The following is a 55,128-nucleotide window of genomic DNA, read 5'->3' on the forward strand; positions in this document are numbered from 1 at the left end:
GCGGGGGAGAACCAGAAGGCGGACATGCTCAGCGCCATGACGCTGACGCCTGGGATGGGGATCGATTTCGGGGCGCTGGCCAGTGTGCTGACGTGGGCGCTGGTGCTGTATGTGCTGGGGTCGGCGTTCATGTGGGGGACGGCGTATGTGCTGAACGGCGTTGTGCAGCGGACCGTGTTCGGGCTGCGCGAGAAGATCGAGGCGAAGATTAACCGGCTGCCGCTGCGGTATTTCGACTCGATCCAGCGCGGTGAACTGCTCAGCCGCGTGACCAACGACGTGGACAACATTTCGCAGAGCCTGCAGCAGTCCATCAGCCAGGCGGTGACCTCGGTGCTGACGGTACTGGGCGTGCTGGTGATGATGTTCATCCTCTCGCCCACGCTGGCGCTGATCGCGCTGGTGACCATTCCGCTGACGCTGGGCATCACGGCGTTGATCGCCAAGCGCTCGCAGAAGCTGTTCGTGCAGCAGTGGAAGAACACGGGCGAGCTGAACGGGCAGATCGAGGAGACCTACACGGGGCATGCGCTGGTGAAGGTGTTCGGCCGGCAGCGTCAGGTGGGGGAACGGTTCCGGCAGAAGAACGTGGAGCTGTATGAGGCGAGCTTCGGGGCACAGTTCATTTCCGGGCTGATTATGCCGGCCATGACGTTCATCGGGAACCTAGTGTACGTGGGCATTGCCGTGGTGGGTGGCCTGCAGGTGGCGTCCGGGGCGATGCAGCTGGGGGATGTGCAGGCGTTCATTCAGTACTCGCGGCAGTTCACCCAGCCCCTGGCGCAGCTGGGGTCCATGGCCAACCTGCTGCAGTCCGGTGTTGCTTCGGCCGAGCGGGTGTTTGAGCTGCTGGATACGGAGGAGCAGTCGGCGGATCCTGCCGGGGCTTCGTTGCAGAGCCCCGACGGTGCGGCGCGGGGGCGGCTGGTGTTTGAGGATGTGTCCTTCTCGTACTCGCCCGACAAGCCGCTGATCAGTGGGTTGTCTTTGGTGGCGGAGCCGGGGCAGACGGTGGCCATTGTCGGTCCGACCGGTGCCGGCAAGACCACGCTCGTGAACCTGATGATGCGGTTCTACGAGCTGGATGCCGGGCGGATCACTTTGGACGGCATGGACATCACCACCATGACCCGGAACGACCTGCGCTCGCGGATGGGGATGGTGCTGCAGGATACGTGGCTGTTCGGCGGGACCATCCGGGACAACATTGCCTACGGGCGGCCGACTGCTTCTTCGGACGAGATTCTGGAGGCAGCAACGGCAACGTACGTGGACCGGTTCGTGAAGTCCCTGCCCGAGGGGTACGACACCGTGCTGGATGACGAAGGCGCCAACGTTTCCGCGGGCGAGAAGCAGCTGCTGACGATTGCCCGGGCGTTCCTGGCGCAGCCGTCAGTGCTGATCCTGGACGAGGCGACGTCTTCGGTGGATACCCGCACGGAGGTGCTGGTGCAGAAGGCGATGCGCGCGCTGCGGAGCGACCGGACGTCCTTCGTGATCGCGCACCGCCTGTCCACGATCCGCGACGCCGACCTCATCCTGGTGATGGAGAACGGCCAGATCGTGGAGCAGGGCACGCATGCTTCTTTGTTGGCTGCCGGTGGGGCCTACGCGCGGCTCTACGAGGCTCAGTTCGCGGCGCCTGTGGCGGAGGTCTAAAAGGCCCTGCAGATTTTCTGAGTGCTCATGCACATGCAATTTCTCCTATTGACCGGTGCAAGGCCATTAGCTGCCCTGCATGTAACATTCGAATACGTACATTTCAAAGGGGGAACGTGGATACTTCAGCGCACCTAGCTAGCGCCTGGACTGCGGTGGAAAGTTCGGGGGTGCCCGAACATCTACACGAAGTGGCATTTAAGGCTGCTTTGGCCATGCAAGGAATCATATTGACGCCGGCCGCTTCGGCCCCTCTGACTGTGCAGCAACAAAGTTCTCAAGACGACATCGAGCCGCAGGAGGTCGTGGATAAGGACCAAACGCTTACGTCGACTGACTTCTTCCGCGACTTCGCGCATGGGACGGGCATCGATCAAAACGCGCTCGAAGATGTGTTTTACTTTCACGACGGGGCACCAGGGCTTAACGTTCCCGCGAGAAAGCTTGGAAGCTCCCGGGCAATCCAAACTCGATCGGTGACGCTAGCTTTGACTGCTGCCTACCACTTCGGCGTGAATGACAAGGCAGACAGGGTCTCAGCCATCAGGCGCGAATGCGAACGTTTGAGATGTATCGACGCGTCAAACTTCACGAGACACCTTGGCTCCACGAAGGGTGTTAATTTCACCGGACCGCGGACAGCTAAAGAACTCAAGACGAAGCCGGACACGCTAACCGAATTGAAGGAACTGATCGCTTCCATTCGCGGCTCCGAAGAGTAACAGCCCTTGAAGCTGGATTATGCCGAAGTTCATAGCGGTTTTGCGGCGGCAGGCGTACCTGATGAACTTGTAAGAGAGTTACTCGAGTCCTTCGCGGAGGCGAAGCGCAGGTTTCATCTCGCGGACTACATGCCCAATGCCGTCGCCGGGGGCCGATTTTCTGAGGCTGTCCTACGAATCTTGGAATGGACCACATCCGGGTCGTACGTTTCATTATCAGATCCGAAGTTCAAGGCCGAGACAATTATCAATCGTCTCTCCGCTTTGCCTTCAGGATCATTCTCTGAGAGTGTTCGTCTGCACATACCTCGCGCGGTCCGGGTCATTTACGATATAAGGAATAAGCGCAACACTGCACATTTGTCGGATGGGATTAGCCCGAACACTCAGGATGCAAGCTTAGTTGTTTCCACCATGGGGTGGATTTTGGCGGAGTTGGTTCGTATCCATCATTCCGCCACCGCAAAAGACGCGCAGGCTACGATCGAAGCAATCGTTACACGTGAAGTTCCAATGATTCAGGTATTCAACGGACACCCTAGGCTGCTAAAGACTCTCGGCGCTAGCGACCATGTTCTGGTTTTGCTTTATTGGGCTGCACCTGATGAGCTTTCCAAAGCAACTCTTGCTGACTGGTTGCCTGTTTCGATGCGCCAAAATCTTACACGCACTCTCAAGGGTCTACATCTAAAGCACTTAGTGCATTGCAGTGCTACCGGAAGTCAGATCACTATTCTGGGCCAGAGAGAAGTGGAGCGAAAAGACTTGATAGCACCGCTTTAGCTCCTTCTTGGCAAGATATTTTGATACTGGCATCCGCGCTTGCTGTGCTTCAAGCAGTAAATAGATTCCGGTGGAACTCTTTTAGAATTCTGAGGTGTACCCTCCTGCCGCATTGCATTGGTGTTCCCTTTGAAAGGCGGTGGATCACGCACGGCCGGAACGGAGTGGAAATGTTCCAGCATTTGGAAGTAAAGCGTTCGGCGAGAAAGCTCGTCGAACGCTTTACTTCTAAGAACAGCCCACAACGAACCCAGTGCCACAACCCCAGCGCGAACTCGGCGATCACGGTGGACAGCAGGAACGACGCCTTGATAGCCACCAGCCCCACTGGGATGATCTTCGAGCCGATGTTCTTCAGCAGCGGGATGTCATTGCCCAGGGGCAGGCCGGCCAGGGTTAGCATCACGGTGGCGATGCACAGGAAGTCCACTGTCTTGACGGCATCGTTCAGCGCCTCCGCGCCGAAGAACCACAGGCTGGAGATGTTCGCGCCGATGGTCGTGATGAACACGATGGCAGAGATCTTCTGGGTGACCTTCGCCAGCGCGATGCCTACCAGGACCAGCGCCAGCAGGACCACATACCCCAGCACGACGGACAGGCTGAGCGCCTTCGCCGCCACCGGACGCCGTGCCACTACACAGCATCGTCAGGATGGACAACGAGTGGCAGCTGAAATCAAAATGTCGGACCCTCCTGGCACACTTTGGGTATGGAAACCGGAGCGGTTTTGGACGCAAGAGACAGTGCCGGGTTGGCCGCTGCCGTTACGTCCATAAGGGGGCTGGTGGACGAGATGGCTGAAGTCCTTGGCCGGTCTTCAGGGGATTCGGATGGCACTAACCGGGATGATCATGATCCGCTGGGGGACCTTGCTGATTCGTGCCTGGACGGCTTGGGTGTTGTAGCCCGGATCGAAGCCGCCGCCGCAGCGGCAAAGGTCCACTTCCTCGCTACATATGCACAGGCAACAGATGCCGTGGAACCGCCGGCTGAAAGCCCGTATGAGTCCTCGGCGCGGGAAATGAGCCAGGTGGCGGAAGTTGCCTGCCTTCTCACCATCGGAGAACGTGCCGCAGCCGCGCTGCTGGGGGACGCGCACGCGCTGACAACAACGTTGCCGGCCGCATTGGATGCGTTGCAGGCGGGGAAGATTTCATGGCAGCACGCCAGGATCCTCGTCGATGAAACCACGGGCTTGGACAAAGCCGCAGCCTCAGCAGTGGAGGCACACTTTTTGGACCCGGACGCACCGAACGGTGCCAGGGGTGCCGCGGCGGGGGAGTTAGCGCCAGCCCGCTTTCGGCGGAAGGTACGTGCTTGGCGGGAACGCCACCATCCGGAATCCCTCGAAATCAGGCACGCGAAGTCCGTGGAAGACCGACGGATGGAATACTCCCCGGACCGCAACGGGATGGCCTGGGTCTCTCTGTATATGCCTGCAGACAAAGCCTGTGCCATTTGGAACAAAGCCACTGCCCTGGCGCGCGGCCTGCAGGGACCGGACGAACCGCGGACCCTCACCCAAATCAAGGTGGACGAGGCCGCCAGATTGTTGCTGGGCACCGCCGGGAAGAACGCCGGGGCAGGACCATCCCTCAAAGCGGACGTCCTGGTCACGGTGCCGGCCCTCTCCCTCTTCGGCGCCACGGACGAACCCGCCGACCTTGACAATTACGGACCCATCCCAGCATCAATGGCACGCAAACTCGTTTCGGAAGGCGCCGGATCGTTTTACCGGGTGCTGGTGGACCCGCGGGACGGGGCACCGCTGGAAATCGGCCGGACCAGCTACCGGCTTCCGGAATCACTGAAGCGGTGGCTGCGGATGCGCGATGGAAAATGCACCTTCCCTGGATGCAGCAATTCCAGCCCAGACAATGAAGCAGACCATCTCATCGCATGGGAGCACGGCGGAGCCACCGGGATCAGCAACCTGGGTCAGTTGTGCCCCAAGCACCATCGGCTGAAACATCGGACCGGCTGGAAGCCGGGACCGGCAGCAACGAATTCGCCACCTGGCTGGGTCTCGCCCACCGGGCGTCGATACAACGCCGAACAACTGGACGGGGAACCAACACTCTGGCCCCCGGGCCTCCTGCAGGAAGAAAGTAGTCCGTTGGAGGCACTCATCGTTGACTATCTCGTTGCCTAGCAGTCGTCCGACTTTGCCCGGGTGCAACAAGTCGCCGCTTCCCCCGGCAGCGCGAGTGGACAGGTCTCGCGTTTTCCTCTGCCGCTCGCGACCTGTTGGCGCGGCCGCCGATAGGCCCGGCACTTTGTCCCTTGCCGTTCACCCGCCGTCAATCAGCATGCCCCGAACCGTTCCACCAGATCCACCAGTCTTTTCAGGCACCCTCCCGCCCGGCGCACCCCCAGCCGGGCGGACATCCCCGAGGTACCAGGAGTACTCCGTGTTCGTGAAAAGCACCCTTGCCGCCGTCGCCGTCCTCACTTCCCTGGCCGGGACAGCCGTAACCCCCGCCCAGGCCGGGGCTGAGGCACCCAAGCCGGCTCCCGTCGTCGTCGGCCAGCCCCTTGCCGGGACGCACGCCCACAACGACTACGAACATGACCGGCCCCTCTTTGACGCTTTGGAGCACGGTTTCACCAGCGTCGAGGCGGACGTGTGGCTGGTGGACGGCGAGCTGCGGGTGGCGCACGACCTGGCCGACGCCAAGCAGGGTGTCACGCTCGAAAGCCTCTACCTCGACCCGCTCCAGGACCTGGTCCGCAGCCAGCCCGGCCACAGCGTCTACCCCAAGTGGGACGGCAGCCTGCAGCTCCTGATCGACATCAAGAGCGAGGGCGAGTCAGCCTACGCAGCCATCGAGCAGGAACTGGCCGAACACCGCGACATCATGAGCCGCTACACCAACGGCAACACCAAAACCGGTCCGGTCACCGCGGTCATCAGCGGCAACCGACCGCTGGCCACCATGCAGGCACAGACCCAGCGCTTCAGCTTCTACGACGGCCGCTCCACAGATCTCGCCTCCGGCCTGCCCGCCGCCCTCATGCCGCTGGTCAGTGACAACTGGACCAAGCTCTTCATCTGGCAGGGCATCGGCCCCATGCCCGAGGCCGAGCGCACCAAGCTGCGCGCCTTCGTCGCGACGGCGCACGCCGACGGTTACCGCGTCCGCTTCTGGGCCACTCCGGACCAGCCCGGCACCGCCCGGGACGCCGTCTGGACCGAGCTCGCCGACGCCGGCGTGGATCACATCAACACCGACGACCTCGCCGGCCTGCAGCAATTCCTCACCGCCCGCGGCGCCTGAGCCCCCACGAGAGACAGGACCATCCCTATGCCTTCGAAGACCGTGAAAATTACGACGGCGGCACTCGCCCTGGCGCTTGGCCTCCTTGCGGCCCAGCCCGCCCAGGCAGCGGACAGCACGAACGAGGGTAACCAGGCCTTCACTTTCGCCGCCATCGGTGACATCCCGTACGGTGCCGCCGAGATCGCGAAGTTCCCGTCCCGCATCCAGGACCTCAACGCGGACAAAGACCTGAAGTTTGTAGCACACGTGGGCGATATCAAGAACGGCTCCTCCGTCTGCTCCGACGAGTACTTCTCCTACATCCGCGCACAGTTCGACACCTTCACCCACCCGCTGGTCTACACGCCCGGCGACAACGAGTGGGTGGACTGCCACCGGACCAACAACGGCGCCTATAACCCGCTGGAACGCCTGGACACGCTGCGGGAAATCTTCTTCAACCAGCCCGGCAAGACGCTCGGCGCCACCATGCCGGTCAAGAGCCAGGAAAGCCTGGGCCTCCCCGAGGACGTCCGCTTCACCCAGAACCGCGTGGCCTTCTCCGTCCTGAATATCCAGGGCAGCAACAACTCCCTCCTGCCATGGACCGGGCTGGGCAAGACAACCGCCACGCCGGAGCAGCTCGCCGAGGTGCAGCACAGGACGGACGCCGTCATCGCCCAGATCCACCAGACCTTCGCCGACGCGAAGCGCAGCAATGACCGTGCCGTGGTCCTCATGCAGCAGGCTGACATGTTCGATCCGTCGCTGCTTGCCGCCGCATCCGCTGACCCGGCCACCGTTTCAGGCTTCCGCGAGATCGTGCAGGTGATGGTGGACGAAACCAACCGCTTCGACGCTCCCGTTTACCTGGTCAACGGCGACAGCCACGTCTTCGCGCAGAACCAGCCCCTCGCCGCGGGCTCGCCCTGGCTGGACATCTACGGCTCGCCCGCCGCGGACAACCTGCAGCGCATCACCGTGGACGGCGCCAACAACGCCGCCGATTACGTCCGCTTCACGGTGGCCGGCAACGGCGAAGCCGGTGCGGACGTCCTGAGCTGGGAAAAGGTCCCCTTCAGCGGGTAGCCACCTATCGGAAACGGTCGACGGCGGGTGCCCACCCGCCGTCGACCGCTTCTCTGTGGAGGTCTGGACCCCGGCAGCGGCCGGATTTATCGTGAAAGGGTGGCGGCTGCCTGACTGGCAGGATGGCAAGCTCTGCCGGTCCGCTGTTGCAGCCGTCCGTCTTGAGGAGGCAGAAGATGGAACACGTAGAAGAGACCGTTGACGTCGCCGTACCGGTGCACACCGCGTACAACCAGTGGATCCAGTTCGAATCCTTTCCGCAGTTCATGCCCGGGGTGGAATCCGTAACCCAGCTCACCGACACCACCAACCACTGGGTCACCAAGGTGGGTGGCGTCCGGCGCGAATTCGACACTGAAATAGTTGACCAGGAGCCGGACGACCGCATCGCCTGGCGCAGCACCGACGGCAAGTCCCACGCCGGAATCATCAGGTTCACGCCGCTGGATGCCAACCACACCAAGGTCAAAGTCCATTTCGAGTGGGCGCCCGAAACCGTCACCGAAAAAGCCGGCGCAGCCCTGAAAGTCGACGAGATGCAGGTGAAAGCGGACATGCGGAAGTTCAAGGACTTCGTCGAATCGCGCGGTACCGAAACCGGCGGCTGGCGCGGCGAAGTCAAGGACACCGGTCCCACCGGGCAGTTCTAGAAGTGGGAGAGCCAGCAGCTGAGAAAACGACGCCCAACAAACAGGAAGCGGACGACGGCGGGTGCCCACCCGCCGTCGTCCGCTTTCCATGTGTGCCCGGTACGGTGCAAAATCAGCGCTACCGCCGGGACAGGGTTGCCGTGAAGCTGTCACCCTGGTCGCGCACGGCGGCGAGGTCCTCGAACCTGCCGATCGGGACGATGCCGTTGTAGCGCCCCACGTATTCGTAGTAGAGCACCAGTGCCTGATCGGGGGCGTAGTAGCCGATGGTGAGCGGCGGGGCGTCACTGGCGGCCGGCATGCCCTCGATGGAGAGTGGTGCCGGGAGGTCCGCGATCTTCTCCTGGCCGCCAAAGTCCTTGAACGTCAGAGTGAGGGGCAGCTGGTCGAGCAAGGCCCGGGCGGTGGTGTTGCTGTCAAGGACGCCTCGGACCGGCTGGCCGTTGATGTCGATGCTGATCGTCGCGCCATTAGTTGCCGGGGAGCTGGTCATCGTGGCAGTACCTTCGGTGGTTGGTGTCGCTGGTGCCGTTCGTGTCGCCGTCGTCAGCGGTTGGTCCGCCGGACGGGCCCCGTCCCGGCCGCTGCAGGAGGTGATGGCGGCGGCGAACACGAGGGCCAGGAGGGGTACCTTGAGCCGCGGCAGCCTGATTGCGGGTTGCTTCATGGGGTGAGCTGCTCCCTGTCTTTCCGGCGTCCTTCCATCCAACGGTCCGTGCCCGTCGGTAACAAGGGCCCTGCCAAGACGGGTTACACCAGGACCTCCCTGCACGCCCCAAGCCGTTCGTGGCCGAAGCTAAAGCCGAAGCTCCATGAACAAGCTGTTGGGGTCCAGGACGTAGTCGGCAAAGGGCGGGCACTTCGTGAAACCGTGCCGGGCGTAAAGGCGGCGGGCGGGAGCGAAGTAGTCCTCGGTTCCCGTCTCCAGATAGACGTGCTCAAGGTTCCGTGCACGGGCGTCGTCCAGGATATGCCTGAGCATGAGGGTGGCCACACCCCGTCCCCGCGCAGTGGCCCTGGTGCGCATGGACTTGATCTCGCCGTGCCTTGCCCGGCCGGTGGGGGAGTCCAGGAGCTTGAGCGCGCCACACCCCAGCAGCTTGCCGTCTTCCCTGGCCGTCCAGAACGTAATCGAGGGGGCGGACAGCGCCGAGTGGTCCAGGGCGTGGACGCTCTCGGCAGGCGATGTAGCAAACATGTCTGCCAGGTGCTCGCTGAGGAGGAGGTGGACGTCGTCACACGTGGGGCTGTCCCGGTCTATGCGAATCATCGCCCTCAAATGTACCTGTTGCGCCCGCTTCACGGCTGTGCCATGATTCCCGTGATCGTGACCCGACCGCAGGAGGTGAGACCCATGAATGCTGTATCCGCAATGGGTGCTCCCCGCAGCCCACGATCGCGCGGCTGACCCAGCCGCCGCCGGGAGTGCCGAAACAGGCTATTCGCGAAAGGCGACTCCCATGAACCCAACACCCTCTTCAACTCCTCACCCCACCCCGACGGCGGCTTCCGGGCGCGCACTGGTCCTTGGCGGCGGCGGATCAACCGGCAATGCGTGGCTGATCGGCGTTCTCGCCGGGCTGGCCGATGCCGGCCTGGACGTGGCGGACGCGGACCTGGTCGTCGGCACCTCGGCCGGGTCCACCGCAGCGGCGCAGATTGCCGGCGCCGGGCTCACCGACCTCTATGCCGCGGTCCTTGACACGCCCCTGCCCCGGACTGCTCCGCCTGCACCCGGCAATGGACCCGCTCCCGCCAGGCCGGTCTCTGATCACCTGGAACGGACGGGCAGGATCATCGCCTCCTCCGACGATGCGGCGGACATGCGCCGCAGGATGGGTGCGCTGGCCCTGGACCTGGCCTCAGCCTATGACGCCACCGCACGCTGGCGCGAGACCGTGGCCGCGCGGCTGCCAGGCTTGGATTGGCCGCACCACAGGCTGCTCACCACGGCCGTTGATGCCCGAACCGGCGAACCGGCGGTGTTCGACCGCAGCACCGGGGTGGACCTGGTGGACGCCGTCGCCGCCAGCTGTGCGAGCGGGTTCGCCTACGGGATCGGGGACAGGCGCTATATCGACGGCGGGTACCGGCGCAACGAAAATGCCGACCTTGCGGCGGGACACGGACGCGTCCTGGTGCTCTCGCCCTTCAGCGGCAGGACCCGGATGCCGCTGGAGTGGGGCATGCAGCTCGCGGCGCAGGTGGAGGAGCTGCGGGCGGGCGGGAGCAGGGTGGAAACGGTCTTCCCGGACGGCGACGCCGAGCACATGTTCGGCGCCAATGCGATGGACATTTCACTGCGACCGGCAGCCGCACGCGCGGGGTACCTCCAAGGCGAAGTGCTTGCCCAGCAGCTCACCGGGTTTTGGTGCTAAGGCCGAATATTTTACTGCGGGATTTGCGGAGCCAAGCAGTGGTGACATTGCGTCGGAAAACCTGTTCATTAATGTTTTTGTTGATATTCCTGGAAATGACAAGGAAAGCCTGGAGATCCCTACTGGCCGTCAATTGAGGAATTTTTCGTAACCGGATCCGTCATGCTATGAGTGCCGTGCCAGCAGGCAAACGCCCCGAATAGCGGGACTCCCGTAGGGCTGGCTAAAAAAATAAAAGGGCGTAGGGTTGCGGGTACGCGAGCAAGGAAAGGCGTGATTCCGATGTCCGGAAAATCCCCCAGAAGCAGCGCCGCAAAGAAAGTCGGCAAGTCGATCCTCGAAAAACGGGCTGACAAAAAAGCAAAGCATGAGAGTGGCGAACTCAATGTTGTGAAGCCCCGCAAGAATCGGCGCTGACCGGGCCAGCGGGCGGCTGGAACTCCTAGCCTGGCCGCCCGCCCTTAAGCCAGTAACAGCAATGACGCAGGAAGGACGACGGCGGGTGCCCACCCGCCGTCGTCCTTCTACGTGCGCCTGCTAGTCCTCGATGGTGACGCCGCGCCAGAATGCGATCCGGTCCTCGATGTGTTTGGCCTTGTCCTTGGGGTCGGGATAGTACCAGGCGGCGGCGTCGTTCCGCTGGCCGTCCACTTCCAGCGTGTGGTAGCTGGCCTGCCCCTTCCATGGGCAGAAGGTGTTCTTGTCGCTGTCCCGCAGGTAACCGGGGTTGACGGCGTCCCGCGGGAAGTAGTGGTTGCCCTCCACCACCACCGTGTCCGCGGACTCGGCGATGACTTTTCCGTTCCAGATAGCCCTGACCATGAGGTTCCTTCCGTCGCTGCCGCCACATGGAATGCGGCAGGTGTCGTACGGTTGCCAACGGCCTGGACGGCGGGCTTGTTCCCGACGGCGGTTCTACCGAGGGCTTTTGTCGATGACGCAGAACCGATTTCCGTCCGGATCCTCGAGGACCACGAAGTCGGGGTCATCGGGGTACATGTCCCAGTCCACGTGCTTGGCTCCGAGGGATACCAGTCGCTCCACCTCCGCATCCTGGTCGTCCGCATAGAGATCCAGATGGATCCGAGGGTAGGCCTGGACCGGGGTTTCGCTGAGCATGAGGGACAGTGACGCGCCCGGGCCCGACGCCGGCACAAGGGTCACCCACGTGTCGTCACCGGGTTCCCGGGGGACATAGCCGATGGCCTCCTGCCAGAACTTGGTGGCGGCGGCAACGTGGTTGACGCCGAGGACGATCGTTCCAATGGTCAACATCCGCCCAGCCTAACCCCGGTTCCGGCGGCCTGTCCTGCTTCTGGACAGGGAAAATGCCCGGCTCCATCCCGGAACCGGGCATCCCCTCAAGAGCTAGGCAACCACCTCCGCCGGCACCACGCTGCAGTCCGCCCTGGTACCGGCGAGCTGCGGCGCCCACCCGTCCATCCCCTGCAGGTACGCCCTGACCGTGTACTTGCCCGCCTCAGCTTCGGGCAACTGCGGACGGTCGGGCGTAACCTGCGCGCCGGGGCCGCGGTTGTTGTACTCGTGGAACCGTGCCTCGCGCCAGGAGAAGCCGCTCATGTCCGTCCATGGCGTTCCGGAGATATGCGCGCCGAGCCAGGAATCCCGCACCAGGACCTGGGCAACGGCTTTCGGGTCGCCGCTGGGGTGCCACGGCCTGCCGAGATGAACGGTGTCCCTTGCCGCGTCCGAGACCAGCCGGCATTGGTCAAAGAGGTAGCCGTACGTGATGGACAGGTCCTGGCTGCCCGCCGTCACGTAACCGTTGTTGGTGGCGGAGCCGCGGTCCAGCGACGTGATCTCGCAGCCACTGAACACGGCGGTTCCGCGGCCGAAGATGAAGTCCACGTCGCCCTCCACGTAGCAGCCCTCGAAGTAGAACCGGGCCTGGACGCCTGCACCCGGTGAATTCACCAGCAGCGTGTCCTGGTTGCCCAGCAGCCTGACGTTGGACAGCACCGACCGGTCCCCGGTGATGTGCAGCGCCACGGCCTGGCGGTCCTTCATCCCCATGTTGGCGGCCTCGTCGAAATCATTGCTGATGGTCAGGTTCCGGGCCACGAAGTCCGGCCCGTCAATCCGCACGGACGCGCTGCCGGAGGTGCCGAAGTTCCCGCTGCCGTCCGGCTTGGGGGTGCCGGAGGCGTTATTGAAGACCAGCAGCACGTCCTCCGGCCGCCCACCCTGGCCAATGAAGGAGATCCGCGGCTTGTCCGCAGGAACCCGCACAGCCTCCCGGTAGGTGCCGGGCTGGATCCGGATGACCGTCCGCTGGAGGCTGCCCGAGGGGACGGAATCGATGGCGGACTGAACCGTTGCGAACGCCCGGCCGGGGCCGACGTCGAGCGTTACCGGGACATCCACGGGCCGCTCGGCCGGCCAATACATTTCCAGCAGGGGGTCCGCGACGGCGTCGATGTTCAGGAAGTAGCCCGGCGGGACGATCTCCTTGGACTGCAGTTCACTGGCCACCAGGCGGGCCACGGCCACGGCGCCGGCGGCCTGGAAGTGTGTGTTGTCCTCAGAGCCCTGCGGATACTGCGGGTGCTCACCGGGAGCCAGGAAAAGGAACTGCGTCTTGGTTCCTTCCGGCCCGAGTTGCTGCCAGAGGTCCTTGGAGGACGCCGTGAGGTCCACCAGGGGAGTGCCGGTCGCGGCGGCGAGCTCCCTGACAGCCTGCGGATACGCTCCGTGGGAGTCCTTCGCATTGCCAAGGGAGTCGAAGCGGCGGCGTTCCACCGGGGTGACAAGAACAGGCTTGCCACCGCGCGCCCTCGCCCCGTCGATGTACCGGCCCAGGTACTCCTTGAAGGTGGTGTCGGGAAGCGTTCCGCGGGCCGGGTCCGCCACTTTTTCGTCGTTGTGGCCGAAGGAGATCAGCAGGTAGTCACCCGCCTGCATCAGGGCCAGCACCCGGTCCAGCAGTCCGGCGTCGGCGAAGCTCTTGGAGGAGGCGCCGGACCACGCGTAGTCAAAGACCGTTGCCTGCGGGCCCAACAGGAGCGGCAGGGCCTGTCCCCAGCCTGCACGGGGGCGTTCGGACTGCTGGTAGGCCGACGACGTCGAGTCCCCGACAACGAAGATGACGGGCTTGGTGCGCGGTTTGGTGGTGTCGGGGCCGGCTTGGGAGAGCGCGTTCGCCATGCCCGTTCCTGGGAAGGCCGCGGCCCCGGCGGTGAGTGCCAGCGCGGTCAGGACGCTGCGGCGGCTAGGCAGGATGGCAGCCATTAAAGGTCGCCTCCCGCCGTGAAGACCGGTCCCGTGGAGTCCTTGAGCAGCGCCGGCACGGCCTGGGCCGGATGGACGTGGGTACGCAGGGTTGGGGTCCAGGACGTGTCCTCGGCCAGCTGGTCGGCGGGGGCTGCGGCCGCGTTGTACTCCGCGCGCAGATCGGTGATCTTGCCGTTGACCGCGTTGGCGATGGTGGTGATTGCCGTTCCCTTGTAGCGGCCGATGATGTCCGCGGCGCTGATCCCGTCCGGGAGCGTGAAGGCGTTGGCCTCGGCGTACAGGTGGGAGCTGAATCCGGCGCCCAGGCTGTACTCATAGGGGATGGCGCTGTCTTCAGTCACCTTGAAGTGGTTGTTGTACACATCCACTTGGCCGAACCGGACGCGCGGCGCGCGCTGGCCCACGTTTTCGAAGACATTGTGGTGGATGGTGACCCGCAGCTTGCCGGGGTCTCCACGCGTGGGTGAATCGGTGGAGCCGATCAGGAGCAGCTTGTCGTGCTCGGAGAACCGGTTGTAGGACATAGTGACCAGGTCCGAGCCGTTGGTGACATCCACGGCACCGTCATGCACCTGGTAGGGGCGGCCGAAGTAGAGCGGCTGCGAACTGTCCAGGTTGGGAGCGTCCGTGAAAGCGGAATGGTCAATCCAGACGTGCGTGGCCTTGTTGATGACCTGCAGCAGGTCGTACTCGCTGTTCCAGTTTCCCTCGGTGCCGTCAGTGGGGTCCCAGGCGGGGAAGCAGTCGGCGGAGTCCCTCAGCGTGAGGTTGCGGAGGATGACGTTGGTGGCACCGTTGATGCGCAGGGCCGCGCCGGTGATGCTGCTGTCCGGCATGGCGCCAACGATGGTGGTGTTGCTGGGAATGTCCCACCGGATGGTCTTTGCCTGCTTGGCGGCGGCCAGGCGCCTGGCATTCTCCTGCGGACCTGCCGGCTCCTGGTCCCGCCCGTAGGTGGCGGGATCAAAATCCTGGAGGTACTGCGCCAGGCTGTAGCCGGTGCCCGCGGCGTAGTCTTCGCAGGTGAGCGGGGAGCCGTCCGGCGCAGTGTTGGCGTCGATGCTGCCGTGGATCCGGATAATCTTGGCCTGGTTTCCGGCGGCGAAGGCGGCCAGCAGTTCTGTCTTGGTGGAAACGTCGTATACGTTGGCGGCCTCGGCTGCTGACCCGCCGGTGGTTCCGGTTCCTTCGGAGGCCCAGCCGTTTCCTGCCGGCAGTACCTGGCGTTCAAGGGGTGTCTGGGTGGTCTGGGCGGTGGAATCGGCCGCCGGGTTTGGGGAAGCCCCTGCCGGTCCGGCAACGAGGAGTGCTCCTGCCACGGCAATGGCTGCAGACATGGATAAGTGCGTACTGCTTTTCCGCATGTTCTCTCTTCCGTCATTGGAATGAACTGCGCCCCGTTCCGGGGCCGCTTTGCCGCCGGGTGCTTGTGAGCGCTGACAAGGACCATATCGAGAAAGCGGTTTCTCAGCAATAGGAGAGGCAGATGTTTCTCACGTGGCGGGAGTACACCGTTGGCGCTTCCCGGCTGGCGGACGCTCGCGGCTAGACTCACCTGCATGGGGGAAAACACCACACCTGAAGAACGCCCACCGTCCGGGCACGCCAAAGTTCCTGCCGCCGTCGTGCCGTTGCTGGGCGTCGCCGCGGTGCTGGTCGGTTGCGTGATTGCCTACTTGAACCGGGATTTCACCGGCTGGGTTGCCTACGCCCCGCTGAGCAACCAGCCGTTCAGCGCCAATGGCGCGGCCTTCGTTACGCGGGGGACCCAGGCCGGCCTGGCAATGATCGCGGCTGGGCTGCTGTTGCTCGCTTTTTGGGTGGGTTACAGGCTGGGAAGGCGGGCTAAACCCGGCCTCCGCTAAAGCCTGGAGAGTCTGTCTCTGCCCGGCAGGGCGCCGGGCGGACGCTAGCTCCCGGGTTTGTTGATGGGCCTGTCCAGCGCCACGCTGATGGTCTGGCCCGGAGCCAGCTCGCCGTTGGGCAGGTCGGTGAATTCGTACCATGCGCCGCCTGTGCCGGTGCTCGGGCGGTTGGCCGAGCGCAGTTGGTCGATGCCGAAGCGGAAGGAAACCTGGCGTTCGGTGTCCCCTGGTGCGGTGGTGTAGGTCAGGGGGATCCCTTGGTCGTCGGCGGTGAAGGTTCCCTGGGCGCCCTCGATTTTCAGCTCGCCGGGTATCAGTCGAAGCTTCGTGCCCGCGGGGATAGGTTCATTTGCTGACAGTGCAGGGTTGTACAGCAGGATCTGGGCGGTGGTTGAGCGGAACTTGTAGCCCAGGCCGTCGAACGAGTCTCCTTGCACGGTTGTGTAAAAGACTGTCTGGCCGAACGAATTGTTGACCGAGGCGCCTGCACCGGACCTGCTGTCCACCGGCTTCTTTTGAAGCTGAACGACTTTCCCCGCCTGAATGAAGTAGATGCTGCCCCTTTCGTAGGTGAATGGAACCTTGTTCGCCTCGGCCAGCTGCTCTTCAGTCAGGTTGAACCGGTAGGTAATGCCGCCCAGGGTGTCATCGGGCTCAACCGTGTAGCTGGTGGGGATTCCGTCTGCATCAACGGTGGCGGGGCCCTTTGCTCCGGGCATCGGCCCGTCAGGGATCAGGCGGAGTCGGGTGCCCGGAGTGAGGCCGGTTCCGGGCCCGAGTGCATTGAATTGCATAATCTTCCGCTCGGACAGCTTGTAGGCGGTGGCGACCCCTGCCAAGGTGTCACCTGCCACCGTGGTGTAAAAGTCCGCGTTGCCAAACGAGTCCCGCACGGTTTCTCCGCCGAGGAGGGATTTGGCGGCGGAGGCCGAAGCTGCCGGAGTGGGCGTATCAGCGGCGGCGGGCTGCGCTGCGGTTGGGGGATCGGCGTACGTGCATCCTCCCAGGCCCGTTGACAGCAAAACGGCTACTGCGGCCGTAGGCCACGCCCGAGCCTTCCGCTTACCCGCCCTTGAAACGCCACTGGATCCGACCACAATTTCCCCCAAGAAAAATCATTCGTAGCCGGGCCGCGGTGGCGGTCGACCAAAAGTGAGCTTAGTTGATGGACTTCTGCCTGCTTACCGCCCGATTCAACGAACGCTTGATACGTCGGATATTTCCGACATATAGTGTCCTGGTGCTTCCCGATGTCTTTGCCGCCGTTGCCAACCCGGCCCGGCGCGTCATCCTGGACGAGCTCCGTCAGGGATCCAGGACGGCCGGTGAACTCACCGGTCTGCTGGACCTTAGCCGCCCGGCAGCGTCCGAACACCTTGCCGTGCTCCGCGAAGCGGGGCTGGTGCGGGAGGAGCGGCAGGGCAGGAACAGGGTTTATCACCTCCAGCCTGCCGGGCTTGCCGAGATCGGCGGCTGGGTGAAGCACTTCGAGCACTACTGGAACCAGCGGCTGGACGCGCTGGGAGACCTTCTGGATGAGGAGAATCCGTCATGACCGAGAACGCCATCCGGCTGGAACGCCGCTTTCCGCACCCCGCCACGGCGGTGTGGGCCGCATTGACCACGCCGGAACTGCTGGCCCGCTGGTGGGCGCCCGGCGACATCGCACCCGTGGTGGGCCACCGCTTCACCATGGACATGGATGTGTGGGGTCATCAGCAGTGCGAGGTCCTCACCGTGGACCCGGGAAAGTCCATCAGCTTCCTCTTCTCGGAGGGCATGCTTGACACCACCATCACCTGGCGGCTTGAGCCGGCCGACGGCGGGACGATCCTCCACCATGAACACGCAGGATTCCGCCTCGACACCCCCATGGGCAGGCAGGCCATCGAAGGCATGGGCAACGGCTGGCCGGGCCTGCTGGCCCGGATTGACGGGATTCTCGCCGACGTCTCCTGACACCCAACGGAAACGGACGACGGCGGGACGCGCCCGCCGTCGGCCGTTTCCATTGGCTCCTACTGCCCGTTTACTGCCGGACAGCGAAGGGTAACGATGGAGTATGACTGATTCCGGAGCTGGCGGCGCCAACGACCCCTTTGACGGCAACGACGAGATCGTGGCCGGCACCGAGCACCATGAGACGCCTGAAAGCATTGCCGAGGATGTTCGCCACGACATCCAGCTGGGCCATGTCCAGGACGATGTGACACACGTCCTTGAGGAGCGCTTTGAGGAAGCGGGCATTGAGGCCCGGCCCGAGGAAGTGGAAGATCTCGCGGATGAAATTGAGCGGGACGCCTCAAGCTGACTCCTGGCTTCGACGCCAGGGAGCAGGTGTTTGGCGAAGCCGGGCGGGCCTGAAACGGCGGGTAACGACCTGGACCAGTGTGCTGGCCGTGTTGGGCACATGGCTCCACTGAGTCATACCGGTGGTCCAGGTGGCCCGTCCCCGGCCGGCGCGATCCCCGTTTAGGGCCAGTCGGCCCGGATAAAGCGGATGGGACTCTTGAGTGTGAGAAGGCAGTCAGACGTCCACTCGGTAACGTTGCCTTGTGAGTCCATGGAATTCGGCGCTGCCACCTGCTGCGTGTCCTGGATTGCGGCGTCCTGAGGACCTTCACCAGTGCTATTCATTTATCCCCCTTGGCAAGTATGTGTGCCACACTAGGCACCCCGCAAAGCCAAAGGAAGAGGATTAATCCAATAGCAGGATAAACTTGGCAAATCTTGAGGATGGTTTCCATACTCCCCGCTTCCCGCATCTCAAGTTCACTCCCCGGCTCGTTCGAAAACAGCGCCGAAGAAGGCCGCCTGCGCGTCCGCCTTGGCCTGCGTTTCGGACTGGGAAGCCGTCCGGCTGCTGGCCTCGATGGACAAGGTCCCCCTGCGCGCTCCGCTCTGGACGTGCCACTCCCCGGTCCCGTCGGAGAGCTGATAAGCCACGGCGTAGCTGGAATCGGCTGCGATGGTGGTGGTAAGGGCGGAAACCGATGACCAGGGCCGGCTGCCGCCGCCGAACGATTGTTCCTCGATAGTGGTGCACCCGCGAAGCCGCTCTGCCCGGGAGTCAAACGGATACGGTGCCGCCATTGCCGAGGGCATGCTGATGGCGGTGAAGTCCGTGTAGTCGATTTTGCTGGCTCCCCGAATCTCACCCTGGCCTGATACCGACCCAATCAGCGACGCTGCGTACGACTCCTCATTGAAAGAGCATGCAGTGTCGGGCGGCCGTGAAAAGCCAGTGGGAGTGGAGCCGGGAGGCGAGGCGAGCACCCTGGCCTGGGGCAGGCTCGCAGGCTCCCCGTTGGGGCCGGTGATGCCCTTGAAGAGGGCCACCATCTGGTCCGGCGACAGGGAGTTTGGCGGCGGCGCTGCCAGTGACGGAGCGCCTTTCCGCGCCTGGTCAATGAGCTCCCTGGCAAGTCCGGACATGGCCTCAAGGGCCGACTTCGCGTCCGACTCCGAGTTGAGATTTGCCACTGCGAGGCTGAGGGTGACGGACAGCGTGCCGTCCAGGACGCGCAGCCCCACGGAGCCGAAGTCGCCGGGGCCCTTCGGCTTGGTGACCTGCATGAAGGCGTGCTGCTTTTCCGCGATCGTGGGAGCTGCCAGCAGGTGGAGGGCATGCGTGGAGCTTTGGCCGGGCGCCGTATAGGTCAGGTCGAACTGGCTGCAGCGGGACACCAGGTCATCCGGGTAGCCGAAGTCAGCCTTGGCGACGGCATCCTTTTCCGCGCTCCGCAGCACAATCATGACAGTGCTCGTCGGAGTGGACTGACCGCCCGCCGGAGGCATGGTGCCCTCGGCAAAAGCAATGTCTTTGTCCGCCCAGCGGGTGAAGGGGTCCTGGGGGAGGAGAACGAGGCAGTCCCCGGGGGTCGTTTCCATTGTGGTTGGGGGAAAGGACCCGCTTACGGCGCCGCTTCGAAGCGAGGCCGAATCAAAGGCTGTGGGAAATTGCAGGTTCCGAATCCGGCCCACGGCGTTGATCATGGCCTCGAGTTCAGCGTCAGAGAAGGGCTTGGACGGCGACGCCGCGGAACCTGAACCCGTGGCTGGTGATGCTTGAACCGGCTCTGTGCTGACCGCGGGGCTGCTGCTCGGAGTGGTGGTTCCGGAGGAACATCCCGCCACGGCGAGCAGGACGGCCGTGATGCAGCCGAGCCAGCGCCGGCTCGTTCTTCCCGGAGCGGAACCGCGCTTCCCGACTGCCCGAGCAACCATCGCCGGCCTCCTTTGCCAGCACCAACGCTAGGCTTCCGCCTGTGGGCCAGCTAGGGCCGTAGGACCCGGCCAGGCACGGTGTGGCCCGGGACGGCAACGCCTTCGGGGGCAATCAGCGGGAGGGTTTCCAGCCGCGTCCCCGGCCCCGCAATCACCAGGACATGCCGGGCCGTTACGCCCTCCAGGGCCGTTGCCACCTGCCGGATGACCTCCTCCACCCCAGGTGGAAGGACTGACGACGGCGGAAGTCCGGCGCCGTCGTCGTCCGCCCTGAGCCAGGTGCTCACCCTGGCGCCGCCGGTGGCATCAGCAATGCCGCGCGCCAAAGCGTCGGGGTCCACCGCGCCCGGAGCGTAGCCGCTGATCAGCGTGACCTGGTCAATCACCCGCTGGTGCACCGGGGCCGCGGCAGCAAGCAGGGCCCGGTCGTGCCGCCACAGTGCAAAGTGGTAACCCGCCACCAGCCCGGCGGCCACCAGGAGTCCCAGTGGCGCCCGGATACGGTCCAGAAGGCTTCCGCCCGACACGTCACCCAGCAGGAATTCGAAGAGCCGGTAGCCAATGACCAGCAGGGTAATGAGCGCCACCACCGCGCTGACGCCGAAGAATGCCACCAGGTAGAGGCGCCGGCCTGGCGGGATGTCGGCGGCCGTCCGCGGCTGGTGCCTCGGCTTCCAGGCCAGCCACCAGACAGGCGCTCCCACCACCAGTGAACTGATGCCGCCCAAGAGCAGGGTGCGCGTCGCCCCGCCGGCCAGCGGCGACACCGCAGCCGCCAGCAACGCGTTAACCACGACCCCCACGCCGGACGCCGCTGCGGCAAGCGCCACGGCGGAGGTCACCAGAAGGCTGGCGCGGCGAGTCCGGTTGGACCGGTGGACGGACACGGTGCGGTGGTACCGCCACACCAAAGCCCCGATGACGGCGGCCGCGATGGCCGGGGCGAGCGGTTCGAGCAGATCGTTCATGGGCTCGCTGCGGTCGAACGCCAGCCTCAGGAGGACAAACAGGATGACGCCCAGCCCGGCCAACGCGGTGATGCCGGCGACAAAGATTCCTACGGCGATGATGGTGACGTCAACCAGTGCTGTGTGGAAGCGCCGCCCGCCTTCCCTGAACCAGTGCCACCACCACACCACCGCGCCGCCGGTTGCCCAAATGAGTGACCGGAGGATGGGAAACCACCAGGGTTCGAGCGTGGCAGTGGACATGAAGCCGCGGATGGCGACGTCCAGCAGTGCGCCGAGGGCGGCAATCGCCGCGCCTGCGCCCAGCAGCAAGCCAAAGACCCACCCGATGAGCACCCGGATATCGTCGAGATGCCGCGGGGATTTGAGCGGGTGCTTCCACATCCACCGGTGCCACCACCAGATGGCTCCCCACACAAGGCCGTTGGCCAACGAAGACGACCAGTCGTTTCGTTCCATGCCAATCAAGGCAGCGGCCATATTCAACAGTGATGTGGTGGCGATGATGAGGGAGATTGCGTATATTCCGGTCAGGTAGAGCCCCCAGCCGGCGGCTGTCCGCTCCGCCGCGTCGTCAAGCCTCTTCCATACGAACCACCACAGCAGCAAGGCCAGCGGGCCGCCGATCAGGGTGAAGGCCAGGGACAGGGCCAGCCCGGCGACGTCGCCCGCGGCGAGGGTGGACGCCGTCCGGAAGAGGCGTTCCAGCAGTCCGCTGAGGCCTGACGCCGTGATGACCACCAACGCAAACAGCAGGACGTAAAGGATCAGCCGGCGGAGGGTGGCCAGGCCGCTGGCTGGCGCGGGGGCCATGGTGGCTGCGGGCGCCGTCATGGCTTCACCGGCATTACGGTGCAGGCCATCAGGGGGTACGGCGCCTGATCAATCATCCACTTCCCATTCACTTTAAGGAGCAGGAAGGTCTCCTCCATCTCATACTCTGACGGCCCGAACGGTCCGCCTTGGGATGACTGGACGATCGAAACCCTCACGGTGGCTGAATCGGCGCGCTCCGTCGTCGAAATGAACACCACCCGGGCGGGGCGTGGCTCGCCGGAATAGGAGCCGCCGCACCTGCTCCGGGCGCTCGCGGTGAGGAAGGATTCCGCGGTGGGGATGTCACCGTCGATCACGGCCTTGCTGTACTGCTGGACCACTCCGGCGGGGCTGGACTTATCCAGCGGGGCCGGCTCACCCCGGGTGAACACCACAGCCAGCGCAATCACCACCAGCACCGCCACCACGCCCACAAGCGCGAGCAGGATGCGGTCCGGTTTTCGCGCTGCAACGTCCATGGCGCAAGTATGCGGCAGAGGCGGGTTTTTGGCCCGTGTCTTAGGACCCGTCTTCCACTGGCATTCGCTCGTGTCAACAATGTTGCAATAGCTGCAACAGCGTGAAGGAGGGCGTGCCCTCCTCGTGGTGTAGTGCACTGGTGTTGCCATTGGTTATATCCGGGTCGGAAATCTGCGCGACACCTATTGACTGTGGTGCGCATCACGACCTATCTTGAAACAACCACGTTGCAACAGATGCAACTCCTACTTTCACTGGTGGTTCCATTGAGTAAAGAATCAACCTCACCCCTCGCAGGAGTCGTTGCCAACGACGACAATGCTCCTGCCCGGGCAGGGCATGGCGTGGACAATACGGTGCCCAGCAAAGACGTACGACGCCGGGTGGTCACCGCGAGCTTCATCGGCAACTTCGTCGAGTGGTTCGACTACGCCGTGTACGGCTACCTCGCGGCCGTCATCTCCTCCGTCTTCTTCCCCGAAGCCGACCGTCAGACCGCACTCCTGGCAACTTTCGGCGTCTTCGCCATTTCCTTCTTCGTCCGTCCCCTGGGCGGCTTCTTCTGGGGCCATATCGGCGACAAGCTGGGCAGGCGCAAAGCCCTGTCACTGTCCATCGTTATCATGTCCGTCTCCACCTTCTGCATCGCCCTCATCCCGGGCTACGCCACCATCGGCATGCTGGCTCCGCTCCTGCTGCTCCTGGTCCGCGTGGTCCAGGGTTTCTCCGCAGCCGGCGAATATGCAGGCGCCTCAGCCTTCCTGGTGGAATACGCGCCGGCCAACCGGCGCGGACTCTATGCCGCAGTGGTGCCGGCCAGCACCGCGGCCGGCCTGCTCCTGGGCTCCCTGATCGCTGCGCTCCTCAGCTCGGTGCTCAGCACCGAACAGCTGCACGAGTGGGGCTGGCGGCTGCCGTTCCTCCTAGCCGCGCCCATGGGCCTGATCGGTCGCTACATCCGCACCAAGCTGGAAGACACTCCTGCCTTCCGCGCCCTGGCTGACCAGGAAGAATCAACACCCAAAGCCCCCGCCCTGGACATGTTCCGGACCTACCGCAAGCAGCTGGTCATCGCCTGCGGCGCAGTGCTGCTCAACGCCGTCGGCTTCTACGTCATCCTCAGCTACATGCCCACCTACCTCTCCGAGGAACTGGGCTTCGGGTCCACCGAATCCTTCCTGGCCACCACCATCGCCCTGGCCAGCTACATCGGCTTCATCTTCCTCACCGGCATCGCATCAGACCGGTTCGGCCGCAAGCGCATGCTGATCACTGCCTCCGTGCTGTTCATGCTCCTGACCGTCCCGGCCTTCATGCTGCTGGACACCGGCAACTTCCTGGTCATCGTCCTGGTCCAGATCCTGCTGGGCGGCATGCTCACCCTGAACGACGGAACCCTGCCCAGCTTCCTTGCCGAACTGTTCCCCACCAAGGTCCGGTACAGCGGCTTCGCCGTCAGCTTCAACCTCTCCAACGCGCTGTTCGGCGGCACCGCGCCCTTCATGGCCACCCTGCTGATCGGACTCACCCAGAGCAAGCTGGCCCCCGGCTGGTACCTCGTGGCCGCCTCCGCCGTATCCCTGGTGGCTGTGCTGTTCGCCGCCGAAACGTCGCGGAAGCCCCTCAAACACCTCTGAGCAACCAGAGGCCCCTAAACCAACCTCACTACGCAAACCAACACCGACTGCACCAACAGCAGCTGGCATCCATTAGAAAGGCACCACCCCTGTGACTATCACTGCCGACAACGCCTCGTCCATCGCCGAACTCGAGCGCCTCAAGGTCCTCCACATCGGCTCCAAGGGCAAGCTCACGTTCTCCGACGCAGAGTTCGAGCGCCGCCTGGGCGGGCTCCGCCGGATCATGGCCGCCAAGGACCTGGACGCCGTCATCCTCACCAGCTACCACGGCATCAAGTACTACTCCGACTTCCTGTACACCACGTTCGGCCGCAACTACGCCCTGGTGGTCACCGCGGACGACTCCGTCACCGTCACCGCGAACATCGACGCCGGCATGCCGTGGCGCACCTCTTACGGCGAGAACATCGTCTACACCGACTGGCGCCGCGACAACTTCTTCTTCGGCCTGCAGGAGGCTCTGCGCCAGCGCGGCGTCAAGGCCTCCCGGCTGGGCGTCGAGGACGACTTCCTCCCGGGCCTGACCCGCGAGAAGATCGCCGCCGCCTTCCCGGGGGCAGAACTCCTGGATGTCTCGCAGGACGCCATGCGCCAGCGCATGATCAAGTCCGCCGAGGAAATCGAGGTCATCAAGCACGGCGCCCGCATCGGCGACCTGGGCGGCGAAGCCATCCGCAACGCCATCCGCGAGGGCATCACCGAGTACGAGGTGGCCTTGATTGGCACCGAAGCCATGGTGCACGAGATCGCCCGCACATTCCCGCACCGCGAGGTCCGTGACACCTGGGTGTGGTTCCAGTCCGGCATCAACACCGACGGCGCCCACAACTGGGCCACCACCCGGAAGCTGCAGCAGGGCGATATCCTCTCGCTCAACTGCTTCCCGATGACCTCCGGCTACTACACCGCCCTGGAGCGCACGCTCTTCCTGGGCCAGCCGGACGAGCGTTCCCTGGAACTGTGGAACATCAACGTGGAGGTCCACAAGCGCGGCCTGGAACTCATCAAGCCCGGCGCCGTCTGCAAGGACATCGCCGCCGAGCTCAATGAGATCTACATCAGCCATGGCCTGCTGGCCAACCGCACCTTCGGCTACGGCCACTCCTTCGGCGTCCTCAGCCACTACTACGGCCGCGAAGCCGGCCTGGAACTGCGCGAGGACATCGACACCGTGCTGGAACCCGGCATGGTGGTGTCCATGGAGCCCATGATCACGGTGGCGGACGGCCTGCCCGGCGCCGGCGGCTACCGCGAACACGACATCCTGGTCATCGGCGAGGACAACACCGTCGAGAACATCACCAAGTTCCCGTTCGGCCCGGAACACAACATCATCCAGGGATAGCCAACTGAACAGCCAAAGCGGCGCCGTGGGCCACGGCGCCGCTTTCGGCGTCTGCCGTCACCGATAGGGAAAGATGGTGTCCACCATGACTCCTGCAACAACCTCCGACAGCAACGGCAGCGGCACCAACGGCGGGACGGACGCCAAAGGCGCGTCCGTCGTCGTCAATGCCATCGCCGTTCTGCGCACCTTCACGGCCGACGAACCGCTGCTGGGCGTCACCGAAATCGCCAACCGGGTGGGCATGCACAAGAGCAGCGTTTCCCGGATCCTGGCCACCTTTGAGCAGGAAAACCTGGTGGAACGGGACCCGGAAACCAAGCGGTTCCGGCTGGGACTGGGGCTCATCGCCGTCGCCGGACCGTTGCTGGCCGAGATGGAGGAACGGCGCGTGGCGTACCCGGTCCTGCGGCAATTGACCGAGCAGACCGGGGAGACCAGCGCGCTGATGCTGTGGAACGGGGACGAGGCGATCTGCGTGGAGCAGATCGCCAGCCACCACCAAATCAAGCACACCACGCCCCTTGGCGCGCGCTACCGGGACGCCATGAGCGCCTCCGTCCAGGTGTTCCTCTCCACCCTGCCGGCCGAGCGGGTGCGGGAGCTGCTGCGCAGCGGAACCATCACCTTCCCGGGACTGGACGACGCCGGGCTGGCGGCTTACGAAGCCAGGCTCGAGGACGTGGCGCAACGGGGATGGGCGGGAAACTACGGCGAATCGTCCATGGACGAAGTGGGCGTTGCTGCCCCCGTCCGGGACCACCGCGGCGATGTAGTGGCTGCCGTCCTGATCCCCGCCCCGCGCTTCCGGGTGTCGAAAGAGCAGTTCGAGAGCCTGGGCGAGGCCTGCGTGGCCGCCGCGGGCAAGGTGACCACCCGCCTGGGCGGCAGGCCGGCAAACTGACGCTGGCAGGTCTGTACAACCACTGCTGGCCCACGGGAGACTGGCGCCATGCGCAAACTGGCCTTTGGCATGAACGTGAGTCTGGACGGCTACACCGCCGCGCCCGGTGACGACCTCGGCTGGAGTACGCCGAGTGACGAGCTGTTCCAATGGTGGTCCGACCGGGTGGGGTCGACGGGGCTGGCACTGTATGGGCGCAAACTATGGGAGACGATGAGCTCACACTGGCCCACGGCCGACCAGCAGCCGGGCGTCACACCGGCGCAGGTCGAGTTCGCCCATCGCTGGCGGAAGATGCCGAAGGTGGTTTTCTCCTCCACGACCCGAGCAGTCGACTGGAACACCCGCCTGGTCACCAGCGACGCGGTCGCTGAGATTTCCAGGCTCAAAGCCGAAGGAAGCGGCCCCATTGATATCGGCGGGGCCACACTCGCCGCGGCAGCCATGCGGGCCGGGCTGATCGACGAGTACGCGATGGTCACCCACCCGGTCCTTGTGGGCGGCGGCACACCGTTTTTCACAGCCCTGGACAACTGGGTGAACCTGAGCCTGGTGGAGACCCGCACCTTTCCGGACGGTGTGGTCCTGACCAGGTACCGGACCAGGCGCTGAGCGCCCTGCGGCCAGTTACGGCAGCCCGGCCATCCGGGCCGCCAGGTGCAGTGCCGCCAGCCGGCCGGTGCCCCTTGGATCACCGCCGCACAGCTCGAAAATCCGCTGCAGCCTGTGGTGCATGGATTGCCGTTCCAGGTGCAGTTCCCGCGCGGACTGCGCCGTGTTGCAGCCTGAGTCCAGCCACACCTGCAGGGTCTCCAGCAGCTGGGACTGCCGCTGCGCATCATGCTCCAAAACTGCGCGCAGGTGCCGGTTGACGAACGCCTCGCGCGCCGAGCCGTCGAGGCAGGTCAGGGAGAGGCTCTCAACGGCGGCGTCGTCGGCGTCCACCACCACCAGGCCGCGGGCCGGAAACCGCCTGCGTGCCGACGCATTCCGGCGCCGGATCTGGCGCACCTCCAAGGTGCGTCGGGCTTCGGCCAGGGACCAGGCCGCGTCGGCCACCCCACCCGCCACCGGACCGACGGCGATCACCGCATCATGATCCCCTTCCAGACCGCGGAGCGATTCCAGGAGCTGCCGCCGTTCACCGGCAGTGTCCGTGCAGGGCAGGCCGATCATGACCACCAGTTCGGCGTCGTCCAAATACGCCGCGCACGGAATGCGTTGTGAGCTCAGGAAGGTTTCGACGGTGCCACGCAGCTCCTGCGGTGATGCCGCGTGGATGGCCGCCACCACGGCGGGGGAGTCAATGGGGAAGCCGGCAGCCGGCGCGAGCTGCTCCAGGCGCCACTCCGGGGCAGAGTGGAGCACTGCCCGCATCAGTTCGGCGCCGGCCAGGGCATGCAGCCCGGGAGGGGTGTGCTGGAGCAGCGCCAGGCCCAGGATGTCCACAGCGCGTTCCCCTGCCACCTGCGCCAGGGCCAGGTCCGCAGCATCCGGCACGCGCACCTCCAGCCGGCCCATGAGGACCCCGCGCACAGGGATGTCCACGCTGACCACTGTTTCGCCGGCCACCTTGGAAAACGCGTCCTGACCGCCTGACTCCGCATCGCCGTCGTCCTCCCAATCCTCCGGCACGGCGCTGCCCATGATGACTCCCCACGGGGAGGTGAGCGTCACGGCGGAGCCGGTAATGCCGGCCAGTACGCCCAGGATTTTGTCGAGCGAGGCACCGTGGGCCAGCTCGGCAGCCATGGCGCGCGTGCCGGCGTCGGCCTGCTGCAGGTGCCCCACGGACTCGCTGACCAGCATGGAATTGATGGCCTGCATGACACCCACAAAGGGCACCACCTTGCGCAGCTCCACCACTGGTAGGCCGAATTCCTCGGCCTTGGCAAGCATGCCGGCCGGGATTTCCGGCAGGGCGCCGCCGGTCTCGATGGCGAGCGCCGCAATCCCGCGCTGGGCCAGTTCGCGAACGTACTCTTCGCGCTTGGCCGGCGTGGCCGTGGCCAGCGTAATCCCGCCGCAAAGCAGCAGTTCGCCGCCCCGGAGCAGGGGAGCGATGTCCAGCACCTCGCTGGAGTGGACCCAGCGGACCGGCTGCGCGTCGGTCACCGCACCCAGCGGATGGACCAGGGGGTCGGCGGCGGCAAGGGCTGGGTGGGCGAGTATTTCGCCAAGAAACACTGACACGACGTTCCGTAACGTAGTAGGAGGATCTGCTCGACACATCGTATCTTGTTACTTGTGATGGGGGCCACATAGCCTTTTGGTACTTATCCACCTCACGGAGGCCCCCATGCAAGAAAAGCTTTCACCAGCCACGCACGGCCAACCCGCCCAGGGCACGCAGGACCACAACGTCGTGGACCACGAAGCCTGGCTGCAGCCCATTCCTGAATCAGCACGAACACGCAAGGTATCCGGCCAGTTCTGGATCTGGGCGGGCGCCAACCTGGCACCCATCAACTGGGTGCTGGGGGCACTCGGCATCCAGCTGGGACTCGGACTTGCGGACACCGTCACAGTCCTGGTCCTGGGCAACCTGATCGGCATGCTGCTCTTTGGCTGCTTCGTCCTCCTGGGCCAGAAGACCGGCGCCACCGGTATGGTCCTGGCCCGCGCGGCATTCGGCCGGCGCGGCAACTACCTGCCGGCCGCCATTCAGGCCCTGCTGGTCATCGGCTGGTGCGCGGTCAACACCTGGATCATCCTGGACCTGGTCATGGCGCTGTTCGGAACCCTCGGATGGGTTGACCCGGACGCCCCCAACTACGGCTGGAAGATCGGCGTCGCCACCTTCATCATGGCCCTGCAGGTGGCCATCGCCTGGTTCGGCTACAAGGCCATCGCAGCCTTCGAAAAATGGACCGTACCGCCCACCATCCTCATCCTGGCCGTCATGTCCGCCGTGGCCTGGTTCGGCATGGACATCGACTGGGGCTACGCCGGACCCGCCGGCGCCATCCTGGAAGGCTCCGAGCGCATCGCCGCCATGAGCGCCGTCATGACCGCCATCGGCATCGGCTGGGGCATCACCTGGTTCACCTACGCCGCTGACTACTCCCGGTTCGTCAGCACCAGCGTCCCCAAGAAGAAGGTCTACCTGGCCTCCGTGCTGGGCCAGTTCATCCCCGTGGTGTGGCTCGGTGTCCTGGGTGCCAGCCTGGCCACCAACAGCGGCGAAATCGACCCCGGCAAGCTGATTGTCCTGAACTTCGGCGCCATGGCGCTGCCGGTGCTGCTCATGGTGCTCCACGGCCCAATCGCCACCAACATCCTGAACATCTACACGTTCTCCGTGGCCACCCAGGCCCTGGACATCTCCATCAGCCGCCGCAAGCTCAACCTGTTCGTCGGTGTCTTCTCGCTCGCCGCCGTCGTCTTCTTCATCTTCCAGGAGGACTTCGCCGCGGTGCTCGATGCCTGGCTGATCGGCCTGGTGGCCTGGGTGGCCGCCTGGGGCGGAATCATGCTGGTGCACTACTTCTGGCTGGACAAGCGCTGGCCCGGTGAGCCGGAGCGCCTGTTCGACGCCGTAGGCACCAAGCGGCTGCCCGGCGTCAACTGGGCCGGTGTCATCGCCCTCCTGGCCGGCATCTTCGCCACCTGGCTGTTCATGTACGGACTGATCCCCATCATGCAGGGCCCCATCGCCGTGGCCCTGGGCGGCTGGGACCTGTCCTGGCTGGCCGGTGGACTGACCAGCGCCGGGGTGTACGCCATCCTCGGGCCGCGGCAGCACATCCGCTACCTCGCCCTGGAGCCACGCACCTCCCAACAGGCGGATGCCGCTCCCGGAACAGACGGCAAGGCGGCAGAGAGCTCTCCCGCCCTTCCCGCCCTCTAATCTCCTCTCCCCGCACACCCTGGCGGGCGCCCACAGCGCCCGCCGAAAGGATTTCCCGTGAACCAGCCCGCCATCGCGGACGCCCTGCATCCCATTACCTGGCCAGACGGCGCCAATGCCGCCGCATCCTTCACCTTCGACGTGGACGCCGAATCCTGCACCATCGCCCACGATCCCACCAGTACCCGGCGGATGTCGCTGATGAGCCACCAGTCCTACGGTCCGAAGGTCGCGGTGCCGCGGCTCCTGGCGATCCTGGCCCGCCAGGACATCCAGGCCACCTTCTTCATCCCCGGCTTCACCGCCGAGTCCTACCCGGACACGGTGCGGCAGATTGTTGACGGCGGGCACGAGGTGGCGCACCACGGCTACCTGCACGAGCCCATGCAGGGCATCGACGCCGCCACCGAAGCCGGCTACATCGACCGCGGCCTGGAAGCCCTGGCCAAGGTGGCCGGAGTCCGGCCGGTGGGCTACCGGGCGCCCTGGTGGGAACTGAACTGGCACTCCCCGGGGCTGCTGGCGGACCGCGGCTTCCTCTACGATTCCAGCCTGCTCGACGGCGATGCCCCCTACCGCTTTGCCGTCGCCGCGGACGATCCCCGGGACATCGTGGAAATTCCGGTGGACTGGACCCTTGACGACTGGGAACAGTACGCGTTCTACCCCGGCGTGACGGGCAGCGGCGTCATCGAAAGCCCGGCCAAGGTCCTGGAGATGTGGACTCTCGAAGCGGAGGCCCACCACTCCCAGGGCAGCTGCTTCGTCCTGACCAACCACCCGTTCATCTCCGGCCGGCCGTCCAAGGCGGTGGCGCTGGAGCAGCTCATCGAGCGGGTGAAGTCGATGGATGGTATGTGGGTGGCCACCATGGAACAGATTGCGCTTCATACCAAGGCCACGGTCACGGAGGTCCACACCCACGCGCGGATTGACGTGCCGGTATTCCCGGGCGCGGGTGCCCAGTTCAAGCCGGCTGTGGTGCGGCAGGGGGTGCTGGCCTAGCGTCCGCGGGCAAGGAAGCGGCCGGTGGTGGATCTCCCGCCACCGGCCGCTTCTTGCTGCTCATGGACACCATCGGCCGGCGCAGCCTATGGTGGCCGGAAGGGCCGGTGCAGCCCGCCGGGAGGAGCCTTCGATGGAAATTTTGCGCAGCGGTACCGACGGCATCGAGCGGGAGCTATCCTGGCAGATTCCGCTTTACGAGCAGTTCCACCGGCACCCGGAACTGGGTCTGGCCGAACACCAAACGTCCGCCGCCGTCGCGGCAAAGCTGGCCGGCTGGGGCTTTGACGTCCGGCACTTTGGCGGGACCGGCGTCGTCGGCGTCCTAACCAAGGGCGCAGGTCCCTGCGTCCTCGGCCGGGCAGACATGGATGCCCTCCCAGTTACCGAGGCCACAGGGGCGCCCTACGCGTCCACCAATCCCGGGGTGATGCACGCCTGCGGGCACGACATGCATGTGGTGGCACTGCTGGGCGCGGCGAAGTACCTGGCTGAACACCTTGATCCCTGGCAAGGCACCTACATTGCCCTGTTCCAGCCGGCGGAGGAGACGGCGGCGGGCTCGCAGGTAATGCTCGACGACGGCCTGGCCGCCGGCATCCCGCGGCCTGACGTCGCGCTGGCCCAGCACGTCATGCCCACAGAGGCGGGCACCATCGGCACCACGCCGGGCCCCGTCCTGTCGGCAGGCGATTCCATCCGGATCACCGTCCACGGCCGTGGAGCCCACGGTTCCATGCCGCACAAGTCCGTGGATCCGGTGGTCCTGGCCGCCTCGATTGTCCTCCGCCTGCAGACGGTGGTGTCCCGGGAAACTACGCCGGGGGAGTTCGCGGTGCTGACCGTCGGCTCCGTGAACGCCGGTGCCACGGCCATCATCATCCCGGACCGCGCCGAACTGCTGCTCAACCTGCGGACCTATGACGTGGCGCTCCGAAGCCAGGTGATTGCCGCGATCGAGCGGATTGTCCGCGGCGAGAGCGCGGCTGCCGACTCCCCGCAGGAACCGGAATTCGAGTACTACGACCAATACCCGCTGACCAGCAACGATCCGGAGGCCAACGCCCGGGTCACGGCGGCCTTCACCGGGACGTTCGGTGCGGACGCCGTCTACCGCACCGCCCCACAGACAGCATCCGAGGACTTCAGCCGCATCCCCGACGCATTCGGCATCCCCTACGTGTACTGGGTGGTCGGCTCCGTGCCCCCGGAAACCTACCGGCGGGCAGTGGCCAACGGCACGTTGGACGCGGACATCCCGGCCAACCACTCGCCGTCGTTCCTGCCCGCCGTGGACCCCACCCTCGGCGTGGCCACCCGGGCCCAGGCCGCCGCCGCGCTCGCGTTCCTTGCGGGGACTGTTTAGCCGGCCACGGCCATGAGTGACGTCATCTGCGCTGCGGCGTCGCTGCCCAAGGCCGGTGTGTAGACAACGATGTGCAGGTCCGGCCGGTCTGAGGGGGAGACCTGGTGGTGTTCCAGCTGGAGGACTCCCACTGCCGGGTGGTGGAAGAGGCGCTCGCGGGATTCGAAGCCCAGGATGTCGTAGAGGTCCCAGCCCTGCCGGAACTCCGGGCTGGCTTCCTTGAGCCGCTCCACCTGGTACTGGATGTCCGGATCTCCGAGCCGCTGCCCGGTTTCGGCGCGGAACTCGGCAAGGAACCGCTTGCTGGTGGTGTCCCAGTCCGGGAGCAGGTCCCGGACATAGGGGTCCGTGAACACCAGCCACAGCAGGTTCCGGTCTGCCGGAGGCACCCTAGCGATGTTCGGGTACAGCGCCGCATAGGCCTTGTTCCAGCCGGCCACGCCCCAGTCCGGGAACAGGGCAAAGGACGGATTCGGGTCCAGCGCATCCATCAGCCGCTGGATATGGGGTGGGGCGGTGTCTGCCGCGGGGCCGGCAGGGGCGGCGGATGCGTAGCCGCCAAGGGAGAGGACATAGCCAAGGCCGGTGTTGGAGAGATGCAGCGCGCGGCTGATGGCTTCCAGGACCTGGCGTGACGGGCTGATGTCCCTGCCCTGTTCAAGCCAGGTGTACCAGGTGACGCTGACGCCGGAGAGGAAGGCCACCTCCTCGCGGCGGAGCCCCCGCTCCCGGCTGCGGCCGATCGGCGGCAGACCGTAGTCGGCCCGCAGCGCCTGATCCCGGCGCGCCCGCAGGAAGAGGCCAAGTTCTTTGCGCCGTCCAGGATCACTCACTCATAAATACTATTACTCTGGTACTCCTACTACTAGTAGCAGCGCTGTCTTCCACCCGGCTGCCCGGCCCAGCAGGATGGTATGCATGCCTGCACTCCGCTCTAAAACAGTCACCCATGGCCGCAACATGGCCGGCGCCCGCGCACTGCTGCGCGCCTCCGGCGTCGCCAACTCCGACATCGGCAAGCCGATCATCGCCGTGGCCAACAGCTTCACCGAATTCGTTCCCGGCCACACCCACCTCGCCCCTGTGGGCCGGATCGTCTCCGACGCGATCCTCGCCGCCGGCGCGGTGCCCCGCGAGTTCAACACCATTGCCGTGGACGACGGCATCGCCATGGGCCACAGCGGCATGCTCTACTCGCTGCCTTCCCGCGATCTCATCGCCGACTCCGTGGAGTACATGGTCAACGCCCACTGCGCCGACGCCCTGGTCTGCATCTCCAACTGCGACAAGATCACCCCGGGCATGCTCATGGCCGCGCTGCGCCTGAACATCCCGGTGGTCTTCGTCTCCGGCGGCCCCATGGAGGCCGGTCGCGTGACCTTGACCGACGGCTCCGTTCGCTCGCTGGACCTGGTGAACGCCATTGCCGACGCCGTGGACGAGTCCATCTCCGATGCTGACATCAACCTGATCGAAGAGAACGCCTGCCCCACCTGCGGCTCGTGCTCCGGCATGTTCACCGCCAACTCCATGAATTGCCTCACCGAGGCCATCGGCCTGTCTCTGCCGGGCAACGGCTCGGTGCTGGCTACCCACACCGCGCGCAAGGCGCTGTACGAGAAAGCCGGCCGCACCGTCGTCGAGCTCGTGAAGCGCTATTACGACGGCGACGACGACTCCGTGCTGCCGCGCTCCATCGCCACCGCGAAAGCCTTCGACAATGCCATGGCCCTGGACATCTCCATGGGCGGTTCCACCAACACCATCCTGCACCTGCTGGCGGCTGCCCAGGAGGCCGGCGTGGATTACGGCCTGGCTGAGATGGACGCCAAATCGCGCCAGGTGCCCTGCCTGGCCAAGGTGGCACCGAACGTGGCCAAGGACAAGACCTACTACATGGAGGACGTGCACCGCGCAGGCGGCATCCCGGCACTGCTGGGCGAGCTGAACCGCGGCGGCCTCCTGCACAAGGACGTCCACTCCGTGCACTCCGCGGACCTGGACGGCTGGCTGGACGACTGGGACATCCGTGGCGGCAAGGCCACGGAGGAAGCGAAGGCCCTGTGGCATGCCGCTCCCGGCGGCGTCCGGTCGTCCACGGCGTTCTCCCAGTCGAATGAATGGACCTCCCTGGACACCGACGCCGCAGAAGGCTGCATCCGCTCCGTGGAGCACGCCTACTCCAAGGACGGCGGCCTGGCCGTGCTGCGCGGCAACGTGGCCATCGACGGCGCAGTGGTGAAGACCGCCGGCGTGGACGAGTCAATCTGGACCTTCTCCGGCCCGGCCGTGGTGTGCGAGTCCCAGGACGAGGCAGTGGAAAAGATCCTGAACAAGACCATCAAGGAGGGCGACGTGGTGGTCATCCGCTACGAAGGCCCCAAGGGCGGTCCGGGCATGCAGGAGATGCTCTACCCCACGTCCTTCCTCAAGGGCCGCGGCCTGGGCAAGAAGTGCGCCCTCATCACCGATGGCCGTTTCTCCGGCGGAACCTCGGGCCTGTCGATCGGGCATATCTCCCCGGAGGCTGCCTCCGGCGGCGCCATCGCCTTGGTGGAGGACGGCGACATCATCAGCATCGACATCAGCCAGCGTTCGATGCAGCTGGAGGTCTCCGACGAGATCCTGGCAGAACGCCGCGAGAAACTGCTGGTCAACGGCGGGTACAAGCCCAAGGACCGGGACCGCCAGGTGTCCGCTGCCCTGCGCGCCTACGCCGCCATGGCCACCTCCGCGGACAAGGGCGCCGTCCGCGACGTGTCCCTGCTGGAGCGGTAACGCGGCTGCCGGCGGGGGGAGGGGAGAGGCAGGTCCTTCAGCCCTCCCCCGCCCGGGCATGCCGCGTCACACCTGAAGCGCGTACGGGGACGTCATGACGTCCCATGTCAACGGGCCAAAGGTCCGGTTTCAGCCTCCTGCGGTGACGGTACCCTGTTGACATGGTGCAGGAATTTTCCGATTACCGTGCGGAAGGCATCCTGCTTGCTGGGGCAGGTCGAGCCATCCTGCTGCAGCTTGCCAATCCGGCCATCGGCAGGGGCGTGGCCGAACACAGCACGTTCACCGAGCGCCCCGTCAACAGGCTTAAAGGCACACTGACCTACGTCTACGCGGTGGTCTACGGAAACGACGAGCAGGTGAAGGAGGTCCGCCGCAGGGTAAACCGGGCCCACGTTCCCGTTCGACGGCCCGCAGATAAAGCCTCCGCCGGATACAGCGCCTTTGATCCGGAGCTGCAGCTCTGGGTGGTGGCCACGCTCTACGACACCGCACTCACCATCATTGAGAAAATCTACGGCCCGCTGGACGACGCCGCTGCCGACGCGATGTACCGGGACTACGCGCGGATCGGCACCGCCCTGCAGCTTCCGCCGGGCATGTGGCCGAAGGACCGGGCCGAGTTCGGCCGCTACTGGGCAGAACGCGTCTCCACCCTGCGGGCGGAGTACCCCGGTGTGAGGGTTGGCCGCGGCCTGCTGTTTCCCAGGCACACCGCCCTTTGGTACCGCGCCATCATCCCTCCGGCCAGGTTCCTTACCGCCGGGCTCCTTCCCGAGCAGCTGCGGAAAGATTTCGGCCTGGCCTGGAGCGACCAGCACGAGCGCCGCTTCCACCGGACGTTCCGCATCCTGGCCGTGGCCTACCCAAAGCTGCCGCCGGGCATCAGGTACTGGTTCAAGGATTACTGCCTGCGCGAACTCGACAGGGACCTGAAAAGGAACCCCCAGCCAAGCCAGCATCTGGGGATCAGTGCCTAGCCCAAAACCCGGTTCACCACCGGTTGAGCGGCGGATCGACGAACGGGCCCGCCGTTTCCTGGCCGCAGCCCCGGCCGGCGGCGGCAAAGCAAAAATGGTCGAGTTCGCGGTTTTCGGCCTCAAACAGGGCTGGGCCTGCATCTTTGGCGCAGCGCTTTTGGCAGCGCTCATGGCAGCAAGGCTCTGGTACCCGGACACTGCCGGCCTGGCGCGCAACGACTTCCTGACGATCACCGCCGTGATCATCCAGATCCTGATGGTTGCCTTCAAACTGGAGACGCTGCGGGAACTGCGGGTCATCGTGCTGTTCCACCTGGTGGGGACCATCATGGAGCTGTTCAAGACGGACGTGGGCTCCTGGTCCTACAATGCCGAAGGCGTCCTGCGCATCGGGGCCGTACCGCTTTTCAGTGGCTTTATGTATGCGGCCGTGGGCTCCTACATGGTGCGCGTCTACCGGCTTTTCGACCTGAGGTTCACTGCCTACCCCCGCCGGTGGATCACCGCCGTCGTCGCTGCCGCGATCTATGCCAACTTCTTCACCCACCACTACATCTGGGACCTGCGCTGGGTGCTGCTCGTCGCCGTCGTCCTCGTCTATGGCCGGTGTGTGATGCACTTCCGAGTGTTCCGCCGGGTGTTCCGCATGCCGCTGGTGGTCTCGTTCCTGCTGGTGGCGGTGTTCATCTGGCTGGCTGAGAACATCGCCACCTGGTCGGGTGCCTGGCTCTACCCCAGCCAGGTGGAGGGCTGGCACCCCGTGGGCCTGGAGAAACTGGTGGCCTGGCTCCTGCTGATGATCATCTCCGTGGTGCTGGTGGCCTGGGTCTACAAGCCCCAGCCCCTGGCAGTGGATGAGGCACGACGGCGGGAGGTCCCGTCGTCGGCTGCCCTGCGGTAAGGGGGCCGTAAGGGGGGTCTGGCAAGACCCGTTTCAGCAGGGCCCTCGCTAGGGAAAGGGGAGCACGGTTTGATAGGGAACATGCCCCCCGAAACAACAGTCATCGATTCCAGCAAACCGCAGCCGGCAGACACCCGCGGACACCACCAGGCCCGCTGGGGCGGTGTCTTCGCGATGTCGCTGTGCGTCTTCGCGCTGATCGCCTCCGAGTTCATGCCGGTCAGCCTGCTCACACCGATGGCCGCCGAACTCCAGGTTTCAGAAGGCATGATTGGGCAGGGGATCGCGATTTCCGGCGTCTTCGCCGTCCTGACCAGTCTCTCGGTCTCCACCCTGGCCGGCAGCATGAACCGCAAAACACTGCTGCTGGGCCTGACGGCGCTGATGGCGGTCTCCGGGGCGCTGGTGGCCACCGCACCCGGGTATCTGCTGTTCATGGTGGGCCGCGCCCTCATCGGCGTGGTCATCGGCGGCTTCTGGTCCATGTCGGCAGCCACCGCGATGCGGCTGGTTCCGGCGCACCAGGTGCCGCGGGCCCTGGCGATCTTCAATGGCGGCAATGCCCTGGCCACTGTCCTGGCCGCACCCCTGGGAAGCTACCTTGGCTCGCTCATCGGCTGGCGCGGCGCGTTCTTTTGCCTGGTGCCCATAGCGGTGCTTGCCCTGGCTTGGCAGTGGATCAGCCTGCCCTCGATGAAGGTCCAGAAACGGGCATCCGGCAACGTGCTCGGGATTTTCGCCGGGCTTAAGAGCCGGCCCGTCGCCTGGGGAATGGCTGCGTGCGGATCCTTCTTCATGGGGCAGTTTGTCCTGTTCACCTACATCCGCCCGTTCCTGGAGACCGTGACCCGCGTGGACGTTGCCACGGTATCCCTCGTCCTGCTGGTGATCGGCGTGGCGGGCTTCGCGGGAACGCTGCTGATTGGCCGGTTCCTGGGCAAGGGCCTGTACCGGACGCTGGTCATCATTCCGGTGCTGATGGCGGTCATTGCCGCAGCGCTCGTTCCCGCCGGCGGCTGGATCGCCGCCGTCGTGGTTCTGCTGGGCCTCTGGGGCCTGATGTCCACGGCCGCGCCCGTCGGCTGGTGGAGCTGGCTGGCGGAGGCGATGCCGGACGACGCCGAAGCCGGCGGCGGCCTGATGGTCGCGGTGGTCCAGACGTCCATCGCCATCGGATCCACGCTCGGGGGCGTGCTGTTCGACTCTGCGGGCTACCAGGCCACATTCCTGGCCGCCGCGGCCAGTCTTTCCATCGCCGCCGTCCTGTCATTCCTGACATCCCGGGCCACGGCCCGCCAGACCACATAACCCATCCCTGAGGAGGAGAAGATGAAGTACACCAAGAGCGGCGGCCAGACAGGAACCGGCCCCAAGGAATGGTTTACCGGAACGGTGCAGATTGACGGCATCCGGAACCCTGACGATCAGTCGGCCATCGGCTGCGCGCACGTCCGGTTTGCCCCCGGCGCCCGGACTGCCTGGCACCGCCACCCCAAGGGCCAGACCCTCTACGTCACGGACGGGATCGGGCTGGTGGCCCGGCGCGGCGGGGAGGTCCAGGAGATCCGTCCCGGCGATGTGGTCTACATCGAGCCTGGCGAGGAGCACTGGCACGGGGCCACACCGGAGCGGTTCATGGCGCATGTCGCCATGCACGAGGCCGACGAAAACGGCGAGGTGGTCACCTGGCTCCACCATGTGACCGATGAGGAGTACGGCGCCTGACCAGGCCACTGCGCAAAGGGGAGCGGACGACGGCGGGAGGTCCCGGCGTCGTCCGCTCCCCTTTTGCGGGAGTCAGGTCAGTCGTCGTAGGTGTTGGCGATGTAGACATCGCACGGGGCGTTGTGCGCCACGCTGTTGGCGACGCTGCCCAGGAGCCTGCCGATGCCGCGCATCCTGCGGTTGCCCACCACGATCAGCCGGGCATCGAGGCGGATGGCTTCTTTGATGAGCGAATCGGCAGGCTTGCCGCGCGAAGCGAAGTGGGTGATTTCCACTCCCGGATGCGATGCGCCGAGGGACCTTGCTACCATTTCCGAGCTGTCCGCGTTGGAGATCCGTACCTTATCCGAGCCCACCCCGAAGGTTTCGGCGTTCTCGACGTCAAAGGCGGTCACCACATGGAGGGATGCCCCCAACGACTCCGCCAGGCCCAGCGCCACTTCCGCGGCCTTCCGTGCCGACGGGCTGGCGTCCACACCTACAACGATTACTCCGCTCATTCCTGCTCCTTTATCCAGTCCTGGCATCAACGTTCAGCTGCCAGTCTAGGCAGTACCCTCCGGAAGTCCTCGAATCACAGTCCTGATCCGATGGAGGCGAGTCCAGTGGCAGCGGTGGCCGCATACCGGTTGGCCGGCCGCGGCAGGCCATAGTGCTCCCGCAATGTCCGGCCCGTGTACTCGGTGCGGAACAGACCGCGCTCCTGCAGGATGGGCACCACCTGGTCCACAAAGGTTTCCAGCCCGGACGGGAGCACCGGCGGCATGATGTTGAAACCGTCCGCGGCGCCGCCGTCGAACCATTCCTGGATGGCGTCCGCCACCTGGACGGGGGTGCCGGTGAAGGTGCGGTGCCCGCGGCCGCCGCCCAAGCGGCCGATCAGCTGCCGCACGGTGAGCTGCTCCCGGCGGGCCAGCTGCACGATCAGCGTGTAGCGGCTCTTGGCGCCCTCGATCTCGTCCTCGCTGGGCAGGTTGTCCGGCAGCTGGCGGTCCAACGGCAGGTCCTCCGGGTCCACGCGCAGGGTCTTGGCCAGCTGGATCCGGGCGTACTCCGGCTTGAGCAGGCGATCCAGTTCCCATTCGAGCTCCAGGGCTTCCGCCTCCGTGGCACCGATGACGGGCACGATGCCGGGCAGGATCTTGATGGTCTCCGGGTCACGACCGACGGCGGCGGTACGGGCCTTGAGGTCCCGGTAGAACTCCTGGGCGTCGGCGAGGGTCTGGTGGGCGGTGAAGACGGCGTCGGCATAGCGGGCGGCGAGATCCTTGCCGTCCTCGGATGAACCCGCCTGCACGATCAGCGGGTGCCCCTGGGGTGAGCGGGGGACGTTGAGCGGCCCGCGGACCTTGAAATGCTTTTCCTCGTGGTCGACGGTCCGGATTTTGCCGTCATCGCCCCACACGCCCTCTGCCTTGTCCGCGAGGACGGCGTCGTCCTGCCAGCTGTCCCACAGCTTCTGCGCCACGTCGATGAACTCGGCGGCACGTTCGTACCGGACGGCGTGGGCGGGCTGGTCGTCCACGCCAAAGTTACGGGCGGCGTCCGGCCCGGCGGTGGTCACCACGTTCCATCCGGCACGGCCTCCGCTGGCCCAGTCCACGGAGGCGAAGCGGCGGGCCAGGTTGAACGGCTCGTTGTAGGTGGTGGACGCGGTGGCGATCAGCCCGATCCGTTCGGTGGCCCCGGCAATGGCGGTGAGCAGCACGGTGGGCTCGAGTTTGCCGGCCGGGCGCCGGCCCACCTCGCCGAACAGCACAGGGGAGTCGGCGAAGAAGATGGAGTCCAGCTTGCCGCGCTCGGCGGTGCGGGCCAGCTGCTGGTAGTGCCCCACGTTGGTGCCGGCATGGGGGTCGCTCTCCGGCAACCGCCACGAGGCTTCGTGATGGCCCGTGCTCATAAGGAAGGCGTTCAGGTGCAGTTGGCGCCGGGAAGGGGTCTGGTCAGTCATGGGAGGGCTCCTTGCAAGTAGAGGTGGGTTAATGGCCGACGGCGGCGGGTTCAGCAGTGCGGGTTGGCTTGGCGCCTGCTGCAGTAAAGACACCCAGCGCGGCCAGCAGGTCGCGGCGCAGGGCTTCGTGCCCGGCGGCGTTGGTGGAAGAGCGGATCTCCGGCGACACCGGGCGGACGGTGGCGATGCGGCCGTGGTCCAGGACCACGATCCGGTCCGCAAGCGCGATGGCCTCGTCCACGTCGTGGGTGACCAGCAGGACGGCGGGCCGGTGGGCGGCCACCAGGTCCTGGAGCAGCCCGTGCATTTTGATGCGGGTCAGCGCGTCCAGGGCGCCGAACGGTTCGTCGGCCAGCAGCAGTTGGGGTTCGCGGACCAGGGAACGGGCCAACGCCACGCGCTGCTGTTCGCCGCCGGACAACTGGTGCGGCCACGCTTTTTCACGTCCGGCGAGCCCCACTTCGGCGAGGGCCTTGCGGGCCCGTGCCTCGGCGTCGGGCTCCCGGACACCCAGGGTGACATTGCCCAGCACGCTGTCCCAGGGCAGGAGCCGAGAGTCCTGGAACACCACCGAGACGCGGTCCGGGACGCTGATCACGCCGCTGCCGCGGACCTCGTGGTCCAGCCCGGCGAGGGCACGGAGCAGGGTGCTTTTGCCGCAGCCGCTGGGTCCCAGCAGGGCCACGAACTCGCCGGGGGCGATGTCCAGGTCCACGCCGTTTAGGACTCCCTTCGGGCCGAAGCCGCGGACCAGGTTCCGGACGGAAACGGCTGCAGACGTGCCGGCAGGGCTGCCGGTTGGACGGTTGTCGACGGCGGTCAGCCCGCCAGGGTGCGCTGCCATGAGAGGGCCTTTCGTTCGATGAAGCGGACAATGCCGTCGGAGAGGAGTCCGAGGATGCCGTAGACGGCCAGGCCCAGGACGATGATGTTGGTTTGGCCATAGGTTCGGGCGAGCTCCATCATGTAGCCGATGCCGCTGGTGGCGTTGATCTGCTCCACCACCACCAGGGACACCCAGGCTCCGGTGACCGCGAAGCGCAGTCCCAGGAAGAAGCCGGGCAGCGCACCGGGGAGGACAACCTTGCGGATGAACCCGGCCCGGCTGAGCCCCACGGTCTGCGCGAGTTCCACGAAACGCAGGTCAATGCCTCGCAGCCCCGCGTGCGTCTGCAGGTAGACCGGGACAAAGACACCCAGGGTGATGGTGAGGACCTTCATGGTCTCGTCGATGCCGAACCACAAAATCAGCAGTGGAATCAGGGCCAGGCCGGGGATGGCGCGCTTGATCTGCACGGGACCGTCAATGAGGGCCTCGCCTACCCGGCTTAGCCCGGACAGGAGCGCCAGCATGGCGCCCACCAGGATGCCGAAGAACAGCCCCAGGCCGGCGCGCTGCGCGGAAATGGCCAGGTTCTCCTGGAGCCTGCCGTCCGCGATGAGCTCACCGGCGGTGGCCACCACGGTCCACGGCTCGGACAGGATCCTGGGGTCAAGGAGCCCAGTTGCGGAAGAGGCTGTCCACAGCAGCAGCAAAGCGGACGGGCCCACCCAGGCGAGCTGCCGCCGTCGTCCGGGCCCCAGCCTCTTTCCGGCGGGCCGCACGTCTGCCGCCCCGGCCAATGCCGGATCCTGGTGCGGGGCCAGCACGGGCCGGTCCAGGACGGCGCTCATGCTGCTGCCTTCCCGGCGGAAGCGAACGCCGTGCCGGCGATGGCTTCGAACCTGGTGTCGTACAGGTCTTCCGCCGTCAGCTGCGGCTTCTTCTGCTCGCGCGCCAGCAGGTCGATGGTTTCCTGGTGCCGCGCGATTGCCCCGGCCCAGTCGGTCGGCAAGTCACGTTTGCCGGTGGCGTCGATCAGGTACTGGCCGTCCTCGCGGGACAGGCCCTGGTCCTTGACGTAATAGCCCTCCAGCCACTCGGCCGGGTGGTCCTCGATCCAGCGCTGCGCCTTGCCCCAGACCTTCACGTAGGCGGCAAGGGCGGCGGCTTTGGCGGGATCGGCCAGGACCTTGGCGGGCGAGTAGAGGAGGCTGGGATCGTCGCGCAGCCCATGGCGGATTGTGGTGGCGCCGTCGGCCCTGTACTTGGCCAGGTAGCGCTTGATCTGGACCCCGCCCAGGGGAGCGGCGTCCACCTGCCTGCTGGCCAGTGCCGTGGCATACGCGTCGCCGGTGCTCGGCAGTTCCACAAGCTTGACGTCCTCCTGCTTGAGCCCGGCTTTGTCCAGGATGCGCAGGACCAGCGCGCCCTGGGCCTGGCCCGGGCTGTACGCCACCTTCTTGCCGCGCAGGTCCTCAAGCCGGCTGATGCCGGCTCCGGGCGCGACGCCCAGTTCGTAAATGGGATGGTCCACGGCGTCCAGGCGGTAGCCGGCGGCGATGATGCGGACGTCCAGGCCGGTCCAGGTGGCGTGGATGGGCGGAATGTCAGCCACGGACCCCACGTCCAGGGCGTTGGCCCGGAACGCCTCGGTGGTCTGCGGTCCGCCGGAGATGTTGGCGAACTCCACCGTGAAGCCGTCCAGTTCCTTGGCCAGGCCGGACAGTTCCAGCGCCACTTTCATGCTGGGATCGCCCACCTTGATGGTGGCCCCGGTCGGCACGGAGGCAGCCAAAGGTTCCAGGGCGGCTTGGCTGATGCGTTGGCTGCCGGCGGTGGCGGACCCGCCGCAGGCGGACAGCAGGCCGGCGGCGGGAATCGCCAGGAGTGCGCCCAGGGCACGGCGCCGGGTGAACCCACGAGAGCCGGGGCTGCGGGGCGGGGATGCTGGGAAGGGCATGGAGTTCCTTTCGGGGAAAGATTCCGGGTACGACGAAGACACCCGGGGTGTGTGCCCGGGTAGGCGTGGGAGGTGGGTGGGACCGCCTGCGCGGCGGTGTGCGCGTACTTCTGGCTGGTGCTCGGGGGTTCTGCTTACGGCCTGGCCGGTGCCGTGGAAACACCTAAACACGGCGGCCACGGCGTTGGCCAGCAGCGCGCAATGGAGCCTAAACGCGGCGAAACGGCGCTACTTATGGCGCCATCCAGGCGACAAAACAGGCAATGCTGCGCCACGAACCGAAACCTGGGTTAAGGGAACCGCAACGGCAGTTCATGTGACTAAAGCTTCCCGGGAGGTGATCCTTTGGAGGCACCGGTTCTTGCCGCCGCGGATGCCGCAAACGTGTCTGTAGGCTGGGCGCATGAGCGCACCCCAGATCTATGTCAGCTTTCCCGGCACGGCGCGTGAGGCACTGGGCTTTTACGCAGCCGTTTTCGGCGGCGAGCTGTCGCTCCACACGAATCGGGATTTCGGCAGGACCGACGGTGCTCCGGACGCCATAGCCCACGGCGAACTTAGAGGCGCCATTGCGCTGGCGGGCTCGGATACCCCGCCTGGTGGAAAGAGTGTCCGGCTTGAAGGGGTCATGCTGTCACTGCTTGGTACCGCCGAGGCCGGCGTCCTGCACGAGTGGTTCGACAAACTCAGCTCCGGGGGCCGGGTAGTGGACCCCCTTGCCCCCAAACCTTGGGGCGCGTCCGACGGCCAGGTAATTGACCGTTTCGGACTCCACTGGCTCATCGGCTACGAGCCCGGCGCCGACTCCTAGGACAGGGCAGTTTCCTAGCTGCCGACCTTTGCCTGCGCCGTTTCCACAATGTTTTCGGTGACCGCCCAGGAGGCCAGGAGCTTGAGGGCTTCCTCGGAGGGGCTGCCGGGAGTGGCTGGATAGACGGTGAGGGTGTGCCCCGGGTCCTCTTCAAGGCCAAGGACCTGGTAGTTCAGTTCCAGGAGGCCCACTACCGGGTGCTGGAAGAACTTTGTCCCCGCGTAGTGGCGGCGGACGTTGTGGGCGGCCCACAGGGTGCGGAACTCGTCGCTGCGCATGGACAGTTCACCAATGAGTTCGGCGATGCCCTTGTCATGGGGGTTGCGGCCGGCCTCACGGCGGAGGATGGCCACGTTGGTGTTGGCGGCCCGGTCCCAGTCTGTGTAGAAGTTGTGGGCGCGGGGGTCAAGGAAGATGAACCGGGAGTGGTTGGCCGGCCGGGACGGGGCGCGGTACATGTCCGAATACAGGGCGTAGCCCAGCGTGTTGGCGGCCACGATGTCCAGCCGGTTGTTGCCGATGAAGGCAGGCGCCCCGGTGATGGTGTCCAAAAGGTACTGCAGTTCCGGACGGACCTTCGAGGGCGCGGAACCGCCCGTGCCCGCGGCCCTCTTGCGGCCCGAGGTGTTGGCGGCACGGGCCAGGTCGTAGAGGTGGTCGTGCTCGGCGCGGTCCAGTTCCAGGGCGCCGGCAATGGCGTCCAGCACGCTGTCCGAGACGCCGGAAAGATTGCCGCGTTCCAGGCGCGTGTAGTAGTCCACGCTCACGCCCGCCAGCCGGGCCACTTCCTCGCGCCGCAGCCCCGGCACCCGCCGCCGGCCGCCGTACGGTTCGATGCCTGCCTGCTCCGGGGTAATGCGCCCACGGCGGGAGGACAGGAACTGTCGTACCTCGGCTCGGTTATCCATAGGGAACACGTTACGACGGATGGTCCAGCCCGAAGGAGGTTCTGCCAGAACCAGTTACAGCAGCACCCTCGCTAATGGGTCCCGGGCCGGGTTTGATGGGATTGTCCGCTTTCAGTCATTCACCACTTGGAGGACCCAGCATGCGCGCAACCATCATGCACGCTCCCGGAGACGTGCGCGTGGAGGACCGTGACAAGCCCGCCATCAAGCAGCCCACGGATGCGGTCATCAAAGTCGTTGCCGCCTGTGTCTGCGGGTCCGACCTGTGGCCCTACCGCGGCGCCGACAAACTGCCCAAGCCCGTGCCGATGGGACACGAGTACGTGGGCGTGGTCGAAGAAGTGGGGGCGGATGTAAAGAACGTCCGGCCAGGCCAGTTCGTCGTTGGTTCCTTCTTCGCCTCGGACAACACCTGCGAAATCTGCCGTGCGGGCTATCAGAGCGGCTGCGTCCACCGGCAGGGCGTGGGCGGCGCCCAGGCTGAGTACCTGCGCGTCCCGCTCGCGGACGGCACCCTGGTGGCCACGCCGGACATGCCCGACGCCGGCATGGTTCCGTCGCTGCTTGCCGCCTCCGACGTGCTGGGTACAGGATGGTTTGCCGCCAAGGCGGCCGAGGTGGGACCGGGCAAGACCGTCGCGGTGGTGGGCGACGGCGCCGTGGGCCTTTTGGGGGTCCTGGCAGCACAGCAGATGGGAGCCGAACGGATCATCGCCATGTCCCGGCACGCCGACCGGCAGGCCCTCGCCCGTGACTTCGGGGCCACCGACATCGTGGAGGAGCGCGGCGACGCAGGGGTGAAGAAGATCAAGGAACTGACAGATGGGCTCGGCGCACATTCGGTCATCGAGGCCGTGGGCACGCAGGAATCGATGCTGCAGGCAATCCACGCCACCCGCGCCGGCGGCCACGTCGGCTTCGTGGGCGTGTCCCATGATGTGGCGCTGCCCGGCCGGGACCTGTTCTACTCGCACGTCCACCTGCACGGTGGCCCGGCTCCGGTCCGGCAGTACCTCCCCGAACTGATCGACCTGATCCTCAGAGGTGAGATCAACCCCGGCAAGGTGTTCGACCTCGAACTCCCGCTGGACCAGGCCGCAGAGGCCTACCAGGCCATGGACGAACGGCGCGCCATCAAGGTGCTCCTCCGCCCCTGACCAACCGTTCCATCCGCGTGGCCCTGGCTGCCGCCAAGGGTAGGACTCCGAAGACCAGGTACAACAGGGCCACGCTGGCCCGCCCTTTTCCGGGGTTTGCGCCGAACAACCCCGGTAGCATTTCAATAATCCCCCAACAGATCAGAGGAGAACCATGACTACCGTCAAGGCTTATGCATCCCCGTCCGCCACGGAGGACCTGGTGGCAACCACCATTCAGCGCCGCGAGGTGGGTCCCCATGACGTCATGATCGAGATCAAGTTCGCCGGCATCTGCCACTCGGACATCCACACTGTCCGCGGCGACTGGGGCCCGCAGCAGTACCCGCTGGTTCCCGGCCACGAAATCGCCGGCATCGTCACCGAGGTGGGTTCAGCGGTTACCAAGCACGCCGTTGGCGACCGCGTTGGTGTCGGCTGCATGGTCAACTCCTGCAAGGAGTGCGTCAACTGCCAGAAGGGCGAAGAGCAGTACTGCCTCAAGGGCAACGTGGGCACCTACGGCGCCGTTGACCGCGACGGCACCGTCACCCAGGGCGGCTACTCCACCCACGTTGTGGTGACCGAAGACTTCGTGGTGACCATTCCCGAGGGGATCGAGCTCGACGTCGCCGCACCGCTGCTGTGCGCCGGCATCACCACCTACTCCCCGCTGCGCCACTGGGGCGCCGGCCCCGGCAAGAAGGTCGCCGTCGTCGGCCTCGGCGGCCTGGGCCACATGGCCGTCAAACTCGCCCACGCCATGGGCGCCGACGTGACGGTCCTGTCCCAGTCACTGAAGAAGCAGGAAGACGGCCTGAAGCTGGGTGCGGACCACTACTACGCCACCAGCGACGAGAGCACCTTCAGCGACCTCGCCGGCAGCTTCGACCTGATCATCAACACCGTGAGCGCCTCGATCGACATCAGCTCCTACCTGGGCCTGCTGAAGCTCGACGGCGCCCTGGTGAACGTCGGTGCCCCCGCCGAACCGCTTCCCGTCAACGCCTTCGCGCTGATCGGCGGACGCCGTTCCTTCGCCGGGTCCATGATCGGCGGCATCCGCGAGACCCAGGAGATGCTCAACTTCTGCGCCGAGCACGGCCTGGGCGCAGAGATCGAGGTCATCCCGGCAGAAAAGATCAACGAAGCCTACGAGCGCGTCCTCGCCTCGGACGTCCGGTACCGCTTCGTGATCGACACCGCAACCCTCTAAGCACCACCCACGCACCGCGGGCCGGCTCCGAAAGGGGCCGGCCCGCCGTCGTTCATGGGCTGTGCAGCGCCCTTACGGCGCGAGGCTTTTCAGGACCGCGGCAGCAGGGCCTTCCTTGGCATGCCGGTAGTTGATGCCGGCCCACAGGTTCAGCCAGTCCGGCTCTCCAGCCGCTGCGGCCGCGGCGCGCAGGGGAGTGGTCAGGTGGTGGATCTCCGGGTATCCGTACGGCGCGTCCGCGTCATGGCGCCGCATGAATTCGTTGTACAGTCCGCGGGCATTGCGTCCTGAAAAAGCGCGGGTGACGGCGGTGGTGGTGAAGCGCCCGGTCGGCGACAATGCGGCACGATGCGCCGCCTTGGTTCCTGCTTCATCGGCCAGGAGGAAAGCCGTTCCCGACTGGACCGCAGCCGCACCGACGTCGAGCGCAGCCCGCGTATCCTCCCGCGTCCCAATTCCGCCTGCTGCGATGAGCGGCACCTCAGGATCGGCCAGCTCCTCGAGGATGCCGTGCAGGGGCACTGTGGGAGGCGGAGCAGCCGCTTTGAACGTTCCCCGGTGGCCGCCGGCTTCCGGGCCCTGGACGCACAGGGCATCGGCGCCTGCCGAAAGCGCCCGGAGTGCTTCCCCGCGGTCCGTCACCGTGGCGATCACATAGACACCGCGTTCGTGGAGCGCTTCGACAACCCCGGAACCGGGAACATCGAAGGTGAACGAAACAACCGCCGGTGCGAGCTCCAGCAGGACCTCGAGCTTCTTGTCCCAGTCGTCGTCGTCATGCCGTGGCTCTCCCAGGCTGACACCGAAGCGTTCGGCGTCGGCGGCCAGGGACGCCGCGTACTGCTGCAGGGACTCCGGGCTGATGACCGACGGTTGGGGGACGAACAGGTTCACTCCGAAGGGCCGGTCCGTGAGCGACCGGACGGCTTCGATCTCGGAACGCATGGCGGCCGCAGTCTTATAGCCCGCCGCGAGGAACCCCAGCCCGCCGGCGGCACTGACGGCGGCGGCGAGTTGCGGTGTGGAGGGTCCGCCGGCCATCGGCGCCTGGATGACCGGGACGGCCAGTGACCCGGGATTGAAGCGGCTGGCGTTGTGCTGGGTATCCACGTGTCCTCCCCGTCCTGCTGCGCGTACCTGACGAATGCTACGCCGTTCCAAGGGCAGAAAAAGAGCGGACGACGCCGGGTGGTGTCCGGCGTCGTCCGCTGCCTTTGGTGTTGGAGTGCTAGAGAACCAGTGCCGGCTCTTCGCCGCGCACGCTCAGCGTGAACGTGTTGGGCCCGCTGCAGGTGACGGCGATCCGGCACGTTGTGGTGTTGTGGCGGGATGAAAGATCGGTAACCGCGGAATCGAGGGTCTCGTGGAGTGCGGCACGGTCCCAGATCTTCAGGGTCACGGATTCGGCAGTGTTAAACGTCATTGTTCAGTACTTTCCTGTATCAAGCCGGGGTTGAATCCGGTCAATGGCCTGTCCGCGCTCGGAGGGTCGGTGGCCTGTGCTCACCGGTGGGCCTCGTTGCGTCACCAGGATGTCAAGGGCGGATGTTTCCGGCCCCGCTTATCCATAGTGCCCATGGGGGAATAGCCGGCTCAACCAAAACGCTCAATTATTGCGAGTGATTCTCATCACCTGTGACGGGTACCACACTGCTAATCGCAGAAATGGGTTGGGATTTTTTCTTCCCCGGAAATCGACGAGATGACTGACGCGGCCACGTCCCTGAGCTTGATGTTGCGCGTGCTGGAAGCCCGGGTGAGGATGTTGAAGGCCTCTTCCCGGCTGCACCTGTTTTCAGCCATGATGGCGCCGATTGCCATGTCAATGACCGTGCGGGACTGCATGGCCGCGGACAGGTCCTCCCGTGCTTCGCTCAACTGGGTAATCCGCAGGATCAGCCGGATGGAGCCGGCGGCCTGATGGGCGAACGCCTCCACGGTGCTGATGTCCTCGGCCGTGAACCCGTTGCTGCAGCCGGAGTAAAGGTTGAGTACAGCATCTGCATCCCCGGCAAGATCCAGTGGAACGGCGAGGATCGACGAAACCCCCTGCTCCAGGGCGGCCCTGACATAGGGCTCCCAGCGCTTCTCGGTGGCGAGGTCGGGAACCAGGAGTGTGGTCCGTTTTCGGAGTGCCGTGAGGCACGGGCCGTCACCGAAGCCGTTCTGAAGTTCGTCAAGGGCCCTGGCCGCGGCATCGCTGGCAGCCACGGCCTGGGGCCTCCTGTGCCGGATGACGGTCACTCCACTGTGAACCTTGTTGCCCGGCGAGGACAGTCGGGAAGCTGCCCGGACGGCCAGTTCCGCAAGGAAGTCACGGACGTCGCGGCTCTCCAGGACCAATCGCTGGAAGGACTGTTCGGAGTCAGAATCGGCCAGGCCGCCAGGTTCCTGCAGCGGTCCCATATTTTCCGTCATTCGGCATCATCCAACGTCAGTTCGGTCAGAGCCGTGGTAACGAGCCCCACCTGGGCCGCCGGCAGGTGCAGGGCTTCGTTGAGGTAGGCGTCGAGGGACAGTTCGTCCACGTCCCCGCCGATGCCGTAGTAGTACGTCCACAACTTCAGGAGTGGAACGCCGGTGTCCTGGAATTGGCGTGCTGCTCCGTGCCGCTGCTCGTCGGCTTCGATCAACTGGTCCGGACCCCCGGTCCATTCGGCATTCATGCTTCACCCTTACCCGGACCAGCGCTGAAGCTTCCCCTTGCCACGATCTCCTGCGCAATTTCCTGGATCCGGCGGTTGCCCGACTTGGCGGCGGCCTGGAGGAGCTCCAGTGCGCCATCCCGGCTGCCGCGGGCCTGGAGCATCACCAGCGCAATGGCAGCGTCCACCACCGCGCGGGATTTCAGCGCAGCGCGCAGGTCCTCGGGGAAAACTTCAGGGGCGTGGAGCCGCAGGGCGAGCCGAAGGATGCGGGACATCGACGCGGCCTGGTCCTCCACCAGCTTGACGGTGTCCGGGCCGAACGCGTGGACGGTATGCGCGTAGCAGTTCAGGGCCGCCTGGGAAAGGGGGTCGGTGTGGATGGGGACCGCCAGGACCGAACGGACGCCCAGCTTTGCAACGGCATAGGTGTACGGGGCCCACCTCTGGTCCAGCTGCAGGTCCTCAATTAAGACCGTGTGCTGCTCACGGAGGGCGGTGAGGCAAGGACCGGTACCAAAGGCGTATTGCGTCTCATCCAGCCGGCGGCCCTCTTCGCTGCTGTAGGCAAAGGTGGACAGCGCACCGTCGCGCTCCACCGTGACCGTGCATTCCACCGGAGCGCCGTCACCCCCCAGCTGCGATGCCGATATGGTCGCCAGGCCCAGGAGGAACTTTGAAAATTCCGGAGTGTTGAGCAGTAGGTCCTGGTACTCGTCCGCTGTGGTGAGTGCATCGTTGTGGGCCATAGGGCCTCGATCCCTAATTTGCGCCAGTGACCGTTGCTGCTGGCTGTCGGCCTCCTGCTCTCGGTGCGGAAGGCCCGGAATTCAATGTCCGGATGCTGCATCCGGAGATCTCCTGTCTTCGACACTACGCCTGTGCAAGGGGTTCGGAACAGGGCCTCATGTCCTTCTTGCGCTGCACCTAGGGGCCAGGTGTGGCGGCACCTGGCTGGCTCCCGCCGTCGTCATTCCCTTCCGCGGCCCGCGGCTCGGCTGTGAAGTCATTGGAGTACGGCGCCCGTGGCCGGGGCCGCTCGTCAATGAGCTCGTTCGCGGCGAGCGCCAGCAGGTCACGCTGGACCGGCGGCAGCGAGAGAAGGCCCTGCAGGTAGGCCTCCACCTCGTACTCTCCTGCATCCCCGGACATGCCGAAATACTTCAACCACAGCTCCGGCACTGAGATGTCTGCTGCCCTGATAGCTGCACGGAGCCGGCGTCTTTGTTCCGGTTCATGTGGATCAAAACCCATCCGTGCTGCCTAAATCCCGGACGCCGGCGTCCCGGCCAGGATTGATTCGCTGACATTCAGCAGGGTGGTGCGCTCCTGCCGCGCCTGGTTCATTAGCTGCTCCAGCGCCGCCTGGTGGCTCGTGCCCAGGCGCTCCATGAGGACGCCGCAGGCGCGGTTGATGATATCCCTGCTGTGGAGCGACGTTCGCAGTGCCTCCGTCATCTTGTGCGGAGCCTCGGTCCCCTGGATATGCGACAGGAGGGTGGCCGCCGGTGCGGCGAACAGTTGAAGCAGCCGCACGCTCCCCGCGTCATAGGCGGATGGGGTGGCCGAGTACAGCTTGATGGCGCCGAGCGTTTCCTTGCCGGCTATCAACGGCACGCTGACCACTGACCGGATGGGCAGGTCCCGCACGGAATCCCGCCACAGCGGCCAGCGCGGGTCGTCATGGAGGTCCTGGACCAGGACAGGAGTCTCTGCTGCCCAGGCCGTCAGGCAGGGGCCTTCACCGTGCCGGTACTGGGCGGCATCCGCTTGTTCCACCACCCTGTCCGTGTAGCCGCTGCTGGTGCGGCGGCCCCTGGAGTCCAGCAGGGAGACACCGGCGCCGATGGTGCCGGGGACTGAGTCCTTGGCCGCTTGGGCCAGGAGGCTGACGGCCGTACCCACTTTTTCTTCCGTCAACAACAATCCCTGGATCCGGGCAATGACGGTGCTGAGCTCGTCAAGCGGGAGGTGCTGGGGCATTTCTCCAGCATATGCCAACCTGTCAGTCCCCATGCGGCCCTGAGGATGTGACAGTAGGATTGCCCCATGTCGAGTTCAGCAGATAACGAGTCCGTGCGCCAGCTGCAGGAAATCCTGGTGGGTGCGGAGGGCATTGTGGATTTCCTGTCTGGGCTCTCCGGTATGGCTGCCGCGGCTGTCTCCGAAGCTGCGGACGACATCATCGAGTGCGCCGTCACGCTTAAAGTCCGGCGGCGTCCAGCCACCGCAGCGGGCAGCAGCGCGCGTGCCGTGGAACTTGACCACATTGAGCAGGTCCTGGGTGATGGGCCTTGCGTCCGTGCCCTCCGGGAAATGACTCCCATCATGATCGATGACGTCGCAAAAGACCCGCGGTGGCCTGAATTCAACGAAAAGCTGGCAGAGCACAATGTGCGCAGCTCCCTTGGCGTGCCGCTGGAAATCACGGGCGATGCCAGGGCGGCGTTGAACTTTTTCGCCGCCAAACCGCACGTGTTCACCGCGGACGTCTATGACAAGGCAGTGGGTTTCGCTGGGGCGGCGCACAACACCATGCAGCTGTCCGTGCGCATCAACACCATAGAGAATCGGGCCGAAGATCTCGAGGCGGCGCTTGAGAGCAGGACCGCCATCAATCTTGCCTGTGGCGTCATCATGGCGCAGAACCGGTGCTCACAGGAGGAAGCGATGGAAATCCTCACCAAGGTCTCAAGCAACCGCAACCGCAAGCTTCGGGATGTTGCCAGGGAACTCATTGAGCAGCTGTCCGGCAGCAGCATCCGCACCCACTTCGACTCCTAGCCGTATTTGCGGGTCAACCTCGTCGGCCGGTCAGCACCGACCGCACGGACACGGCCGCGGCCCCTCCGGTTCGCTGGATGTCCCAGCAATTCCCTTTGCCAATGACGCCGTAGTCCTGGTCACCTGCGGCAGCCAGCACCATGGCTGTGTTCTCGTCGATGGCCACGGCCCGTTCCACCAGGCCCGCCGCCACGGCGCCCACCGCCCGGCTCAGCGTTCCCGCCTGCGCGGCGTGGACGTCCACCGAGAACCCCGCCAGTCCAAGACCCTCGCGGATATCCACTGAATCCAGGCCCTCCGAGCATTCCTCGGCACACACTTCCACTCCATTGATCCGGTATCCGCCAACCAGTGCCCGCTGGGGTGCCACCATGGCGCCGGCAGAAAACCCAAGGTAGGGCGCGCCGTCGGCCACCAATCTGCTGATGACTGCGGCCACAGGATGAAGAGCCTCCCAGTAGGCCGGGGTCAAACCGCCGCCCACCACGATCGCATCCACTTGCTCGAAGGCGGCATCGGCACGCTTTACGGCTGGAGGCGCCACAGCGATTATTTCGCACCTGAGCCTCGCCTGGAGGGGTTCCGCATAGGCCCCCACGAGTTCCGGCAGGTTTCCTTCGGGGTCATGCACTGCGACGGCAATGCGGGCAGGCCGGCCCCGTTCGGCATGCTCCCGGACGTCGAGGGCGAACCGGTCAAAGACTTCCGGAAATCCCAGGGGATCAGGCCCCGCACCGGCAAGGAGGATGCTCATAGGGTTCAAACTACCCGGCTTCAGCAGGGCCACGGCGGCCACTGCGGCAGCGCCGAACGGTCGCCTTACAAAACCCCATTGACGGGCGTCCACGCGAGGACTAATCTACAACCAAATGGTTGTAGATAAGCTGAGTGAGACCGAACTGGACCGCCTCTTCCAGGCGTTCGCCGATTCCACGCGGCGGGACATCGTCCGCCGGGTCACTGTCGGCGAGTACTCCGTTTCGGGCCTGGCAGCCCTCTACGCCATGAGTTTCGCGGCCGTCCAGAAGCATGTGGCCGTGTTGGAGCGCGCATCCTTGGTGACCAAGGAAAAACGCGGAAGGGAGCAAATCGTGCGGGGCAATCACGATGGACTGCAAAAAGCCCGGCGGCTGCTCGATGAATATGAACAAATCTGGCGGCAGCGCGCCGCCAGGATGGCAGACATTCTCGCTGAAGGTTAGGAAGGCATTGCCATGACAGTCATCAGTACGGATAAGAACCCCGAGGCCCTGAGCCTCACCCTGGTTGCCGAGTTCGACGCCGGCGTGGAACGCGTGTGGCAGCTCTTCGAGGACCCGCGGCAGCTGGAGCGCTGGTGGGGTCCGCCCACCTACCCGGCCACCTTCTACAAGCATGAGTTCGTGCCGGGCGGCAAGGCCAGCTACTACATGACAGGTCCTGAAGGGGATAAGGCGCACGGCTGGTGGGAGTTCACCAGCATCGAGGCGCCCCGCCAGCTCGAGTTCAATGACGGCTTTGCGGACAACGACGGCAATCCCACCGGGGAATTTGGCATCAGCCACGCCACAGTCACCCTTGAGCCCGCGGGGGAGCGGACCAGAATGACCATCCTGTCCACATTTGAGTCCGAGGAACAGCTGGAGCAGGTCATGGCGATGGGCATGGAAGAGGGCCTCAAGGAGGCCGTGGGCCAGATCGACGGCATCCTCGCCGAGCACGCCAACGCCTGACGGGTCGCCGCGAACCTTCGCCACGGCGCCAGGTGGGTGGACGACGGCGGGACGTCCCGCCGTCGTCCACCCGCCTTTGGTCGTTGATAGAGCAAGCCCGCCGCTGAAATACTGGAAGGCAGGCAGCCCGAGGGAAGGCGGTGGCAGCGATGAGCGGCGGGGCAGGGAATTTCCGGAAGCGCCTGGAGAGGGCGGTGGAACTCCGTTCGCACCGCGGCGCGGGCATCAGCGCCGAGGAGGAAGCCGCGCTGGATGCCCTCGACGCCCAGGAGCGGGAGAAGCGCAGGAAAGTCAGCGACGCTGCCCGCGCCGAATACCTGGTCCGGGACGCCATGGCGCACGGCAAGTTTGACAACCTCAAGTACGCGGGCAAGCCGATCCCCGGCCTGGGCGAATCGTACGATCCCGACTGGTGGGTCAAGGGACTGATCCAGCGGGAGAACATCAGCGGCCTGGGCCCGGCCGCCATCCTGCTCCGCACTGAGGACGCGGAACTCGATGCCAAGCTTGACGCCCAGTATACGGAGCAGCAGGTC

Annotated in this window: 58 protein-coding genes (2 of these 58 cut by a window edge); 31 read left to right on the forward strand and 27 right to left on the reverse strand. The window is 65.5% G+C overall.

The features are described from left to right. The 3 genes from ACR65K_RS17825 to ACR65K_RS17835 all read left to right on the forward strand — a co-directional run. On the forward strand, positions 1–1,659 hold the 3' portion of the coding sequence (locus ACR65K_RS17825; protein ID WP_440154336.1) for an ABC transporter ATP-binding protein. The gene continues 369 nt to the left of window position 1, outside the view; only the last 1,659 of its 2,028 coding nucleotides appear in the window; its start codon lies off the left edge, out of view; the stop codon is at positions 1,657–1,659. Positions 1,660–1,775: 116 nt separating this feature from the next. Next, a complete protein-coding gene (locus ACR65K_RS17830; protein ID WP_440154337.1) occupies positions 1,776–2,381 on the forward strand; it encodes a hypothetical protein in 606 nt (201 codons plus the stop codon). 6 nt (positions 2,382–2,387) lie between these two features. Continuing rightward, a complete protein-coding gene (locus ACR65K_RS17835) occupies positions 2,388–3,164 on the forward strand; it encodes a hypothetical protein (protein WP_440154338.1) in 777 nt (258 codons plus the stop codon). Positions 3,165–3,213: 49 nt separating this feature from the next. Here the strand turns inward: ACR65K_RS17835 and ACR65K_RS17840 are convergent, their stop codons facing one another. Then, a complete protein-coding gene (locus ACR65K_RS17840) occupies positions 3,214–3,801 on the reverse strand; it encodes a hypothetical protein (RefSeq protein ID WP_440154339.1) in 588 nt (195 codons plus the stop codon). A 159-nt stretch (positions 3,802–3,960) separates the two neighbouring features. Between ACR65K_RS17840 and ACR65K_RS17845 the strand changes: the two genes are divergently transcribed. The 4 genes from ACR65K_RS17845 (at position 3,961) to ACR65K_RS17860 (ending at position 8,166) form a co-directional block, all read left to right on the forward strand. Continuing rightward, a complete protein-coding gene (locus tag ACR65K_RS17845; RefSeq protein WP_440154432.1) occupies positions 3,961–5,319 on the forward strand; it encodes an HNH endonuclease signature motif containing protein in 1,359 nt (452 codons plus the stop codon). A 259-nt stretch (positions 5,320–5,578) separates the two neighbouring features. Then, positions 5,579–6,445, forward strand: a complete 867-nt coding sequence (locus tag ACR65K_RS17850) for a phosphatidylinositol-specific phospholipase C/glycerophosphodiester phosphodiesterase family protein (protein WP_440154340.1) — start codon at positions 5,579–5,581, stop codon at positions 6,443–6,445. Between the two features lie 27 nt (positions 6,446–6,472). Further along, positions 6,473–7,516 carry a hypothetical protein gene (locus ACR65K_RS17855; protein ID WP_440154341.1) on the forward strand — a complete coding sequence of 348 codons (1,044 nt, stop codon included), beginning with the start codon at positions 6,473–6,475 and terminating at the stop codon, positions 7,514–7,516. Between the two features lie 176 nt (positions 7,517–7,692). After that, positions 7,693–8,166: an SRPBCC family protein gene (locus tag ACR65K_RS17860; RefSeq protein WP_440154342.1), complete on the forward strand. Its 474-nt coding sequence runs from the start codon at positions 7,693–7,695 to the stop codon at positions 8,164–8,166. A 118-nt stretch (positions 8,167–8,284) separates the two neighbouring features. On the opposite strand, the gene ACR65K_RS17865 is transcribed toward ACR65K_RS17860, so the two are convergent. Continuing rightward, complete coding sequence (locus tag ACR65K_RS17865; protein ID WP_440154343.1) at positions 8,285–8,833, reverse strand: cyclophilin-like fold protein; 549 nt, start codon at positions 8,831–8,833, stop codon at positions 8,285–8,287. Positions 8,834–8,962: 129 nt separating this feature from the next. After that, positions 8,963–9,436 (reverse strand): GNAT family N-acetyltransferase, encoded by a 474-nt coding sequence (locus ACR65K_RS17870; RefSeq protein WP_440154344.1) that lies wholly within the window; start codon positions 9,434–9,436, stop codon positions 8,963–8,965. Positions 9,437–9,626: 190 nt separating this feature from the next. On the opposite strand from ACR65K_RS17870, the gene ACR65K_RS17875 reads away from it, so the two are divergent. Next, the gene (locus tag ACR65K_RS17875; protein WP_440154345.1) at positions 9,627–10,544 is read left to right on the forward strand and encodes a patatin-like phospholipase family protein; all 918 of its coding nucleotides are present in this window, start codon (positions 9,627–9,629) and stop codon (positions 10,542–10,544) included. Between the two features lie 537 nt (positions 10,545–11,081). Here the strand turns inward: ACR65K_RS17875 and ACR65K_RS17880 are convergent. The 4 genes from ACR65K_RS17880 to ACR65K_RS17895 form a co-directional block, all read right to left on the reverse strand. Further along, positions 11,082–11,366, reverse strand: a complete 285-nt coding sequence (locus tag ACR65K_RS17880; RefSeq protein ID WP_440154346.1) for a DUF427 domain-containing protein — start codon at positions 11,364–11,366, stop codon at positions 11,082–11,084. Between the two features lie 93 nt (positions 11,367–11,459). Next, entirely contained in the window at positions 11,460–11,819 is a 360-nt protein-coding gene (locus ACR65K_RS17885) for a VOC family protein (protein ID WP_440154347.1), read from the reverse strand. Between the two features lie 93 nt (positions 11,820–11,912). After that, complete coding sequence (locus tag ACR65K_RS17890; protein ID WP_440154348.1) at positions 11,913–13,793, reverse strand: pectinesterase family protein; 1,881 nt, start codon at positions 13,791–13,793, stop codon at positions 11,913–11,915. Next, the gene (locus ACR65K_RS17895) at positions 13,793–15,133 is read right to left on the reverse strand and encodes a pectate lyase family protein (RefSeq protein WP_440154349.1); all 1,341 of its coding nucleotides are present in this window, start codon (positions 15,131–15,133) and stop codon (positions 13,793–13,795) included. The genes ACR65K_RS17890 and ACR65K_RS17895 overlap by 1 nt, the downstream gene beginning before the upstream one ends. A gap of 222 nt (positions 15,134–15,355) precedes the next feature. Between ACR65K_RS17895 and ACR65K_RS17900 the strand changes: the two genes are divergently transcribed. After that, positions 15,356–15,661: a hypothetical protein gene (locus tag ACR65K_RS17900; protein WP_440154350.1), complete on the forward strand. Its 306-nt coding sequence runs from the start codon at positions 15,356–15,358 to the stop codon at positions 15,659–15,661. Between the two features lie 44 nt (positions 15,662–15,705). On the opposite strand, the gene ACR65K_RS17905 is transcribed toward ACR65K_RS17900, so the two are convergent. Next, the gene (locus ACR65K_RS17905; RefSeq protein WP_440154351.1) at positions 15,706–16,683 is read right to left on the reverse strand and encodes a LysM peptidoglycan-binding domain-containing protein; all 978 of its coding nucleotides are present in this window, start codon (positions 16,681–16,683) and stop codon (positions 15,706–15,708) included. 218 nt (positions 16,684–16,901) lie between these two features. Here ACR65K_RS17905 and ACR65K_RS17910 point away from each other — a divergent pair, with 218 nt between their 5' ends. The 3 genes from ACR65K_RS17910 to ACR65K_RS17920 all read left to right on the forward strand — a co-directional run bounded on the left by ACR65K_RS17910 (position 16,902) and on the right by ACR65K_RS17920 (position 17,972). Continuing rightward, positions 16,902–17,216: an ArsR/SmtB family transcription factor gene (locus tag ACR65K_RS17910; RefSeq protein ID WP_440154352.1), complete on the forward strand. Its 315-nt coding sequence runs from the start codon at positions 16,902–16,904 to the stop codon at positions 17,214–17,216. Next, entirely contained in the window at positions 17,213–17,620 is a 408-nt protein-coding gene (locus ACR65K_RS17915; protein ID WP_440154353.1) for an SRPBCC family protein, read from the forward strand. Before ACR65K_RS17910 ends, ACR65K_RS17915 begins: the two co-directional genes overlap by 4 nt. Positions 17,621–17,723: 103 nt before the next feature. Continuing rightward, positions 17,724–17,972 carry a hypothetical protein gene (locus ACR65K_RS17920; RefSeq protein WP_440154354.1) on the forward strand — a complete coding sequence of 83 codons (249 nt, stop codon included), beginning with the start codon at positions 17,724–17,726 and terminating at the stop codon, positions 17,970–17,972. A gap of 461 nt (positions 17,973–18,433) precedes the next feature. On the opposite strand, the gene ACR65K_RS17925 is transcribed toward ACR65K_RS17920, so the two are convergent. The 3 genes from ACR65K_RS17925 to ACR65K_RS17935 are packed head-to-tail and all read right to left on the reverse strand — an operon-like array spanning position 18,434 to position 22,151. Continuing rightward, positions 18,434–19,888: a hypothetical protein gene (locus tag ACR65K_RS17925; protein WP_440154355.1), complete on the reverse strand. Its 1,455-nt coding sequence runs from the start codon at positions 19,886–19,888 to the stop codon at positions 18,434–18,436. Between the two features lie 50 nt (positions 19,889–19,938). After that, entirely contained in the window at positions 19,939–21,690 is a 1,752-nt protein-coding gene (locus tag ACR65K_RS17930) for a DUF5671 domain-containing protein (protein WP_440154356.1), read from the reverse strand. Beyond that, complete coding sequence (locus ACR65K_RS17935) at positions 21,687–22,151, reverse strand: LpqB family beta-propeller domain-containing protein (protein WP_440154357.1); 465 nt, start codon at positions 22,149–22,151, stop codon at positions 21,687–21,689. Before ACR65K_RS17935 ends, ACR65K_RS17930 begins: the two co-directional genes overlap by 4 nt. 267 nt (positions 22,152–22,418) lie before the next feature. On the opposite strand from ACR65K_RS17935, the gene ACR65K_RS17940 reads away from it, so the two are divergent. The 4 genes from ACR65K_RS17940 (at position 22,419) to ACR65K_RS17955 (ending at position 26,653) form a co-directional block, all read left to right on the forward strand. Then, a complete protein-coding gene (locus ACR65K_RS17940) occupies positions 22,419–23,789 on the forward strand; it encodes an MFS transporter (RefSeq protein ID WP_440154358.1) in 1,371 nt (456 codons plus the stop codon). A gap of 91 nt (positions 23,790–23,880) precedes the next feature. Beyond that, positions 23,881–25,137, forward strand: a complete 1,257-nt coding sequence (locus ACR65K_RS17945) for an aminopeptidase P family protein (RefSeq protein ID WP_307087596.1) — start codon at positions 23,881–23,883, stop codon at positions 25,135–25,137. Between the two features lie 73 nt (positions 25,138–25,210). Further along, positions 25,211–26,041, forward strand: coding sequence for an IclR family transcriptional regulator (locus tag ACR65K_RS17950; protein ID WP_440154359.1), 831 nt, complete (start codon positions 25,211–25,213; stop codon positions 26,039–26,041). Positions 26,042–26,089: 48 nt separating this feature from the next. Beyond that, positions 26,090–26,653 (forward strand): dihydrofolate reductase family protein, encoded by a 564-nt coding sequence (locus tag ACR65K_RS17955; protein ID WP_440154360.1) that lies wholly within the window; start codon positions 26,090–26,092, stop codon positions 26,651–26,653. A 15-nt stretch (positions 26,654–26,668) separates the two neighbouring features. Here the strand turns inward: ACR65K_RS17955 and ACR65K_RS17960 are convergent, their stop codons facing one another. Beyond that, positions 26,669–28,234: a PucR family transcriptional regulator gene (locus ACR65K_RS17960; RefSeq protein WP_440154361.1), complete on the reverse strand. Its 1,566-nt coding sequence runs from the start codon at positions 28,232–28,234 to the stop codon at positions 26,669–26,671. Between the two features lie 106 nt (positions 28,235–28,340). On the opposite strand from ACR65K_RS17960, the gene ACR65K_RS17965 reads away from it, so the two are divergent. The 3 genes from ACR65K_RS17965 to ACR65K_RS17975 all read left to right on the forward strand — a co-directional run bounded on the left by ACR65K_RS17965 (position 28,341) and on the right by ACR65K_RS17975 (position 32,262). Next, positions 28,341–29,891, forward strand: a complete 1,551-nt coding sequence (locus ACR65K_RS17965; protein WP_440154362.1) for a purine-cytosine permease family protein — start codon at positions 28,341–28,343, stop codon at positions 29,889–29,891. A gap of 57 nt (positions 29,892–29,948) precedes the next feature. Next, the gene (locus ACR65K_RS17970) at positions 29,949–30,896 is read left to right on the forward strand and encodes a polysaccharide deacetylase family protein (RefSeq protein ID WP_440154363.1); all 948 of its coding nucleotides are present in this window, start codon (positions 29,949–29,951) and stop codon (positions 30,894–30,896) included. Positions 30,897–31,029: 133 nt separating this feature from the next. Then, positions 31,030–32,262, forward strand: coding sequence for an amidohydrolase (locus ACR65K_RS17975; protein WP_440154364.1), 1,233 nt, complete (start codon positions 31,030–31,032; stop codon positions 32,260–32,262). Here ACR65K_RS17975 and ACR65K_RS17980 read toward each other — a convergent pair. Continuing rightward, positions 32,259–33,095, reverse strand: coding sequence for a helix-turn-helix transcriptional regulator (locus ACR65K_RS17980; protein WP_440154365.1), 837 nt, complete (start codon positions 33,093–33,095; stop codon positions 32,259–32,261). The genes ACR65K_RS17975 and ACR65K_RS17980 overlap by 4 nt on opposite strands. Positions 33,096–33,180: 85 nt before the next feature. Between ACR65K_RS17980 and ilvD the strand changes: the two genes are divergently transcribed. The 5 genes from ilvD to ACR65K_RS18005 all read left to right on the forward strand — a co-directional run bounded on the left by ilvD (position 33,181) and on the right by ACR65K_RS18005 (position 38,646). Further along, positions 33,181–35,040 carry a dihydroxy-acid dehydratase gene (gene ilvD, locus ACR65K_RS17985; protein WP_440154366.1) on the forward strand — a complete coding sequence of 620 codons (1,860 nt, stop codon included), beginning with the start codon at positions 33,181–33,183 and terminating at the stop codon, positions 35,038–35,040. A gap of 161 nt (positions 35,041–35,201) precedes the next feature. Then, entirely contained in the window at positions 35,202–36,020 is an 819-nt protein-coding gene (locus ACR65K_RS17990) for an oxygenase MpaB family protein (protein ID WP_440154367.1), read from the forward strand. Beyond that, on the forward strand, positions 36,013–36,921 hold the full coding sequence (locus ACR65K_RS17995; protein ID WP_440154368.1) for a DUF817 domain-containing protein: 909 nt from the start codon (positions 36,013–36,015) through the stop codon (positions 36,919–36,921). The genes ACR65K_RS17990 and ACR65K_RS17995 overlap by 8 nt, the downstream gene beginning before the upstream one ends. An 81-nt stretch (positions 36,922–37,002) precedes the next feature. Next, positions 37,003–38,229, forward strand: a complete 1,227-nt coding sequence (locus ACR65K_RS18000; protein ID WP_440154369.1) for an MFS transporter — start codon at positions 37,003–37,005, stop codon at positions 38,227–38,229. 21 nt (positions 38,230–38,250) lie between these two features. Continuing rightward, the gene (locus ACR65K_RS18005; RefSeq protein ID WP_440154370.1) at positions 38,251–38,646 is read left to right on the forward strand and encodes a (R)-mandelonitrile lyase; all 396 of its coding nucleotides are present in this window, start codon (positions 38,251–38,253) and stop codon (positions 38,644–38,646) included. A 77-nt stretch (positions 38,647–38,723) separates the two neighbouring features. Here ACR65K_RS18005 and ACR65K_RS18010 read toward each other — a convergent pair whose 3' ends face one another. From ACR65K_RS18010 to ACR65K_RS18030, 5 genes are all read right to left on the reverse strand, one after another. After that, complete coding sequence (locus ACR65K_RS18010) at positions 38,724–39,146, reverse strand: universal stress protein (protein WP_440154371.1); 423 nt, start codon at positions 39,144–39,146, stop codon at positions 38,724–38,726. 74 nt (positions 39,147–39,220) lie between these two features. After that, positions 39,221–40,597, reverse strand: a complete 1,377-nt coding sequence (locus ACR65K_RS18015) for an LLM class flavin-dependent oxidoreductase (protein ID WP_440154372.1) — start codon at positions 40,595–40,597, stop codon at positions 39,221–39,223. 28 nt (positions 40,598–40,625) lie between these two features. Beyond that, positions 40,626–41,441, reverse strand: a complete 816-nt coding sequence (locus tag ACR65K_RS18020) for an ABC transporter ATP-binding protein (protein WP_440154373.1) — start codon at positions 41,439–41,441, stop codon at positions 40,626–40,628. Next, the gene (locus tag ACR65K_RS18025) at positions 41,417–42,271 is read right to left on the reverse strand and encodes an ABC transporter permease (protein WP_440154374.1); all 855 of its coding nucleotides are present in this window, start codon (positions 42,269–42,271) and stop codon (positions 41,417–41,419) included. The genes ACR65K_RS18020 and ACR65K_RS18025 overlap by 25 nt, the downstream gene beginning before the upstream one ends. Continuing rightward, positions 42,268–43,380, reverse strand: coding sequence for an ABC transporter substrate-binding protein (locus tag ACR65K_RS18030; RefSeq protein ID WP_440154375.1), 1,113 nt, complete (start codon positions 43,378–43,380; stop codon positions 42,268–42,270). The genes ACR65K_RS18025 and ACR65K_RS18030 overlap by 4 nt, the downstream gene beginning before the upstream one ends. 403 nt (positions 43,381–43,783) lie before the next feature. Here ACR65K_RS18030 and ACR65K_RS18035 point away from each other — a divergent pair, with 403 nt between their 5' ends. Beyond that, complete coding sequence (locus ACR65K_RS18035; protein WP_440154376.1) at positions 43,784–44,191, forward strand: VOC family protein; 408 nt, start codon at positions 43,784–43,786, stop codon at positions 44,189–44,191. Between the two features lie 14 nt (positions 44,192–44,205). On the opposite strand, the gene ACR65K_RS18040 is transcribed toward ACR65K_RS18035, so the two are convergent. Next, the gene (locus ACR65K_RS18040; protein ID WP_440154377.1) at positions 44,206–45,099 is read right to left on the reverse strand and encodes a helix-turn-helix transcriptional regulator; all 894 of its coding nucleotides are present in this window, start codon (positions 45,097–45,099) and stop codon (positions 44,206–44,208) included. A 140-nt stretch (positions 45,100–45,239) separates the two neighbouring features. Between ACR65K_RS18040 and ACR65K_RS18045 the strand changes: the two genes are divergently transcribed. After that, positions 45,240–46,256, forward strand: coding sequence for a zinc-dependent alcohol dehydrogenase family protein (locus ACR65K_RS18045; protein WP_440154378.1), 1,017 nt, complete (start codon positions 45,240–45,242; stop codon positions 46,254–46,256). 154 nt (positions 46,257–46,410) lie between these two features. Continuing rightward, positions 46,411–47,451, forward strand: a complete 1,041-nt coding sequence (locus ACR65K_RS18050; RefSeq protein ID WP_440154379.1) for an NAD(P)-dependent alcohol dehydrogenase — start codon at positions 46,411–46,413, stop codon at positions 47,449–47,451. A gap of 72 nt (positions 47,452–47,523) precedes the next feature. Here the strand turns inward: ACR65K_RS18050 and ACR65K_RS18055 are convergent, their stop codons facing one another. From ACR65K_RS18055 to ACR65K_RS18085, 7 genes are all read right to left on the reverse strand, one after another. Next, entirely contained in the window at positions 47,524–48,561 is a 1,038-nt protein-coding gene (locus tag ACR65K_RS18055) for a nitronate monooxygenase (RefSeq protein WP_440154380.1), read from the reverse strand. Positions 48,562–48,679: 118 nt separating this feature from the next. Further along, a complete protein-coding gene (locus ACR65K_RS18060; protein WP_056329973.1) occupies positions 48,680–48,874 on the reverse strand; it encodes a hypothetical protein in 195 nt (64 codons plus the stop codon). Between the two features lie 230 nt (positions 48,875–49,104). Then, entirely contained in the window at positions 49,105–49,869 is a 765-nt protein-coding gene (locus ACR65K_RS18065) for an ANTAR domain-containing protein (protein ID WP_440154381.1), read from the reverse strand. Then, positions 49,866–50,117 carry a hypothetical protein gene (locus tag ACR65K_RS18070; RefSeq protein ID WP_440154382.1) on the reverse strand — a complete coding sequence of 84 codons (252 nt, stop codon included), beginning with the start codon at positions 50,115–50,117 and terminating at the stop codon, positions 49,866–49,868. Before ACR65K_RS18070 ends, ACR65K_RS18065 begins: the two co-directional genes overlap by 4 nt. Then, positions 50,114–50,845: a GAF and ANTAR domain-containing protein gene (locus ACR65K_RS18075; RefSeq protein ID WP_440154383.1), complete on the reverse strand. Its 732-nt coding sequence runs from the start codon at positions 50,843–50,845 to the stop codon at positions 50,114–50,116. The genes ACR65K_RS18070 and ACR65K_RS18075 overlap by 4 nt, the downstream gene beginning before the upstream one ends. Positions 50,846–51,023: 178 nt before the next feature. Then, the gene (locus tag ACR65K_RS18080; RefSeq protein WP_440154384.1) at positions 51,024–51,248 is read right to left on the reverse strand and encodes a hypothetical protein; all 225 of its coding nucleotides are present in this window, start codon (positions 51,246–51,248) and stop codon (positions 51,024–51,026) included. Positions 51,249–51,359: 111 nt separating this feature from the next. Next, the gene (locus ACR65K_RS18085) at positions 51,360–52,079 is read right to left on the reverse strand and encodes a GAF and ANTAR domain-containing protein (protein ID WP_440154385.1); all 720 of its coding nucleotides are present in this window, start codon (positions 52,077–52,079) and stop codon (positions 51,360–51,362) included. 66 nt (positions 52,080–52,145) lie between these two features. Between ACR65K_RS18085 and ACR65K_RS18090 the strand changes: the two genes are divergently transcribed. Next, entirely contained in the window at positions 52,146–52,880 is a 735-nt protein-coding gene (locus ACR65K_RS18090; protein WP_056329986.1) for a GAF and ANTAR domain-containing protein, read from the forward strand. Between the two features lie 13 nt (positions 52,881–52,893). Here the strand turns inward: ACR65K_RS18090 and ACR65K_RS18095 are convergent, their stop codons facing one another. Then, entirely contained in the window at positions 52,894–53,634 is a 741-nt protein-coding gene (locus ACR65K_RS18095) for a Type 1 glutamine amidotransferase-like domain-containing protein (RefSeq protein WP_440154386.1), read from the reverse strand. 115 nt (positions 53,635–53,749) lie between these two features. On the opposite strand from ACR65K_RS18095, the gene ACR65K_RS18100 reads away from it, so the two are divergent. From ACR65K_RS18100 to ACR65K_RS18110, 3 genes are all read left to right on the forward strand, one after another. Next, positions 53,750–54,082 carry an ArsR/SmtB family transcription factor gene (locus ACR65K_RS18100; protein ID WP_440154387.1) on the forward strand — a complete coding sequence of 111 codons (333 nt, stop codon included), beginning with the start codon at positions 53,750–53,752 and terminating at the stop codon, positions 54,080–54,082. Between the two features lie 12 nt (positions 54,083–54,094). Continuing rightward, complete coding sequence (locus ACR65K_RS18105) at positions 54,095–54,592, forward strand: SRPBCC family protein (RefSeq protein ID WP_440154388.1); 498 nt, start codon at positions 54,095–54,097, stop codon at positions 54,590–54,592. Positions 54,593–54,741: 149 nt separating this feature from the next. Continuing rightward, positions 54,742–55,128 carry the 5' portion of a DnaJ family domain-containing protein gene (locus ACR65K_RS18110; RefSeq protein WP_440154433.1) on the forward strand. 207 nt of this gene lie beyond the right edge of the window, so 387 of the gene's 594 nt are visible here — the first part of the coding sequence; it begins with the start codon at positions 54,742–54,744; its stop codon lies off the right edge, out of view.

Source organism: Arthrobacter sp. SAFR-179 (assembly GCF_059414945.1).

Excerpts from the sequence above, each read along its gene's own strand:
- ACR65K_RS18035 (WP_440154376.1), top strand. The coding sequence starts at position 43,784 with ATGAGCGCACCCCAGATCTATGTCAGCTTTCCCGGCACGGCGCGTGAG.
- ACR65K_RS17895 (WP_440154349.1), bottom strand. The coding sequence starts at position 15,133 with ATGTCTGCAGCCATTGCCGTGGCAGGAGCACTCCTCGTTGCCGGACCG.
- ACR65K_RS18015 (WP_440154372.1), bottom strand. The coding sequence starts at position 40,597 with ATGACTGACCAGACCCCTTCCCGGCGCCAACTGCACCTGAACGCCTTC.
- ACR65K_RS17880 (WP_440154346.1), bottom strand. The coding sequence starts at position 11,366 with ATGGTCAGGGCTATCTGGAACGGAAAAGTCATCGCCGAGTCCGCGGAC.
- ACR65K_RS18085 (WP_440154385.1), bottom strand. The coding sequence starts at position 52,079 with ATGCCCCAGCACCTCCCGCTTGACGAGCTCAGCACCGTCATTGCCCGG.
- ACR65K_RS17990 (WP_440154367.1), top strand. The coding sequence starts at position 35,202 with ATGGTGCAGGAATTTTCCGATTACCGTGCGGAAGGCATCCTGCTTGCT.
- ACR65K_RS18030 (WP_440154375.1), bottom strand. The coding sequence starts at position 43,380 with ATGCCCTTCCCAGCATCCCCGCCCCGCAGCCCCGGCTCTCGTGGGTTC.
- ACR65K_RS17975 (WP_440154364.1), top strand. The coding sequence starts at position 31,030 with ATGGAAATTTTGCGCAGCGGTACCGACGGCATCGAGCGGGAGCTATCC.
- ACR65K_RS18060 (WP_056329973.1), bottom strand. The coding sequence starts at position 48,874 with ATGACGTTTAACACTGCCGAATCCGTGACCCTGAAGATCTGGGACCGT.
- ACR65K_RS17860 (WP_440154342.1), top strand. The coding sequence starts at position 7,693 with ATGGAACACGTAGAAGAGACCGTTGACGTCGCCGTACCGGTGCACACC.
- ilvD (WP_440154366.1), top strand. The coding sequence starts at position 33,181 with ATGCCTGCACTCCGCTCTAAAACAGTCACCCATGGCCGCAACATGGCC.
- ACR65K_RS18095 (WP_440154386.1), bottom strand. The coding sequence starts at position 53,634 with ATGAGCATCCTCCTTGCCGGTGCGGGGCCTGATCCCCTGGGATTTCCG.
- ACR65K_RS17875 (WP_440154345.1), top strand. The coding sequence starts at position 9,627 with ATGAACCCAACACCCTCTTCAACTCCTCACCCCACCCCGACGGCGGCT.
- ACR65K_RS17950 (WP_440154359.1), top strand. The coding sequence starts at position 25,211 with ATGGTGTCCACCATGACTCCTGCAACAACCTCCGACAGCAACGGCAGC.
- ACR65K_RS18105 (WP_440154388.1), top strand. The coding sequence starts at position 54,095 with ATGACAGTCATCAGTACGGATAAGAACCCCGAGGCCCTGAGCCTCACC.
- ACR65K_RS17870 (WP_440154344.1), bottom strand. The coding sequence starts at position 9,436 with ATGATTCGCATAGACCGGGACAGCCCCACGTGTGACGACGTCCACCTC.
- ACR65K_RS18100 (WP_440154387.1), top strand. The coding sequence starts at position 53,750 with ATGGTTGTAGATAAGCTGAGTGAGACCGAACTGGACCGCCTCTTCCAG.
- ACR65K_RS17915 (WP_440154353.1), top strand. The coding sequence starts at position 17,213 with ATGACCGAGAACGCCATCCGGCTGGAACGCCGCTTTCCGCACCCCGCC.
- ACR65K_RS18020 (WP_440154373.1), bottom strand. The coding sequence starts at position 41,441 with ATGGCAGCGCACCCTGGCGGGCTGACCGCCGTCGACAACCGTCCAACC.
- ACR65K_RS17890 (WP_440154348.1), bottom strand. The coding sequence starts at position 13,793 with ATGGCTGCCATCCTGCCTAGCCGCCGCAGCGTCCTGACCGCGCTGGCA.
- ACR65K_RS17965 (WP_440154362.1), top strand. The coding sequence starts at position 28,341 with ATGCAAGAAAAGCTTTCACCAGCCACGCACGGCCAACCCGCCCAGGGC.
- ACR65K_RS18005 (WP_440154370.1), top strand. The coding sequence starts at position 38,251 with ATGAAGTACACCAAGAGCGGCGGCCAGACAGGAACCGGCCCCAAGGAA.
- ACR65K_RS17900 (WP_440154350.1), top strand. The coding sequence starts at position 15,356 with ATGGGGGAAAACACCACACCTGAAGAACGCCCACCGTCCGGGCACGCC.
- ACR65K_RS17920 (WP_440154354.1), top strand. The coding sequence starts at position 17,724 with ATGACTGATTCCGGAGCTGGCGGCGCCAACGACCCCTTTGACGGCAAC.
- ACR65K_RS18080 (WP_440154384.1), bottom strand. The coding sequence starts at position 51,248 with ATGTCCGGGGATGCAGGAGAGTACGAGGTGGAGGCCTACCTGCAGGGC.
- ACR65K_RS18075 (WP_440154383.1), bottom strand. The coding sequence starts at position 50,845 with ATGGCCCACAACGATGCACTCACCACAGCGGACGAGTACCAGGACCTA.
- ACR65K_RS17935 (WP_440154357.1), bottom strand. The coding sequence starts at position 22,151 with ATGGACGTTGCAGCGCGAAAACCGGACCGCATCCTGCTCGCGCTTGTG.
- ACR65K_RS17955 (WP_440154360.1), top strand. The coding sequence starts at position 26,090 with ATGCGCAAACTGGCCTTTGGCATGAACGTGAGTCTGGACGGCTACACC.
- ACR65K_RS18050 (WP_440154379.1), top strand. The coding sequence starts at position 46,411 with ATGACTACCGTCAAGGCTTATGCATCCCCGTCCGCCACGGAGGACCTG.
- ACR65K_RS18040 (WP_440154377.1), bottom strand. The coding sequence starts at position 45,099 with ATGGATAACCGAGCCGAGGTACGACAGTTCCTGTCCTCCCGCCGTGGG.
- ACR65K_RS18045 (WP_440154378.1), top strand. The coding sequence starts at position 45,240 with ATGCGCGCAACCATCATGCACGCTCCCGGAGACGTGCGCGTGGAGGAC.
- ACR65K_RS17865 (WP_440154343.1), bottom strand. The coding sequence starts at position 8,833 with ATGAAGCAACCCGCAATCAGGCTGCCGCGGCTCAAGGTACCCCTCCTG.
- ACR65K_RS17855 (WP_440154341.1), top strand. The coding sequence starts at position 6,473 with ATGCCTTCGAAGACCGTGAAAATTACGACGGCGGCACTCGCCCTGGCG.
- ACR65K_RS18025 (WP_440154374.1), bottom strand. The coding sequence starts at position 42,271 with ATGAGCGCCGTCCTGGACCGGCCCGTGCTGGCCCCGCACCAGGATCCG.
- ACR65K_RS18010 (WP_440154371.1), bottom strand. The coding sequence starts at position 39,146 with ATGAGCGGAGTAATCGTTGTAGGTGTGGACGCCAGCCCGTCGGCACGG.
- ACR65K_RS17930 (WP_440154356.1), bottom strand. The coding sequence starts at position 21,690 with ATGACGGCGCCCGCAGCCACCATGGCCCCCGCGCCAGCCAGCGGCCTG.
- ACR65K_RS17925 (WP_440154355.1), bottom strand. The coding sequence starts at position 19,888 with ATGGTTGCTCGGGCAGTCGGGAAGCGCGGTTCCGCTCCGGGAAGAACG.
- ACR65K_RS17885 (WP_440154347.1), bottom strand. The coding sequence starts at position 11,819 with ATGTTGACCATTGGAACGATCGTCCTCGGCGTCAACCACGTTGCCGCC.
- ACR65K_RS18000 (WP_440154369.1), top strand. The coding sequence starts at position 37,003 with ATGCCCCCCGAAACAACAGTCATCGATTCCAGCAAACCGCAGCCGGCA.
- ACR65K_RS18065 (WP_440154381.1), bottom strand. The coding sequence starts at position 49,869 with ATGACGGAAAATATGGGACCGCTGCAGGAACCTGGCGGCCTGGCCGAT.
- ACR65K_RS18090 (WP_056329986.1), top strand. The coding sequence starts at position 52,146 with ATGTCGAGTTCAGCAGATAACGAGTCCGTGCGCCAGCTGCAGGAAATC.
- ACR65K_RS17845 (WP_440154432.1), top strand. The coding sequence starts at position 3,961 with ATGGCTGAAGTCCTTGGCCGGTCTTCAGGGGATTCGGATGGCACTAAC.
- ACR65K_RS18070 (WP_440154382.1), bottom strand. The coding sequence starts at position 50,117 with ATGAATGCCGAATGGACCGGGGGTCCGGACCAGTTGATCGAAGCCGAC.